The sequence below is a fragment of the Bifidobacterium sp. LH_730 genome (assembly GCF_056355835.1).
Genome location: NZ_JBKETB010000016.1, coordinates 1 through 48,028, shown reverse-complemented (window position 1 = coordinate 48,028; position 48,028 = coordinate 1). Strand labels below are relative to the sequence as shown.

Here is a 48,028-nt window from a genome sequence, read left to right as displayed (position 1 = left end):
GAGATATAGATGGCGTACACGATCGGCACGATGAACACGAACACGAACACCACCGAAAACGGCCACATGAACTTCCAACCACGCCAATCACGACGATGACGATTCATCTTCCCCGCCGTCTTGGCTACGGGCGCGGCTCCCGATCTGACCATCCTTGGCCCCCTTGTATCAACAACGTTATAGATAAGTCAAAGAAATAGGACAAGTGGCCATCAATCACATCGTTGACAATCCACGACGCAATGTCTCTCCATCCCGTTCTTTAACGTTGTAGTAATCATAACACTGATATACAACTACGGCAACCACATGACGCCCCGTGTTCTCAGGGTTCTCAATTGACTCCTCGGCGTCACGACACTTCGAAGTACGGCGCGTTGTTCGCAACAACCTACCGCTGACGGCGACTCAGCGGCACAAAATTACGAACAGTAGCGCGACGCTCGCAGAAACATGCCGCTGACGGACTCTCAGTGTCACGTTTCTGCAAAGAGGCGGCGGGACTGTAGACAAATTCCAATAACGTGACGAAAAACGTGACAAGAGTTAAAATCTAACTGTTGAAAACGTGACAAAAAACGTGACAAACATATTCGTCACCGACGACCGTCACACATCGACACCGGAAGAAAGGGCTCGCAATGCTCACACGCAAGGCATCGGAACGGCTGGAGGCCTGGAAAGCCAATCCCCGGCACAAGGCCCTGCTCATCACCGGTGCCCGGCAGGTCGGTAAAACAACTCTGGTGAGGGAATTCGCCAAACGGCATTACGACCATTTCGCCGAACTGAACTTCCTGCGGGACCCGTCGGCTGCGACCGTATTCGAAGGCGCGCTCGACGCGAATACGGTCATCGCCAATCTCACGGCATATCTGCGCACTCCGCTTAAGCCCGGCCACACACTGGTGCTGCTCGACGAGATACAGGAATGCCCGGCGGCGCGCACCGCCATCAAATTCCTTGTGGAAGACGGTCGTTTCGACTATATCGAAACCGGTTCGCTGCTAGGCGCGCGCACCAAGGAAGTGGCCTCCTATCCCGTGGGTTTCGAAGAACCGCTTCGCATGACCCCGATGGATTTCGAGGAATTCTGCATCGCCAACGGCGTGCAGGAATCGACCATCGACCTGCTCCACGACCATTTCGTGCAACGGACACCGGTCAGCGCGGCGGTGCACGAGACCATGATGCGGCTGTTCCGCCTCTATGTCGTCGTTGGCGGCATGCCCGACGTAGTGCAACGTTATGTGAATACGCATGATATCGCACAGGTCATCGAGGCGCAGACGAGCCTGTTGTCCCTGTACCGCCTAGACATCGCCAAATACGCCGAAGGCAACGACAGAACCAAGATTCGCGCCATCTTCGATGCGATTCCCTCGCAACTGGACGACAAAAACCGCAGATTCGTGCTGGCCGATCTGAGCAAGAACGCACGGCAAAACCGATACTCAAGCAGTTTTCTATGGCTGTCCGACGCGGGAGTGGCCCTGCCCTGCTACAACGTCAAGGTCCCGATGCCGCCGTTGGAGAACAATGGCAACCGCAGCTTGTTCAAATTATTTATGAACGACACCGGCCTGCTGTGCGCGGCAACGATGGACAACATCCAGTTCGATCTGCTGAGCGGCGACCTAGACGTGAACATGGGGTCGATCACGGAGAACGTCGTGGCACAGGAGCTGCTGGCCCACGGATTTGCCCTGCACTACTTCATCACCTCGCGCATCGGCGAAGTGGATTTCGTGGTGCAGGACGGCAAACGGGTCATACCGGTCGAGGTGAAATCCGGCAACGACTGGAAGCGACACAAGGCGCTGGACAATCTGCTGGGCGTCGAGGACTGGAACCTGCCTGGCGGCTACGTGCTGTGCAAGGGCAACGTCGAGCAGGACGGTCCCGTCACATATCTGCCGCTCTATATGTCCATGTTCCTCAAGCCAACACCGCGCCCAAGCGCACTCACCTACGCCGTGGATCTGTCGGCGCTGAACGAATGAACTGACGACCACAAAGGCAACCGGACGACGGCCCACCAGTGGCACGATATTCGGAAGTCCGGCGTGTTGTTCGCAGAAACCTACCACTGATGGCGACTCAGTGGCACGAAATTGCGAACAATAGCGTGTCGTTCGCAGAAACGTGCCGCTGACGGGCTCTCAGTGGCACGTTTCTGCGAAGACCCGGCGTGTCATCGCAGGTTTGTGACGCTGGCAGCCAAGGTGCGGGCGCGGGTAGGTCGTCTCCGGACCGGCACGCTTACAATGGCGGGGTTGCACACCCGAAGAGAGGGGAACATGATGAGCAACCAGAACGCCACGGACGCGGCACCAACGCACGCGCAGGCGCAGGCGCAAACCGACCTGCACGAAGCGCCGGTCCCCGGCACGCTGCGCAAATCGCTGAAGAACCGCCATATCCAGCTGATTGCGCTGGGCGGCGCCATCGGCACCGGCCTGTTCTACGGCTCCAGCGAATCGATCTCATTGGCCGGACCGTCGATTCTGCTGGCCTATCTGATCGGCGGACTCGCGATCTTCATGATCGTGCGCGCGCTGTCCGAAATGTCGGTCGAGGACCCGAAGGCGGGCGCGTTCAGCTATTACGCGACCCGATATTGGTCCAAGCGCGCCGGCTTCGTCTCCGGCTGGAACTACTGGTTCAACTACATCCTGGTGTCGATGGTCGAGCTCTCCGTCGTCGGCTCCTTCGTCAACTACTGGTTCCCCGCCATCCCGACATGGGTGTCGGCGGCGGTGTTCCTCGTGCTCATCACGGCCACCAACCTGCTGGGCGTGAGCAAATTCGGCGAATTCGAGTTCTGGTTCGCCATCATCAAAATCGTCGCCGTGATCGCGATGATCATCGGCGGCATCGCGGTCGTCATCTTCGCGCTGCCCACCGATTCGGGCGTCAAGGCGTCCTTCGCCAACTGGTTCGCCGTGGGCGACGGCTTCTTCCCGCACGGCCTGATGGGACGCGCCGAGGACGGCTCGTGGACCGGCCTGCTCATGGCCCTCGTCGTCGTGATGTTCTCCTTCGGCGGCACCGAACTCATCGGCATCACCGCCGGCGAAACCGAGAACCCGCGCACGACGATTCCGCGCGCCACCAATGACATCATCTGGCGCATCCTCGTCTTCTACATCGGCGCGCTCGGCGTGATCATGGCGGTCGTGCCGTGGAACGAGATCGACGGCCAGTCGAGCCCCTTCGTGCAGATCTTCGATTCGGTCGGCATCCACGCGGCCGCCGGCATCCTCAATTTCGTGTGTCTGACCGCCGTGATGAGCGTCTACAACTCCGGTCTCTACTCCAACTCCCGCATGCTCTACTCGCTGGCCAAGCAGGGCAATGCCCCCGCATATCTCGGCAGGCTCAATAAGCGCGGCGTGCCGGTGGCGGGCGTGCTCACCTCCGCCGCGATCACCGTGCTCGCGGTCGTCGTGGTGTTCCTGTGGCCCGAGTTCGCGTTCAACTACCTCATGTCGATCGCTACGATCGCCGGCGTCATCAATTGGACGATCATCATGATCACCGAGATGCATTTCCGCCGCGTCGTGGCCTCGGGCAAGGGCCCGGGCGAGCTAGCCGGACTGACCGGTTCCGCGGCGCTTGAGAAGATCCATTTCAAGCTGCCGTTCGCACACGTGACGCCTTATGTCGTGCTCGTTTTCCTCGCGCTCGTCGTCGTGCTCATGTGCTTCTCCCCCAGCTACCGCATCGCCGTCATCGCCGGCGTGATCTGGCTCGCCGTGCTGCTCGTCGCATATCAGGCCACGCAGGTCAAGCGTAAGTAAGGGTTCGCAGGCTACCCGCTTCAGGATTAGTGGCGCGATAATTATTATTACGATAATAATTATCGCGCCACTGGTTTAGGGACTCTTATTCTGCGCCTGATCAGCGCATAGAACATCCACCGACAACGGCGCCTGATGGGACCGAATACCGGCGGACGACAATCCCTCGCCAACACCCCTCCGTTTATTTGATTCGTAATGAGGAAAATAACGCCACAAACCCATAAACCGCTATTTTCAAACGATTTTTCCTGGCTGGATCATAGCCAGCAGCGAATTCGAAGATGGACTCGCAAACCAAAGCGCCGAAGCCGATATACGGCATTGAACAATGTTCGCAAACATGTCGTAAACGTTTACAAAAATGCCAGAACACAGGTATCATGGGTGAGAACACAACCATCCGAGCAAGGAGCTTCGACGACGATGTTCATCCCCCGCTATTACGAAGACCCCGCCACGCTGCACGTCGGAACCGAGCCGAACCGCGCGTATTACGTGCCGGCCTCGCACCGCACCGACACCATCGGCGAGCGCCGAGCCAATTCCGACCGTCTCACGCTGATCAACGGTGATTGGGACTTCCGCTTCTACGCGTCAATCCACGACCTCGACGCCGAGGTGACGCGCGCGCACGCCGCGCACGAGCCCGCCTTCTTCGATGTCGGCTTCGAATCCGACCCGGCCGATGGCTTCACGACGATGCCGGTGCCGGGCGCGTGGCAGTTCCACGGCTTCGACGGCCAGCAATACACGAATATCAACTATCCCTTCCCACTCGACCCTCCGTTCGTGCCCGAGGACACCCCCTGCGGCGTCTATCTGACCGATTTCGAATGGCACGCCGATCCAGCCGCGCCGCGCGCCTTCCTCAACTTCGAAGGCGTGGATTCATGCCTGTATCTGTGGGTCAACGGGCAGTTCGTCGGCTATTCGCAGGTCTCGCATTCCACGGCCGAATTCGACGTGACCGACGTGCTCGAGGAGGGCGGCAACACGCTTGCCGCGCTCGTGCTCAAGTGGTGCGATGGCAGCTATCTCGAGGATCAGGACAAGTTCCGTTGGACCGGTATCTTCCGCGATGTCTATCTGTTGGCGCGGCCGGAGCGGGCGGTGCGTGATTACTTCGTGCATACGCCGATCGCCTGGGAGGGCGCGCAGGCCGCGTCGGCTGAAGTGCGCGTGGATCTGTCCTATTACGATGACGAACCGCTGCCGGTGACGGCCACGCTGTTCGATGCGGAGGGCGGCAAGGTCGCGCGCGCAACGGCTGAGGGTACCGAAATCGCGCTGCCCATCGCCGCCCCGCATCTGTGGAACGCCGAGGACCCGTATCTCTACACCCTCGTATTGGAAACCGCGCACGAGACCATCACCCAGCTCGTCGGCGTGCGCGAGGTGCGCGTGACGCTCGGCGCCGACGGACGCCACGAGGTCGTCGAGGTCAACCGTCGCCCGATCAAACTGCGCGGCGTCAACCGCCACGATTCCGATCCGAAGACCGGACCGGTGATCTCGCAGGCGCAGATCATGACCGACCTCGAGCTGATGAAGCAGCATAACGTCAACGCCTTGCGGACCAGCCATTATCCAAACGCACCGCATTTCTACGATCTCTACGACATGCTCGGCCTCTATGTGTGCGCCGAGGCGGACATCGAAAGCCACGGCGCGTTCATGGCCATCGACCCGGACACCAGCGAGTCGGGAATGCTCACGCGCTGGGGCGAGCTGCTGTCCGACAATCCCGAGTGGGTCGAGGCGCATGTCGATCGCGTGCGGCGCAGCGTCGAGCGCGACAAGAACCACGCCGGCATCATCATCTGGTCGATGGGCAACGAATGCGCCTACGGCTGCGGGTTCGAGGAGGCGCTGAAGTGGACGAAGGGCTTCGATCCGAGCCGTTTGACGCATTATGAGTCCGCGCGATATGTGCCGACGACGCGGATGGGAGCGGACGACGAGGCTTCCACCGCCGATGCCGACACCACCGCCGACGCACCCCGCGCCGGCAGCCAATCCGCCCCCTCCGGCATCGCCGGCGACGACGGCCGCGCCCGCGCCAGCTTCGATTTCACCAATCTCGACCTGCACTCGCGCATGTATCCTCCCGTCGAGCAGATCGACGAATACTTCTCCGAGGCCGGCCCCGCGGGCGACCATTCGAACGGCGAAGACGGCACGAAGGACGACGGCGCGATCCGCCCGTATGTGATGTGCGAATACTCGCACGCGATGGGCAACGGCCCGGGCGACCTCGAGGCCTATCGCGCCCGCATCGAGGCCAACGACGGCTTCGTCGGCGGGTTCGTGTGGGAGTGGTGCGACCATGCGATCGACCGCGGAACGACGCCCGACGGGCGACATCAGTATGCCTACGGCGGCGATTCAGGCGAATATCCGCATGACGGCAACTTCTGCATGGACGGCCTCGTCTACCCCGACCGCACGCCGCACACCGGACTCGACGAGCTGCGCAACGTTAACCGACCGGCGCGCGTCGTCGATTTCCAGCGCATGCCCGCGGACGGGGACGACGCCGACGTCTTCGTCGCCACGCTGCACAATTACCTCGATTTCCTGCCGCTGGGGCGCGTCGTGACGCTGATGTGGGAGCTGTATGTCGACGGCGAATTGGATTCGTATTATCTTTTCGACGAGTCCGACCAAGCCTCGCTCGACGCGATCGCCGCGCACGGCGAGGGGCGCGTGACGCTGCCGGGGCTTGATATTCCGCGGGATATGCAAGGCCGGGTCACGGTGGTGCTGCGGTATCTGACACGGTCCGCGGTCGTCAATCCGGCGGATGGTTCCGAGCTGATGCCAGAGCTGTTCGAACTCGGTTTCGATGAGATCGCCGTGCCGACGGCCGACCGGCGCAACCGCATCACGCTGGCCGAACGCGAGCTGGCGGCCGGGCGCACGGCCGGGTGGATGGGCGAGGTGTTCGGCGAGGAGACGATTCGCGCGGCTGCGGCGGCGGGTGCTCGCCCAACGCCGACCGTCACCGAGCGCGGGACCTCGCTGATCGTCACGGGCGCCGACTTCCGGTATGCGCTCGATACACGCACGGGGTTGTTCTCGACGATGACCTTCGGCGGATGCTCGCTGCTCGCGCGCCCGATGGAACTCGAGGCATGGCGCGCGCCGACCGACAACGATCAGTACGTCAAGGCCGAGTGGCTGCGCGGGCGGTACGATCACGCGGGCGCGCGGGCGTACGAAGTGACGTATGCGGTTGCGCCGGCCGCCGAGGGCACCGACGCAGCAGGCGGTACGCCAGCCGGCTCAACGGCCTCCGATACGACAACCGGCAAACCCGTCAACACGGCGAATGGTTCGCTGGACACCAACGCGACAGACAGCTCGGCGGACATCGATATGACAGCCGAATCCGTCAATATAACGGCTGACGCGTCGGCAGACTCGATGGCCGACTCAACGGGTGAAGCGGTAGTTATCCGCGCCCGGATGGCACTGGTCGCGCCGGTTGTCCAGCCGATCGCGCGCATCGACACGACATGGACGATCCACCCGTCGGGCGCGGTGGAGCTGGCGATGACCGTGGAACGCGATACCCGCTTCCCATCCCTGCCGCGCTTCGGCCTGCGCCTGTTCACGCCGAAGTCGATGGACCACGTGACCTACTGCGGCCTAGGCCCGAACGAAAGCTACGCGGACAAGCGCCGCGCCAGCTGGCATGGCGTGTTCGAGGGCACGCCCGAGACGCTGTTCGAGCCGTATCTCAAGCCGCAGGAGAACGGCAACCATCACGATTGCGACTGGGCGAGCGTCGCCGACGCCAGCTCGGGCGCGGAGCTGGCCTTCCTCGCCGGCCCCGGCTCCCCGGAAACCGGCTTGGAGACCTTCGACTTCCAGGCACTGCCCTACACCGCCGAAGAACTGACGGCCAAGGGGCACCTGCACGAACTCGACCCCGCCGACGCGACGGTGATCTTCATCGGCCATCAGGCCGGCATCGGCTCCAATAGCTGCGGCCCCGAGCTCGCCAAGGAATACCGTCTCGACGGCGCGCACCTGAGCCTCGATCTGACCCTGCGCCCGCGTATGCGCGGCTGACGTCGCGGCGCAGCGAAAGATGCCCGCCGGTCCGTGGATCGGATCCACGGACCGGCGGGCATCTTTTCTCGTGCTTGGCACACATTGCTATGAGAAAAACGAGAAATGCCAGCCTCATTTTCTCCCTTTTCTCATAGCAATATGTGGTTAGCACAAAAAGGGAGCACGCCTATAACACCTGTCATGGCAGGCATTCGTTCGCACGGCTGCGCGAACCACATCAATCGAGATGGGTGGCGACGATGTTCTTGAGCTTGCGCACGACGGGCAGCGTTCCGGCATTGGTGATCTGAACACCGAACAGGAAGGACATGCCGGCGGCCGGATCGTTGATCCAATAGGTGCCGAGCCAACCGTCCCAGCCATATTCGCCGCGGTGCGCGAGCATGCGGGCTTTGCCGGGCTCCTCGAGCACACGCATGAAGCAGTTATAGCCGCAGCCCGGCAGCCAGTCGCGGATATCGCGGCGCTGGTCCTCGAACAAGGCGTTCGTCGTCATCAGGTCGACGGTAAGCGGTTGCAGCAGCCGCACGCCATCGGCCTCGCCACGCCCCATCAGCATGCGGGCGAAGCGCGCGTAATCATCGACGGTCGAGCGCAGGCCGGCGCCACCTGCTTGGAAAGCCGGATCCTCGGTGGCGGCATAGGGCACACCGAGGTGATTGCTGACGGCTTCGACCAGGTTGCCATCAGACGACGCACGTTCGGGGAACATGGGTGCCGCGGGATTGTCATAGGCTGCCGCCAGACGCGGCAGATCCCGCTCACGCACATAAAAACTCGTGTCGCTCATACCCAGCGGCTCGAAGATCTCCTCGCGCATAAAATCGCCGAGACGGCGGCCGGACGCGATTTCGATAATGGCACCGACGATATCGGCGCAGGTGCCATATTCGAAGTGTTCGCCGGGCTGGAAGGCCAACGGCAGCTGGCCCACACGGTTCGCGAACTCGACCGTGCCCATCGGATTGCCATTGCGCAGGCGCGCGTCGACCTCATCGAAGAACGCACTTGCGAGACGACCGGCCTCGTAAGCCTGATTCGGATACACGCAGCCGGCGGTCATCGTCAGCAGATCCTTGACTCGCACATCGCGTTTGACAGGCACCGTATCCTCGCCGTCGCCCGGCTTGAGGCCACCCGCACCGGCCGCTTCCGTGGGGATGCCCGCGGCGATTTCCTCGGCGTAATGCCGGGTGACGCGTTGGTTCGCAAAGCCGGGCAGATACTCGCGCACCGGCGCTTCCAAGTCGAGAATGCCGCGTTCGACCAGCATCATCGCGGCGGTTGCGGTGAGCGGCTTGGTCATCGAATACATGCGGAATACGGTGTCGCGGGTCATCGGCTGGCCTTGAGCGATATTGCGCATGCCGGCCTCGGCATACCAACGTTCACGGCCTTTGTGGAGCACCAGTACATTAACGCCCGCGACCTCGCCACGCTCCACCGCGCGGTTCAGCGCGTCCTGTATCAGCCGCAACGCCGTATCCGCCACTTCATCGTCTCCTTCGTCGCTCCACGAACCGCAATCATCCCCACCATACACCCGCACCACCGTGACGTTTTCTCCACGGTGACGTAAACTCCACGGTGCGGTAATTCACAAAATGGCGGAATATGCCCAAAACGCCATTTACCACACGGTGGGGTTTACGTCACCGTGGAGATTACATCACCGTGGGATGCCGCACCGCATGGCGGCATGGCATAACCGCTATGAATTCGCCGAACGCAGACGCAATTCGTATACGCGCCGCTCGCGTTGCAGGGCGAGCCGCTGACGCTCGTTCTTCCGCGAGCCAACCGCCAGCTTCGGACTCAGTACTTCCCGATACTCGGCCAATGGCACCCCGCTGCACATCGTGTGCAGCGCCGAAGCAACGTCTTGGGTGAATTGCCGCCGGGATTCCTGTTTCCATAAGTCGTCGGCGAAGACCTCGATCACCGACCATCCCATCTGACGCAACCGCCGGCGCTTGGTCCGGTCGCGGACGTATTGATCGCGGAAGCGCCGGTGATGATCGCCATCGTATTCAATGGCGACCTTGTGCTCGGGATATGCCATATCAACCGTGTACGAACGGCGTTCGTCGGCATCCTCGATCACGTATCGCGTCCGCGGTTCCGGAAGCCCGGAGCGCAACAGCGTCAGCCGGCACCGTGTTTCCTGGACGGAATCCGATGCCCGCATCAGTGTCAGCGCAGCTATGCAACGGCGTTTGCCCGGAAACCGGCCGAGGCGCATGATGCGTTCGTTGATTTGTTCTGCCGTGTAATTCCATCGCCGCCGCATCGATTCCAGCAGCGCGACCAACTCATCCACTTCAAGGAATTGCGCGAACTGAGCCCATGTGTCCAGCGGGCTCGTGCAAGTGATGCCGTCGGCGAATCGGACGACAAGAAAGTCATGATTCCAGACATGCACCACGGTGTCGCCTATTTTGGAACGCCGACCGGAAGACCTCGTCACCATATGGAACGGCGCCGGAGATAGTCTTGGACACCGCGGATGTTCCATTTCGCACAGATCGAGCGCGGTGAATAGGGCGAAATGCACCTCGCGATTCACACGCATGCGATCGAGATGGGCACTGCACCGTTGCAATGCCACATCCCGACGACACCTCAACTCGGTACGGACATAGTTCCGAATTTCCCCTTGTGTATGTGCATTCATGCCGCACAGAGTAGCCATTCGGGCGGCTCGTCGCCACCGCAAATCGAGAATTGTGGATAACTTTCCGCGTGTATCGATTTATCCACAATACCGGCGTGTCGCGGCGTTGCGGGACGGCCGCTATCCCGTGACGTCACCTCCACGGTGCGGCAATCTCCACAGTGACACAAACCCCACGGTGGCACAAATCACAAAACGGCGGAATATAGCCAAAACGACGTTTACCGCATGGTGGAGTTTGTGTCACCGTGGAGAAAACATCACGGTGGAGCAGAGCTCGTCCCGTCTCGCTGCCGAAGTGAGCGGCAAACAGGCCACTACGCCCACGCGCCATGCACGGGCAACACCACCGACATTCCCTCACAGGTCTCACCGGAGATCTGACGGACCAGTAAGTCGACGGTGGCCTTTGCCAACCCATCGAATGGCTGGACCACGGTCGGCAATGATGGGTATGCGATCTGATAGACGAACGACCCATCGTAGCCGAACAACATCAAATCATCCGGCACACGGATGCCACGGGACAGCGCCTCTCGCTGAAGAGCCAATGCCACCAGATCGGAGGCGAAGATTCCGTCCACATCCCGGTAACAGTCGAAGAACGCTCTCGCCGTCTCCGCGTAGGTCGAAAACTCGAACTGGTTGAGCCGCAGCTCATAGTCAAAGCAGAACACCCCATGGTCCCGCATATATTCCGCGAATACCGTATGCCGTTTGCCCGAGGGCGTGCGTACCTTGGAAAAGCCAACGAATTGCGCGACCTTGCGGCAACCGTGATCGACCAGCGCCTTTGCGGCTATCAAACCGCCCTGCTCATGATCCGCACTGACCACCGGAATGCGATCATCGAGATTACGGTCAAGCGCCACAATGGGCGCTTTGATGTCGTGATAGTTGATGTCCACGGAATGGCTGCCGATGATGATGCCATCCACTTTGTTCGCAACGAGCATATCCAAGTATTTCCGCTCTTTCGCGGAGGAATGCATGGTGTTGCAGAGAATCATCTTGTAGCCATTACGATCCAACTCATCTTCGATGCAGGAAGCCATGGTGGCGAAAAACGGTTGGACGACATCGGGGATGACCAGCCCAATCAGATTGGTGCGCTGCAAAGACAGGCTGCGGGCAATCTGATTGGGCTGGTAATGCAGTAGGTCGATGGCATCCTGGATCAGGGCCTTCGTCTTGTCCGACATATATCCGCGGCTGTTTAGATAGCGGGACACCGTGTTCTTCGACACCCCGGCCACTCTCGCAACATCCGTAAGCGTGACCATGTATCGTCAGCCCTCCCCTTCTGCACATCAGAGACATTTTCTACTGATTTTAATCTCACATCTCCAGCCCATAGGTGCACAGACGTCCGAGCACGGCAGTGCCGCCGAAGGCCTCGATCGAGGCATCGACGCACGCCTCGTCCGGGAACACGTTCAGGGAATGCACGCTGCGACCGCCATCGAGGAACACCTCCAACGAGCTAGTGTCCGACACCACGCGTATATCGATCATTTCGCGCCCCGATAGCGCCACCGGCTCACTGGTGCACCCCTCGCTCCATCCGTCGGATTGACCGCGATCCACAAGAAACAGACCTCTGGACAGGTCAAGGGTGACGGTTGTCTTTCTTGTCTCGGACGCACGAACGGTCAGCACCACCGAATCAGCGTCACTTGCCTTCAGATTCAATTCCATGTGCATGTCGAAATGAACGCCATCTCCAAGCCGCAACGGCTCCGCTTCGCCGTCAAACAGCAACACGCCGCGTTGCTCCGCGGCGTCGCGGCGCAGCACCCGCAACTCATCGATTGGCTCGAACGCCACCGTGCCGTCCGGCATCATCGTGAGTTGTCTTGGGATGTTGAACGAACCGCACCAGCCATGGCGATAGGTCGGCCCCCAGTCCTTGAACCATGGCATCCACTCCCATTCGTTCGCCCAGCCAATGGCGATGCGGCGCCCGCGCGCATCGAGAAGACTCTGCGACGCGTAGAAGTCGAAGCCTCGGTCCATATCCTGCGACACCGTGGGCACGAACCGCCCGGTATCGTAGTCGAAGTCACCGGTCCAATAGACTGCGGTATGATCCCCGGCCCCCATGGGCGAACAAGTCAGCACCCAGCGATCCCCCAAGGGGAAGAAATCCGGGCACTCCCACATATGGCCCCACTCTCCGCGGGAAGCATGCAGCACTCCGACGTACTCCCAGGCCAAAGCATCGGGCGAGCGAAATAGCAGCGCCGCTCCCCTGCCGTGGAAACGCGCGCCAACCACCATATAGTATCCGCCATCATGCTCCCACACCTTGGGGTCGCGGAAGCAATCGCCATCGACGCCCTCCGGCGCCTCGATCACAGGATTGCCCTCGTATTTGCGAAAATGCACGCCGTCGTCGCTGATCGCCACGTTCTGCGTTTGCACGACACCGTGACCGTGATAGGCGCTTCCCGTGTAGAACAGCAGAAGCTTGCCGTCCTTCTCTATGGCGCTCCCGGAGAAACAGCCGCCCTTGGGATAGTCGTCATATGGCTCGCTTGGCGCCAAGGCTATCGGCAGATGATCCCAATGCAGCAAATCATCGCTCACCGCATGCCCCCAGTGCATCGTCCCCCAGAAACCGTCATAGGGATTGAACTGATAGAAGGCATGGTATTGACCGCGGAAGAATATCAATCCATTGGGATCATTGATCCAGCCACAGGGCCCCATGAGGTGGAATCTCTGGCGTAGATTCGATTCCGACACCACGGCCGACGCCCGATCGATATGGGCCTGCGCGCGCTCGATGACCTGCTGCATGTAAGTAGACATCGGATTCCTTTGTGTGAATTCAGCCTTTGACCGCTCCAGCAAGCATTCCGGAAACCAGATAACGCTGCAGGAAGAAGGAAATGATGATGACAGGGAAGGAGAACAGCACCGCGGCCGCGGTCATCGGCCCCAGATCAAGGCTGTAGGAAGTCAGGAACTCGGACAGCGCCACCGGCACCGTCTTCGCCTCGCTACTGGTGAGCAGCAATGCCACCAGGAAATCGTTCCAGCCAAGCAGGAAGGTGAAGATACCCGTGGAAATCAAACTGGGCGTGACCACAGGAAGGATGACCCGGACGAACGCCCGGAGAGGACCGGCGCCATCGACGGCCGCCGCCTCGTCAAGATCCGCGGGCACCTCCTTGAAGAAAGAGATCATCATCCACAGCACGAACGGCATGTTCACGCCGGCATAGACGACGCACAGCACCAAAAGATAGTCATAGAAGCCAAACTGCTGGACCAGCGAGTAAATCGGGACCACAATCGACGACATCGGAATCATCTTCAGGCACAGCACCAGGATGAGCAGTACATTGCTGAAACGGCTCATCGCCGTACGCGAAATGGCGTAGGACGCCAACGCCCCCAGCAACAGGCAGATCACAGTGCTCACCAATGCCGCGACAAAGCTATTGGCGAAGTAACGGCCTATGTCGGAAGTGAGGAAGACCTTCTCATAGTTTTCGGTCGACCAGCTTTTCGGGAAGAACGTCGGATTGACCGAAATCACATCCCCCGACGGCTTGAACGACGAGAACAGCATGTACAGATATGGGAAGATGAACCCGAGCAGGCAGACGATCGCCAGCACGTACATCAGGATGATCCAAGCGTTGTCACGCCGGTTCCGTCCGAACTTTTCATGGAACATGACATTCACCTGCCCTTGTCACGCCGGCCCATGACAAACTGGGAGACCAGCGTCAGACCGACCAGCACGATAATGAAGATCACCGCCATGGCACTGGCATAGCCGACGTCGCCATAACGCTGAAGCATCTTGTAGATATGGATGCTGAGCAACTCGGAGGAGCCTTGGGGACCGCCCTGGGTCATGGCCCAAATGATGTCGAAGGTCCGGGCGGCATCGATGACGCGAATCACCAGGGCACTGAACAGCACGCCGCGGATGTTCGGGAGGATGATATGCCAGATCAGCTGCCATTTGTTGGCACCCTCGACGGTCGCGGATTCGTAAAGGCTTTCAGGAATGGTCTGGATGCCGGCGAGGAACATCAGCATCATGAACGGCGTGGTCAGCCACACATCGGCGATGATGCATGCCGTCAGCGCGAATTTCGAGTCGGACAGCCACAGGATGCTGTCAGTCGATTGCAGGACCCCCAGTTTGACAAGCAGCACATTGACGATGCCGAACTGACCGGAAAGCATGAATTTCCACACCAGACCGGCCACCAACGGCGCGATCATCAACGGCGAGAGAATCAGGGTGCGGATGCCTTTGAAGCCTCGGTATTTATTCGTCAGAACGATGGCAAGAGCCAACCCAAGCACCGTCTCGAAACCGACCGCAACCACCACATATATCAGGGTGTTCCATGAATCATTCAGGAACTGGGGCGAGGCGAAGGCCTTAAGATAATTCTTCAGGCCGACGAATGTTCTTCCATCATATTTATCGCCGACATCGAAGAAACTGTCGTATACCAGCTTGAGCAGTGGGAACAACAGGAACGCCGACATGAACAGGCCCGCCGGCAGAAAGAACAGACACAGGGTTTTGCGGCTGAACGTCGAGCTCAGCATACGCGTCCGGCCCGATGCCGGCTGCGGGTTTCGTTTTGTCATCATCACTCCCTAAATCACAAGTCGACCCTGTCAGGAGGGGGCGTGGCGCATCCGGCCACGCCCGCCTCGTCAACTCATCAGCCCAGCAGATCCTTGATCGATTGTTGGGCCTTCTCCAGCTCCGCTTTGGCATCCGCGCCCTTCAATGCATTCTGCACCATCGGAGACAGCACCTCCGTCTCGATCTGCGTCCACATCTTGATCGCAGGACGATTCTGCGTCTGCTTGGAGTCAAGGGTCGTCTGCAACGCCTTGACGTGCGCGTACTCGGGATTGTCCGCATACTTCTCGAACACGGATTTGCGCGCGGCCACACCCAGGGAGGTCATGTAGCCCTCGTTCTTGCCATACATGAACTTGAGGTACTCCTTGGCGGCATCCTGCTTCTTGGAATTCTTGAGCACGACCTCGTACCACGGACCGGGAATGGCGCCGATACCGGCGGAGCCGCCGATCATCGGGGCTGCGCCGACCTTGTCGCCGAGTTCCTTGGCGGAGGACAGGTAGAAGTGTCCCCAGGTCAGCTGCATCGCTAGCTTGCCCTGGTTGAACAGGTTGGAGATCTCCGACGTGCCGAGCGACAGGTAATCGGCGGGAATGGATTCGTCATCCACGAGCTTCTGCATGTATTCCAGCGCCTCGGCATAGGCCGGATCATCCAGATCGGGTTGATTGTTCTCATCCACGACCAGATTTTCGGCGCCGGCCTGGGTGGCGAACTCAAGCCACCCGGTGACCGAGTCCGCGCCGGTCTGACCGATCATCGCCGTGCCATACATATCGTCACGAGTGAAGAACTTCGCGGCGTCTCGATATTCGTCCCACGTGGTCGGAACCTTCAGGTCATAGCCATATTCCTGCTTGAACTGCTGCTGGTTGTTCGGATCCTCGAAGAGGTCCTTGCGGTAAAGCAGCACCTTCGAGTTCGTCCACACCGGCACGCCCAGCTGCTTGCCATCAACCTTGCCGCCGTCCTCAAGCTGCGGCATAAGGTCCTCTTTGTCCTCGGCGCTCAGGACATCGCCCACATCGGACAGTCCCTTGGCCAGCGCGGGGAACCACAGCACATCGATGACGGCGATGTCATGCGTGGCACGGCTGGAATCGGTCTCCGCCTTGAGCTTGTCATACAGACCGGAATACGGCGAGGTCTCGATGTTGATCTTATAGCCGGTCTTCTTCTCAAATTCCGCCGCAGTGTCACGCGCCACGCTCTCGGCGGGGCCACCGCCCTCGACCAGCAGGTTCAGCGTCTTGTCATCGGCGGAATTGCCGCTGCCGCATGCCGCCATGGATAGCAGGGAAGCGACCACCGCACCCGCCGCAATTGTTTTCCTCAACGTCGTTCGCATGTTTTTCCTTTCTCCACATTGAGACGCCTTCGATCAGGCAAGCACTATGATAACCGCTTAACAGAAATATGTCAACCGATAAATACAAATGCTTGATTTTTCTTTATTTTTAAGCATTATTCATATATGTTTATCGCTTGATATAGTATAACAACTACGCTATGGCTAAACATCGTGCATAGCGACCGGAGCAAAGGAGCATCCATGATCGACAACCTCTACGACGTGACCACATGGCCTCGGGGCGACGCCCACCAAGACATCGGCGAAGTGATCAACGACATCATCTCCGACATAAAGGCACATCAGAATCGCACCGACGTCGACGGCGGCGGGCGCCCCGGCGCGGCGATCCTCATTCCCTCCGGCGACTACCATCTGCGCACCCAAGTCATCATTGACATCAGCTATCTCAAAATCATGGGCACCGGGCACGGCTTCGTGTCCTCTTCCATTCGCTTCAATACGCCACGCGACCGCTGGCCCGACATGCATGACCTATGGCCCGGAGGCAGCCGCATCCTGGTGGATCTCGAACCCGACGGCACCCCACGGTCCGGCGTGGCGTTCCTCATCGAACGTGACGGCGAGCCACGCATCAGCTCCGTCGAGTTCGAGAACTTCTGCATCGACGGCCTTCACTTCGTCGCCGACGGCACCGAAACCGACCCGGAGAACACCTATCTCAACGGAAAAACCGGCATCATGGCCGTCAGCCCGCATGATTCGTTCCGCATCAACGGCATGGGCCTGGTCTATCTGGAGCACGGCATAGTCATGCATCACGCGGATGCACTGAGCATCCACGATAACTTCATCGCCGAGTGCGGCAACTGCATCGAATTGCTCGGGTCCGGCCAAGCCTCCAAAATCACCGACAACCTCATCGGCGCGGGATATCGCGGACATTCCATCAGCGCCGAGCATTTCGGAGGATTGCTCATAGCGGGCAACAACGTCTTCCCCCGTGGAGCCGACACCGTTCGTTTCCTCGATGTGGCACGATCTTCAATCACAGCCAATCGATTCCACGCGTTTTATCCGGGAGTAATCGAGCTCAAGGGAATATGCTGCGAGAATCTGGTGTCCTCCAACCATATCTACCGCTCCCATGAGCCATGGGCTCCGATGTTCGGCTTGGACAACGGACTTGACGACACCCACGGCCTGATCACAGTGGAGGGCAATAACAACACCATCGTCGCCAATCATATTTCCGACATCATCGACACGGAGCATATTCGCCCTGCCGGAGCCGTTCCGGTAGCCATTCGAATCAGCGCCGGCACAGGCAACTACATTGCCTCCAACCATATTTTCGCAGCTACTGAAGCCGCGCCGGAAAGCGATTCCGACTCATGCTTCGACGCACAAGTCGGGGCGATGACCGCTATTGCGAATGCACGCCCCATTGACATCACCGCAGTCATCGTCGACGACACAGCCACCGGCAACATTGTGCTCGACAGTGGCACGGACAGCCAAATCACAGCGAATCGACAGGTCAACGTCGTGCGACCGCTGCCGTCCGACATCCACCCCTCCACGGTGACACAAACCCCACGGTGACACAAACTACAAAACGGCGGAATATAGCCAAAACGACGTTTACCGCATGGTGAGGTTTGTGTCACCGTGGAGATTGTGGCACGGTGGAACGAGATGACGCGCAAAAACGGCGAGGCCGCCGACCCGGGGTTACCGGATTGGCGGCCTTTGCATCAACGGTTGCGGCTATAGCCGCAGCGGCTCACTGCACCTGGGTGCGGGCGATCTTGCCGTTGAAGGACTGAGCCATATCGGCGTCGGCGTCCACGTTGTTGTTCCAGGAGAACATGGCGCGCAGCTTCGGGCCAACGGTCTCGAGGTGCGGGTGGCTGTACTCCTCCTGCAGAGCCTTGAACTTCGGGGCGCCAGCGGCCTGGTCATCCATGAACTCCTTGGCGAAGGAGCCGTCCTGGATGCGCTGCAGCTGGTACTGCATACGCTTCTTGGTCTCCTCGGTGATGACCGTGGAGGTGTAGTCGCCGTACTGGGCGGTGTCGGAGCAGGACCAACGAGCCTTGTTCAGGCCACCCTCGTTGGCCAGGTCGACGAGCATCTTGAGCTCGTGGAACACCTCGAAGTAGGCGATCTCCGGCTGGTAGCCAGCCTCGGTCAGCACGTCGAAGCCGAGGTCGCACAGGTGGTTGATGCCACCCATGAGCACGTCCTGCTCGCCGAAGAGATCGGTCTCGGTCTCTTCCTTGAACGTGGTCTTGATGGCGCCGGCGCGCAGAGCGCCGAGGGCCTTGGCGTAGGCAAGGCAGGTGTCCCAGGTCTTGCCATCCGGGTCCTGCTCGACGGCCACGACGACCGGGACGCCACGGCCAGCGGCGTACTCACGACGCACGATATGGCCCGGGCCCTTCGGGGCAACCATGAAGATGCCGTGGTCCTCGGACGGCTTGATGTAGCCGTAGTGGATGTTGAAGCCGTGGGCGAAGGCCAGCGCGGCGCCCGGCTTCAGGTTCGGAGCGATCTCCTCGTTGTAGACCTTGGCCTGGAACTGATCCGGCAGAAGGATCATCACGACATCGCCCTCGGCGGTGGCCTCGGCGACGGACTTGACCTCAAGGCCCTGCTCCTTGGCGTACTCGACGGACTTCGAGGACGGGCGCAGGCCCACCACGACGTCGACGCCGGAGTCGCGCAGGTTCAGCGCGTGGGCGTGGCCCTGGGAGCCGTAGCCGATGACGGCGACCTTCTTGCCCTCGAACACGGACAGGTCGGCGTCCTTCTCATACCAGATGGTTGCTGCCATTATTGGCACTCCTTTATTTATTGGTGAAAACTCTTCGTTTTCGCTTATCCACTAGATTGCGGATGGTGTCGTACTCAAGGATTTTGTCCTCAAACCGAGCACCATCTTACCCAAGGCACGGCCTAAGCCGCGTCCCGTTCCATTTATTGGTCAGGCTTCGGTCACCCTCCGCCTGACCACGGTTATAAGCCGACCTCACTTCGTGAAATCGACGTTCTTGGCTGAGCTGCCCGGCGGAGAGCCCGGTGTGCTCTCCGTAGGCGAAGGGAGCGGCTATGCCGCGACGATGAAACGATGAAGGGCGATTTCACTTCGTGAAATCGACGTTCTTCGTTTCATGGCAAGACAGGATGGCGATCAGCGCGCACACGGCCATCACGCCGAGGTAGAGGCCCACGGAATGCACGCCCCAGTTGGAGGACAGCCAGGTGGCGATCGTCGGCACGAAGGCCGCGCCGACGATGGCGGCGAGGTTGTAGGCGATGCCGGAGCCGGAATAGCGCACGTTCGCGTCGAACAGCTCGGGCAGGATGGCGCCGATCGGGCCGAAGGCGCAGCCCATCAGCGCGAAGCCGATGCACAGGAACGCCATGTTGGCGGCGAAGTTGCGCTGGCCGACGACCTCCGCGTTGAGCAGGAACGGGAACAGCGCGGCGAACACCACCAACGCCACGGAGGAGAAGATGATCACGCGGCGACGGCCGAGCTTGTCGGCGTTGACGCAGGAGATCACGATGAACGCGGCGAACACGCAGACGGCGACCATCAGCATGAGCAGGTATTCCTGGTTGGTGAAGCCGAGGCCACCGCCGCCCTGGCCGGCTTCCTTGGTGCCCCAAGCGAGCGACCACGTGGCCAGCGTGTAGAACAGCGTGTAGGTGACGGCGACGAGGAAGGTGCCCTGCAGCACCTGCAGCCAAGACTTCTTGAACACCTCGGTGAGCGGGGACTTGACGACCTTCTTCTGCTCCTGGGCCATGCGGAAGATCGGGGTCTCCTCCATATGCACACGCACGACCAGACCGACGATCACGAGGATCGCGCTCAGCAGGAACGGCACACGCCAGCCCCAGGCCATCATCGCGGCCTCGTCATTGAAGGATTCCAGCAGGAAGTAGGTGCCGTTGGACAGGAAGAAGCCGATCGGCGCGCCCAGCTCCGGGAAGGAGCCGTAGAGCGCGCGCTTGCCCTCGGGGGCGTTCTCGGTGGCGACCAGCGCGGCGCCGGACCATTCGCCGCCCAGGCCGATGCCCTGCACGAAGCGGCAGAGGCACAGCACGGCGACGGCGAACACGCCCCACATGTCATAGGTGGGCAGGCAGCCGATGAGGAAGGTGGCGATGCCCATGGTGAGCAGCGAGACCACCAGCGTGGTCTTGCGGCCCATGCGGTCGCCGAAGTGGCCGAACACGAGCGAGCCGAGCGGGCGCGCGATGAAGGCGATGGCGAAGGTGAGCAGCGAGGCGAGCAGGGCGACGGTCGGGTTCGAGGTGTCGCCGAAGAATACCTTCGGGAAATAGTTCGCCGCGGCGGTGCCGTAGGCGTAGAAATCATAGAATTCGATGGCGGTGCCGACCATGGAGGCCGCGATGACGGTTTTCACCGAGTCACGGGCCATAGCTTCCAGCTTGCCGGTCGCCGTTTTGCCAGTCGTGGGTTCGACTGAGGACATGGGATTGCTCCTGGGTTATTGCGCGCCGAAACACCGACGCGGATATTCTTCTCTATTTTCAGGCTCGTCGCCGATGGCGCCTTGTGGGCGGGCAACGAAAAAGCCCCGCGGTTACGCAGGGCTTGCAACGTGGTTGACGCTTGTCGCCCTGCCCTCGCCGGCGGGGGTTCAAGCTTGTATGCCGAATCAGTCCGCCAACGAAGACGGGATGATAATTCGTGCCAGAACCAGCAGACGCTCAGTCATTCCGTTCATCGTGGCGCACCTCCTTTCGGTTTCGAAGTCTGCGACAGACCATAGGCCCGCGACCCGTCGAAATGGCGCGATGCGTCCACTATGTGACCGGGCCGCGGCGATGGCCAGCGGCGGATACAGGAACTCACCGCCCGCCGCGCGTCACCATGACGGCCGATACACCCACGCAGACGATGGCCACGAGGAACAGGGCGCCCGCGCCGAACACCGTCGTCGCGACGGGACCGCCGACGGTCAGCGCGGCGGCGCCGAGCAGAGCGCCTGCGGCAAGGCCGAGGGCGTTGGACAGGTTGAACACGCCCAGGTCATGCCCGGAACGGCGAGGATCGGGCAGCGCACCCATGACCAGCTCCTGGCCCAGCGCATCGAACAGGCCGAAGGCGAAGCCGGCCAGCAGCGCGAAGACTATCAGCCCGATCGCATTCGCATGGCACTGGAATCCCACCAGCAGCGCCACGGCATACAGCGCGCAGGCGGCCCACACCGGGCGGCGCATATCCGAGCAGCGTTCGTCGATCGGACCGGCCACGCGCGCGGCGATGGCCGAGCCGATCAGCGTGGCGAGCGCCATCGCGGCGATGACGAACCATGGGCGGAGGAACAGACCATAGGCCAGCTCCACCCCGACGCCGTTCGAGGCAGCGAAATAACGCACGATATACCACAGGAACACACCTGTCAGCGCGACGGCGGCCATCATCGTGAGCCGAGCCCAGAACATCGCCCAGAAACGGGGCGCGTTGCGCGGCGGGCGCAGCTGGTCGAACACGACCGACCAGCGCAGACGCTCGAGGGGCTGCTCCTCGCTCGAAGGCTCCTTAGACCAGACCAGCACAGTCAGCACGCCGCAGGCGACGAACAGGATGGCCGAGGCCACGAAGGTCTCATAGGTGAAATGCGTGCTGAAGGCGAAGCACAATGTGCCGATCCAGGCGCCGACGGCCTGGCCAAGCATCTGGCCGATGCCGCGCCAGCGGACCAGCGAGACGCGGAATTTGTCGGGAACGCGCTCGGAGAAGGCCGCGTTGACGGGAGTGACGAGCATCGCGTAGGAGGCGTTGAGCAACGCCCACATCACACCGATCGAGCCGAAGGTGTTCGCCACGCCCAGGATCAACACGAACAGGGCCGACAGCACGCCGCCGGCCACAATCCACGGGGTGCGCCGGCCGAGCACGACGCGCGTGCGGTCGGACAGAGCCGAGACGAAGAGGTTGGCAACGACCGAGACGAGCGCGCCGATCGCAACGATCACGGCCAGCGGCACGGCGATGTCGCCGATGCGCTCCAACGCGGCGCCGGTGAAACCATCGTCGACCAACTGGCTGAAGCCGCGGGCGGCGCGCGCCACGGCGGCCGGCAGCGCCACCATCGTCAGCGCCACCCAGGCCGCCGTCGACAGCACGGCCGACAGCGCGAAGGAGCATTTGAGGCGCAGGACCTGGCCGGCATTCGGACGCTCGCCGTCGGCGGCGACCATCGGGTCGCGCATATCGAGGAAGGAGGAGGTCATATCGGGCACCGCGGCGTCCACGGAAGCCGCCGCAGTGGCGGGGGAACCGGCCGACGCCAGGCTCGCCGCTTGCGTCTCGGCCTGTGTGGCGGAGGCCTCGGGCGGGCGCCGGCGGCTGCGCACGGCCAAGCGGGCGACCGCCGCCTTGTCCTCGGGACTCAGGGCCTTGTCAAGGTCGGGTCGATCGTCGATGCCGGGGCGCACATATGGTTGCTGCATATCGGTTTCATCAGCCTTAGACGGAAATTGGAGAATGGGACACTACAAATGCCCCAAGCCTACGCCATGACCTATCCCGACCCCGACGAACTCACGCGGCGCGCGTGGTCTCGCCTGGAACGAAGTACACGGGCGTCGTATCGGATTCGTCGCCGATCGGCCGCTCGTCGATGATCTGCTTGAGCCGTTCGACGATTCTGGAGGCGAGCGCATCGAAATCCTGCCGCACGCAGGTCAGGCGCTTGCCCGCCAGGTCGGCCGCGTAGGTGCCGTCGTAGGCGATGACCTGCAGCCGGTCGGGCACCGCGATGCCCCGGCGTGCGGCCTCCTGCACGCAGTAGGCCGCCACCGCATCGGAGCCGATGACGGCGTCAATATCCGGATATCGTTCGAACAGCTCGCGGGCGACCTCGCCGTAGCGGTCCATATCCGACACTGCGCCGGCCTCCATGTAGTCGCAGCGCACGCCATGCTCGTCCAGGATGCGCTCCATCGTCAGATGGAAGCGCACGGTGGGGAAGCTCGTGCGGTCCTCGTCGCCCAGATCTTCGAACTGCGAGCGCGGGCCGCCGATCGACACCACATGCCGCGCGCCGGTGGCCAGCAGATGCTCGGCGATCAGGCGGCCGCCCTGGGCATGGTCCGAACTGACCGAGGGGATGCCGATGCCCAGGTATCGGTCGAAGAAAACGACCGGCCGACCGATCGATACCCAGTAGTCCTCCGGATATTCGGTGTGCGCGGCCATGACGACGCCGTCCATCATGCGCCGCTGCAGCATGTCGATGTATTGGCCCTCGCTGCGCTCCTCGTCGGCGACGGAGCACAGCATCGTGTGCAGTCCGGCTTCCGCGAAATGTCGCTGCAGCGCGGCGACCAGTGAGGCGAAGAACGGATGGCGGATGGTCGGCACGATGAGCCCGATGATGTTCGTGCGGTTGCGGGAGAGGTTGCGGGCCAGTTCGTTGGGCACATAGTCCAACGTCTTCATCGCCGCCTCGACCTTCGCGCGCATGTCCGCGGACACGTATCCGCTGTTATTGACCACCAGCGACACCGTGCTCAGGGACACGCCCGCGGCCTTCGCCACATCGCGCATGCCAACCATATATGACCTCCTTTTTGTCTCGTGACAGTATATCGAACACCTGTCGAACACTTGAGGGTCGGGGGGCGAACGAGGGGGCATGCCTCGTCGCCCACGGGAACAGGGAAGTACGGGAACGCCCGGGAGGGGAGCATATCCCCGCCCGGGCGTCCGATGGCGTTCCTTCCCCACGAGGGGGATCCGGATCAGCCCTTGACCGCGCCGGAGGTCACGCCGGCGACGACATAGCGCTGCAGGAACATGTAGAGGATCAGGATCGGCAGCATCGCGAGCAACAGGGCGGCCATGATCAGGCCGATGTCGTTCGAGTAGGTGCCGTAGAACACGCGGGTGGCGATCGGGATGGTGTACAAGTTGCGACGAGCCAGCACCAACGAAGGGAGCAGATAGTCGTTCCAGAAGGCCATCGCGTTGATGATCGCGACGGTCGCGGTGGTCGGCTTGAGCAGCGGGAACACGACGGTCCAGAAGGTGCGCCACTTGCCGCAGCCATCGATCGACGCGGCCTCCTCAAGCTCGACCGGCACGGAGGTCTTGATCGCACCGTGGAACATGAAGGTGGTCAACGAAACCGAGAAGCCCACATGCATGAGGATCAGCGTGATGCGGCTGTTGAGCACGTCCAGCATGCCGCCATAGACGGAGACGAGCGGGACCATGATGACCTGGAAGGGGATGACCATCGAGGCAACCATTGCCGCGAACAGGAGGCTCGAGGCCTTCCAGCGCGGGTTGCGCACGATCACATAGGCGGCCATCGCGGAGAACAGCACGGTCAGGATCGTGGCCGAGACGGTGACGATCAGAGAGTTGCCGAACACCGTCCAGAAGTCCATCTTGTCCATCGCCTTGGGGAAGTTCTCCAAGGTGAAGCCATGCTTGCCGATCAAGGCCATGGGATCGGAGGTGATGTCTGCCTTCGTTTTGAAGACATTGATCAGCACAAGAATGAACGGAGCGACGAATACGAGGAACAGAAGGATGAGCACGACCATGGTCACGCCATGGGCGATTTTGGTCCCCGTGCTGGTCGGAGCTTTAGCTACTTGATGCTTCTTGCTCATCAGGCTTGCACCTCCCCCTTCTTGCCGAAGTAGACCTGCAGCGCGCCGATAACCGCGCAGATCACGAACAGAATCAATGCCTCGGTCTGGCCGACGCCGTATTGCTTGTGCACAAAGGCCTTGTTGTAGACGTGCATTGCCGCAAGCACCGAGGAGCTGAACGGTTCGCCATTGGTCAACGAGAGGTTGAGATCGTAGACCATGAAGCAGCGCGTGGTGCTCAGGAAGATGCACTGCACGAAGGAGGCGCGCATCAGAGGAATCGTCACATGCCACATGGCCTGCGAGGAGTTGCAGCCGTCGATGAGGGCGGCTTCCTTGAGGCTGGTGTCCACCGCCATGAAACCGGCGACGTAGATGAGCATCATGTAGCCCGCGTACTGCCAGACAGACACAAGAATCAGGCAGAACAGCGCGCCGTTAGTGGTCGAAAGCAGGGACGGGACGGATGCTCCGGTCACTCCTTCGCCGATCGCCACAAAGGCACGGTTGAAGACGAACTTCCACACATAGCCGAGGACGATGCCGCCGATGAGGTTAGGAATGAAGAAACCCGCGCGGAAGAAGTTCTGACCCTTGATGCCGCTGGTCACCAAATAGGCGAGCAAGAAGGCGACAATGTTCGTCAGGATGACCGCAATCACCGAGTAGATGACCGTAGTCCCCAGCGAGGTCCAGTACGCCTTGTCGGCGAAGGCCTCGGCATAGTTCGCCAATCCCACGAAAGGCTTCTCCAGGGCGACGCCGTCCCAGCTGGTGAAGGTCAGATACAGGCCGTAGAAGAACGGCACGATCACGACAGCACAGAAGAGAATGCCAGCGGGCCCTGCAAACATGAGGAACTGCTGGGCTTTATAAGAGAATTTACCGGTTTTCATTGATGTTCGCCCCTTGTCTAGGGGCGGAGCGCCTTCCTTGGCGCTCCGCCACCGCTTGACTTGCGTGGGATCAATTCATCTCGGTCACTTGCCCGAGAGCTTAGCGGTCTTCCAGCAGTCCTGGTAGGCCTTGGCGAAGGCGGCACGGTCTTCCTTGCCGTCGAGGTACTTCTGCATCTCGGCGCCCATCACAGTGATGTAGTCATCCGGGTTGTAGTTGTAGTTCGGCAGCAACTGGCCGGCATCGGCATACTGCTTGATGGACTTGCCGAGCGGATCGGAGACCTCAAGGGTGTTGGTCTTGAAGGCGGGGACAAGGCTGGCGTCCTCAACGAGGAACTTCTTGCCCTCGTCATCCTCGGCGAGCCAAGACAGGAAGTCCTTGGCGGCCTGACGCTGCTCGTCGGAGGTGGCGTCGGAGGAATCGATGAACAGGTACTTGCCAGCGCCGCCGAGCAGCTTCTCATTGGTGCCGTCATCGGTGTTCTGCGGAACAGGCATGATGCCCATGTTCTCGGTGTAATCATACTGGTTGAGCACGGTCCAATCCCAGTTGCCGCCGAACATGAAGGCAATCTCGCCCTCGGCCAGCTTCTGCTCGGTCACCTCGCGCTCAGCGGAGATCGCGGTGTCCTTGGCGTAGTTGTTGGCCTTGAGCACATCGAAGAAGTCGAACAGCTGGTTGAACTTCTCATTGTTGGCCACATCGGCGGTGCCGGCCTGCATCTCGGAGACGAAGGCATCGGGATCGCTCTGCTGCTCGACGACCTCGCTCAGGAAGTGGGCGGCAAGGGACCAATCCTCCTTCATGATGCCCACCGGGGCTTCCATGCCACCGGCCTTGAGATCCTTGATCAGACCCTTGAAATCGTCGAGGGTCTTGTAGTCCTCGGGCTTGAACTCCTTGCCAGTGGCCTTCTTGATGGCGTCGGCGTTGTAGATCAGGCCGCGTCCCTCGACGGACAGCGGGAAGCCATAGACCTTGTCGTTCACCGAAATCGCATAGTCGGTGTCCCCGACCCAAGACTCATCGGACAGATCGACGGCATGTTCCTCGGCCAAGGACAGCACGTCCTTCGCGTCGACCATGGAGATGGTGTAGGGATCATTGGAGGCGTACTTGGAGGCAAGATGCGCCGCGACAACGTCGCCGCTATAGATGACCTCGAGATCGACGCCCTTCTCCTCGGAGTACTTCTCGGCCATATCCTCGAGCTGGGTCTCGATCTCAACCTTGGAATTGAACAGGGTGATGTGCGGGCCGCTGCTGGAGTTGCCTCCGGAGCCGCAGCCGGCGAGCATGCCCACCGCGGCGAGGGAGGCGAGCGCGATGGTGCCGATCTTCTTCCATGACTTCATGGTGTGTCCCTTTCCTTCTTTTCTTCCGCGGGCTTCCTTGTCCCACGGTGCCGAAGCGCTCCTGTGGAGGGATCCATATGAGAGCTTCCTTGGCCTCTGTATCGAATCGGTTCGATTTCCCTGTCAAACCGGTTCGATGTCTGACAGAAGTCAGTATTGCATAAAACCGGTTCGATTGTCAAAACGACAAGGTTTTCAGGCGTGTCGCAACCCTTTGCGCGACCCACGTCAATCGTTCGACCCCAGCGGATACAATGGCGGGCGTTCCATCGCGCCGCGACCATACGGCACCCCATGCAAGGAGGCATCCATGAGCGCCTGGCTCGACACCGCCGTCTTCTACGAGGTCTACCCCCAGTCCTTCCAGGATTCCAACGCGGACGGCATCGGCGACTTCGCCGGCATCACGGCCCGGCTCGACTACATCCGCGAGCTCGGCTGCGACGCCATCTGGATCAACCCCTGCTTCGACTCCTCCTTCTGGGACGCGGGATACGACGTGCGCGACTACTACCGCACGGCCGCGCGATACGGCACCAACGAGGACCTGCGCCATCTCTTCGACGAGGCGCACCGGCGCGGCATGCATGTGCTGCTCGACCTCGTGCCCGGGCACGCCGCCGTCGACAACCCGTGGTTCCGCGCCTCCTGCCGCGACGAACGCAACCAATGGACCGACCGCTTCATCTGGAAGCCGATGGACCAATCCCCCGACCTCAACTCGCCCTATGCCTCGATCAGGGGATTCCTCGGCGGCATCAGCGAGCGCCCCGGCTGCGTGGCCGTCAACTGCTTCTCCACGCAGGCCTGCCTGAACTACGGCTTCGGCACCGTCACCGAGGACTGGCAATTCGCCGCCGATTCGCCCGAGGCCGAGGCCGGCCGCCTGCTCATCCAGGACATCATGGCCTTCTGGCTGGGGCTCGGGGCCGACGGTTTCCGCGTCGACATGGCCGCCAGCCTCGTCAAGGAGGACCCGGACCATGCGTGGACCTCGCGACTGTGGCGCAAGGTGCGCGCCTTCCTCGACGAACGATTCCCCGAGGCCGTGCTCGTCTCGGAATGGGGCAATCCGGCCGAAGCGCTCAACGCCGGTTTCGACATGGACTTCCTGCTGCATTTCGGCCCGTCGCACTACCTCGACCTGTTCCGAGAACACCCCTGGTTCTCCGCCCGCGCCGCGGCCGATGGCACCGGCGATGCCTCGGCCTTCGTCGAGGCATATCGGGCGATGGCCGGCGCGGCCGGCGGCAAGGGATTCATCTGCATTCCCTCGGGCAACCACGACATGATCCGCATGCGCGAAACCCTCGAACCCGAGGAGATGAAACTCGCCTTCGGATTCCTGATGACGATGCCCGGCTGCCCCTTCGTCTACTACGGCGATGAGATCGGCATGCGCTACGCCCACGGCCTGAAGTCGAAGGAGGGCGGCTACGAACGCACCGGCTCGCGCACGCCGATGCAGTGGGACGGAACAACCAACGCGGGCTTCTCATCGGCGCCCGGCGGGGAGCTGTATCTGCCGATCGACGGGGCCGATGACCAGCCGACCGTGGCGGCACAGCGAGACGACCCCGATTCGCTGTGGAACGCCGTGCGCGACCTCATCGCGCTGCGCCGCGCGCATCCCGCCTTGCAGGCGGCGGGCGGACTGCGGTTCCTCCACGTGCCAGACCATGGGTATCCGCTGGTCTACGAGCGCACGTCCGCCGGCGCGGCCGACCGCACGGATGCCCACGCCGGCGAAACAATGCTCGTGGCCATCAATCCCTCGCCATCCGACGCCACATGCGCCCTTGCCAACGCCAACGCGGGCGACCCCGGCGCGCCCTGCCATGTGATCGGCGGCGGCGCGGCGACATGGCATGACGGCACGCTAACCGTCCCCGCGCGGTCGCTGACGGTGTTCGCGCGCTGAGCGCGGGCCCCATCACAGGAACGTCGATTTCACCAACTTGCCGTTCTCGTCGTAGTCGCCGTCCAGACGGCGGAAGATCGGGTCATACAGCCATGCGCAGCAATACTGCGGCAATGCCACGCCGAGCAACAGCAGCACCGGCAGCCCGACCAGCAGATACCGCAATTCCACGAATCCGAAGGCACCGATCACAACCAGCATCGCCAGCGTGCGCGGGAAGAACGCGAAGGCGAGGCGCGCGGCGTTCGCCAGATGCCCGCCCACCGTGTTCTCGTATCGCGAAAGCATCACGAAATAATATTGCGCGACGGCCGCGGCGAGCACGCCGACCACGACGAGCACGATGGTCATGGCGCGCGCCAAGCCTTGGTCAAGCATCTCGGAAAGCACGAAGGAGTCGAGCACACCGAAGGCGATGAGCACAAGCGCGCCGAGCCACACCACCGTCGCCTGCTTGAAGTTGGCCTTGAACGCATCGAGGAACTGGCGGGCCACATAAGTGTCCTCATGGCGCACCATATGCCACAGCACATAGTGCATGGCCGTGAACGAGGCGCCGGCGGTGACGATCGGAATCGAGCACACCAGGGTCAGCAGGTTGAGCACGATCAGATCGCACACAAGCCCCATGATGCGGAAGAACGGGTTGTTCTGGTCGAAGATCCTGCCCATGCCGGCGCTCCTTTCGCGTGATTCGGGTGATATGGGGACGCCACGCGTCCAGAACGCCGCTCAGGCCACGACGGGCGGGTTGTTGAGCAGATCGTCGGTGCGGTGCTCGCCGGCCGCGTCGGTCCAGCCGAGGGTGGCGACGGGGGCGGCGTTGTCGACGCCGAGGCCGCGGCCCGGCTCGAAGACCAGCGTGGCGGAGGTCGTCGCGCCTTCCCAAGAGAAGGTGATCGAGCGGTCGCCGTCGGGGGCCCAAAAGAACTCGCCGTCGAAGGCGTCGAGCGTGTTGCGCAAACGGGCAAGCGCATTGAGCGCGCGCACCACCGGGCGCTTCAGATTCTCGTCGATCTCGGCAGTCGAATAATAGTGGCGGTTGATGTCGCGGCCGTTGTTCGTGCGGCGCAGCAGCTCCATGTCGTTCGCGCCGGCGAGCGCGCCGACGTAATAGACCTGCGGCACGCCAGGCAGGAAGAACTGCACGGCGCGGGCGGCCAGATAATGCTGGTCGTTGCAGCCGAGGGCCGAATAATAGGTGCTGTTGACCTGGTAGAGGTCGAGGTTGGACGCGGCGGCGCCGGTGGCGGCCTTCGATTCGCCGTGGGTGTTGGCGTGGATCGTCTCGACGAGCGCGTCGACGTCCTCGTCGGGCACGAGGCCCTTGAGCGAGCGGTCGAGCTGGTCGGAGCCGATGTCGATGACGCCGATGCCGTCGTGCGTGTCGAGCACGGTGACGGCGTTGTTCGGGCGGATCTCGGTCCAGTGCGCGACCGGCTCGACGTGCCCGGTGTTGAGGGCGTGCAGCAACAGCGGAGGCAGCGCGAAATCATAGACGCGGTCGACCTTGGATGCGATCTCGACCTGCTTCTTGTAGTAGGAGTGGACTTCGATCAGGATCTCCAAGCCGCGCTTGGCGCCCTCCTCGCGCAGGCGCGAGATCAGCTGGAAGGTCTTGGGCGTCATGAAGCAGCTGGTGCCGGCTTCCTTAGCGCCGTATCCGACGGCGTCGAGGCGGATGTAGCTCACATGCGCGTTCGCCATCGCGTCGAAGATCGACATCAGGTATTCCCAGCCCTTGGCCGAGTCGGTGTCGATGTCGACCTGCTGCGGGGTGAAGCTGACCCACACCAGGCGCGTCTTGCCGCCGAGATTGTAGTGGGTGAAGGGCAGGCCCGGGCGCGGGCGATAGATGCCGGCGAGGTCTTCCTCGGTGGCGCCGTCGGGGAAGACGGAGCTCATCGTGAGGAACATCGGGGCGTATTCGCTCTCGTCGCCCTTGGCCATCACATCTTGGAATTGCTTGGATTCCCAGCTCATATGGTTGACGATCGCGTCGACCATGATGTTGTGGGTGCGGGAAAGCTCGGCCACATCGTTCCAGTCACCCAGGCGCGGGTCGACCTTGGTGTGGTCGATCGGGTCGAAGCCCGCGTCGGCGCCGTCGAAGGGCGTGAAGAAGGGCAGGATATGCACGCCGTCATAGACGCCGTCGAAACGGGTGCGCAGGATATCGGTCATCGACTTGAGCGTGCCGTCGCCGAGACGGTCGGCGTAGGTGATCAGCTGGACCTTGTTCTTCATACGGTACTCCTCCATTCAAATATCGAACCTCATTGTGTCGAACCGGTTCGATGATACATGAGCGCAACCCACGTTGTCCAATGCCGTTGAGCTTGGCGTGTCGGGCACACGGCCGAGGCGGTCACAACTCGGAGATAGTGGCCGCGTCAATCGATTCACACAACCCTATCTGTCTATAAGGTCCCGCCGAGGGAGCAGACCCACCATCCGAGGGCCACGCAGACGACGGGCACGACGAGAGTGGAGAGCAGATACAGCGCCGCCGTGCCGAACTTCTCGGTGCGCGCCAGCGAGACCATCTCGTTGATCGCGGTGGAGAAGGTCGAGAAACCGCCGAGGAAACCGGTGACGAACAGCAGGTAATCGCCGTGGCCGACCGTGCCGGAGGCATAGGCGCAGGCGGCCACGCCCGCGCAGAATGTGGCGATGACGTTGATCACAAAGGTCGACAATGGGAAGGCGCGGTTCCACCAGCGCTGGATCGACGTGTTGCAGATGAAGCGCATCACGGCACCCAAGCCGCCGCACAGGCATACGAAGAGGAAGGTCATCCGCGCACCTCCCCGGTCATCGGATCGCCGACCAACGGAATCTCATCGGTGGTAGGCGCCGGTTCGAAGGACGGCAATGGCTGCCCGTAATCGCCTTCGGGCGGCGTGGCCGCACCCACCGTGACCATGCCGGATTTCGGCAGACCGGTGACCATATCGACGCCCGCTACGGGCATGCCGGAGGCCAACGCATGCGCGGCGCCGGAGGCCCCTCGCATGGAACTCGCCGCATCGGCGACCACACGCGCCTCGCGCTTGGCGGTCGTCACCAGCGCCAGCCGCGCACCGAACCACGCCACGGCCAGACCGCCGGCGAAACTGAGAAGCATATAGCACAGGAATCCGGCGATCTGCCCCTCGCGAATCGAGGCAAGCTCCTCGATCACCATCGCGGACAACGTGGAGAAGCCGCCGCACACCCCCATGCCCACGCCGCGCGAGGTGAGCTGACGCACACGCTTGGGCATCCACGAGGCCTGCGACACATACATGGTGAGGCCGGCGAAAATGAAGCAGGCAAGCATATTCGCGAGGAATGTCGCCGTATGGAAGGCGCTGAAGAACCCATCCGAGGCAAGCGGAGCGGGCAGGGCGAGACTCAGCCCATAACGCATCACGGTGCCGAGGAAACCGCCGAGGAAGACCACGAGGTAAAGCATGCCGTCGGCCAACAGATTGAACCGGGCCTGCACTCGCTTGATCGGCGCCAACGGAATCTCCGGCGGAGCGTCGACGGCGGCGGCGCCGGTGGGCACCGCGGGCCTGGCGTCGCGGGCAATGGCCGCGGCGGACAGCTCCATCGTGCTTGGGGCGGGTTCGGCGGGAACCGGAGCCATCGGGGAGGCAGGCACCGTCGTCGACGGCGGCTCGGACGGAGAGACAGGGCCGGCGGCTTCGACAGCCGGGCCCACGTCCGACGGCGCAGCGGCAGACGCTGATATCGGCGAGACGGCATGCGCCGATATCAGCGCAGGAGCCAAATTCGCCGGCATCGGACTTTCGGTCATCGACGGCATCGCCGGTATCGGCGGCACCGTCGGCATATGAGCCGCGGCATCGGGCTCCACGCTTGGAGCCCGCAACGGCTGGCTGGGTTGGTCCGGTTGATCTGACTGCTCTGGCTGGCTCATGGGCGACGGCACTCCGGCTTCGACGAACGCGACTGACTCGACGGGCTGCGGCGGCGCGAGCGCTCAGTCGACCAGCGAATGGATGGAGATGATATGGTCGCGCTGCGGGCCGGTTCCGATCGCGGAGATGCGGCAGCCGGACAGCTCCTCGAGACGGCGCACATAGGCCTGGCAGGTGGCCGGCAGCTCGTCGAAGCTGTGGCAGGTGGAGATATCCTCGCTCCAGCCGGGCATCGTCTCGTAGATCGGCTTGGCGTTGGTGAAGGACACCTGGTCGGTCGGCATATCGTCGTGACGCTCGCCATCCACGTCATAGGCCACGCAGATCGGAATCTCCTTGAGGCCGGTCAACACATCGAGCTTGGTGAGCACGATGTCAGTCAGGCCGTTGACCTGGGCCGCGTAACGGTTCACGACGGCATCGAACCAGCCGCAGCGACGTGGGCGGCCGGTGGTCACACCGAACTCGTGGCCCTGCTGGCGCAGCCATTCGCCCTGTTCGTCGAGGAGTTCGGTGGGGAACGGGCCCTCGCCCACGCGGGTCACATAGGCCTTGGAGACGCCGACGACGCGCGTGATCTTGGTCGGGCCGACGCCGGTGCCGGTGCAGGCGCCGCCGGCGGTCGGGTTGGAGGAGGTGACGAAGGGATAGGTGCCGTGGTCCACATCGAGCATCGTGGCCTGGCCGCCTTCGAAGAGCACGGTTTTGCCGGCGTCGAGGGCTTTGTTGAGGATCAGGCCGGTGTTGGCGACATAGGGGCGCAGACGCTCGCCGAGCGCAAGCAGCTCGTCGGTGGTGGCGTCCACATCCACGGCGCGGCGGTTGTAAAGCTTGAGGAGCATCTGGTTCTTCTGATGCAGGCTGGCCTCGACCTTGGCGCGCAGGTGCTCGGCGTTGAACAGATCGTGCACGCGGATGCCGACGCGGTTGATCTTGTCCGCATAGGCCGGGCCGATGCCGCGGCCGGTGGTGCCGATCTTATGCTTGCCGAGGAAACGCTCGGTCACCTTGTCGATGGTGCGGTGATACGGGGCGATGATATGCGCGGCCTCGCTCACCAGCAGGCGGGAGCAGTCCACGCCGCGCGACTGAAGGCCGTCGATCTCCTCGAAAAGCACTTCGGGGTCCACGACCACGCCGTTGCCGATGACGGGCGTGACGTTCGGATTGATGATACCGGAGGGCAGCAGGTGCAGGGCATAGGATTCATCGCCGACGACGACGGTATGGCCGGCGTTGTTGCCGCCGTTGAAGCGGGCGACGTAGTCGACCTTCGTGCCGATCAGATCGGTGGCCTTGCCTTTGCCTTCGTCGCCCCACTGGGCGCCAATCAGAACGATTCCAGGCATTGTGCACCTCCACATATTCCGCGTTTTAGCCTCTGACAGGCTACTCCATGCATTGGAGAACCCCGGCTCTCAGCGCAACGCCTTTCCGGCGCTGCCGAGCTCCTTGCAGGCCTCGACCACGCGGGCGGCCATCGCGGACTCGGCCGCGCGGCCCCACGAGCGGGGGTCGTAATACTTCTTCTCGCCCACTTCGCCGTCGATCTTGAGCACGGCGTCGTAATGCTCGAACATATGCCCGGCCACGGCGCGCGTGAAGGCATACTGCGTGTCGGTGTCGATATTCATCTTGACCACGCCGTGGCCGACCGCCTCGGCGATCTCCTCGGGGCTCGAGCCGGAGCCGCCGTGGAACACCAGCGCGAAGGGCTTGCCCTCCACCACATCGGGCGGCGCGCACACCGACACCGAGGAGGCATCCGTCAACCGTCCGTCCTGCGTGGCCGCCCACACCTCGCGCTGGATCTCCCCCAGCAAACCGGGGCGCAGCTTGACGACGCCCGGCTTATAGGCCCCGTGCACATTGCCGAAGGTGAACGCGGCCATATAACGCCCATGCTCCCCCAGCCCCAGACGCTCGGCGACCCGCAGGCCGTCGGCCGGCGTGGAATACAATTTCTCGTTGATCTCGGCGGAGTGGCCGTCCTCCTCGCCGCCGACCGCGCCGATCTCGATCTCAAGCACCGTATGCGCCTTGACCGACTTGTCGAGCAGTTCGGAGGCGATGTCAAGGTTCTCCTCCAACGGCACGGTCGAGCCGTCCCACATATGCGATTGGAAGGTCGGCTCCTGGCCGTGGCGCACCTGATCGATCTCATGGTCGAGCAGCGGGCGCACCCATTCGTCGAGATATTGCTTGGCGCAGTGGTCGGTGTGCAGCGCGATCGTGATGTTCGGATATTTCGCGGCGACCTCGCGCGCGAAGGCGGCGAAGGCCAGCGAACCGGTGACGCGATCGGCCACGGACTGTCCGGAGAAATAGGCGGCGCCACCGACCGACACCTGGATGATGCCGTCCGACTCGGCCTCGGCGAAGCCCTGCAGCGCCGCGTTCAGCGTCTGCGTGCTCGTCACATTGATCGCGGGATAGGCATATCCGCCGCGACGGGCGGCATCCAGCATCTCGGCATAACGTTCAGGGGTTGCGATGGTCATGGCTCCATTATCGCCATGCGGGCGAACTCCGGCAATCCGTCATATCACAATCGCGCCGACGGCCGCGCCTCACTCCCCCTCGGGTAGATCGAGGCGATAGCCCATGCCGGGCTCGGTTTTGAGATACCGCGGGCGGGCGGGATCGGTCTCGATCTTCTTGCGCAGTTGCGAGATGTAGAGGCGCAGGTATCCGGAGTCGTTGATGTGCTCGGATCCCCAGATCTCGGTGAGCAGGTCCTGGCGCGTGACCAGCTTGCCGGCGTTGCGCACCAGCACCTCGAGCACCTTCCATTCCGTCGGCGTCAGGCGCACGCGCACCTGCCGGCCGTGGAAGTCCCGGAACACGGCGTGCGCGGTCAGGTCCACGGTCACGTCGCCGAGGGTGACGGTCGGGGTCTCGGTCTCCTGCGGGATGCGACGGCCCAGCGCGCGGATGCGGGCCAGCAGCTCGTCGATGGAGACCGGCTTGGTCAGATAGTCGTCGGCGCCCGCGTCGAGCACGGCCACCTTCTCACGGGCGTCGGTGCGTCCGGAAACCACCAGGATCGGCGCGTCGGTCCAACCGCGCACGCCCTGGATCACGCCCATGCCGTCCATCTTGGGCATGCCCAGGTCGAGGACGAACATGTCGGGATGCGTTTCGACCGCGACCTTGATGCATTCGACGCCGTCGGAGGCGGTGACGATCTCATATCCTTGCGAATGCAGCGTGATCTTGAGCGCCTTGAGGAACTGGGGATCGTCGTCGGCTACCAGGATTTTCATTCGTGCGTCCCTTTCTTCTCGGGGGCGGTGGAGGTATCGGATGCGGGTGTGATGCCATCGGTCATCGAATCGTCCCGCAGGAAGCGGTCAAGGCCGCGCTGGTCGGAGTCGCCGACGCCTTCCAGCGGCAGGATCACGTCGGAGACCGCGTCGGACATGCGCAGCGTGCTTTCGCCGAGCCCTTCGGTCGGATTCGGGATCTCGCTCTTCGGAATCGGCTGGCCGAGGCGAAGCTTCGGATCGGCTTCGAGCAGCATGATCACCATCGTGAGCCCGCCGCCAGGCGTGTCCTCGGCTTCGATCGTGCCGCCCATCGATTCGACGAATCCCTTGGACAGCGCCATGCCGAGCCCCAGACCCGTGGTGTTGTCGGTGTCCCCCAAACGGTGGAAGGGCACGAAGATATCCGCTTTGCGATCGTCGGGCACACCCGGGCCACGATCGGAGATGCGGATCTCGACGCGATGGTTGAAGGCGGAGGCGGAGATGCGCACGCGCTTGTCGGCGGGCGTGTAACGCATGGCGTTGAGCAGCACGTTGGTCAGCGCACGCCGCAGCAGCGGCGGATCGGCGATCACCAGCGGCAGTTCGGTGTCAAGGTCGAGGTCGATGCGCGCCGGCCCGATATGCAGCTCGTCGAGAGAGGGCACGATGGCCTCGCCCACATCGGACGCAACCATCGACAGCGGCATCGCGCCTTCCCTCAGACGCGACACGTCCAGCAGGTCGGAGACCAGGCGGCTCAGCTGGCCAAGCGATTCGTTGGCGACGGACAGCAGCTCGCGCCGATCGGCGTCGGACATGCTCGTGCCCATGCGCTGCAGGCCGGAGACGGCGGCCGTGGCGGAGGCGATGGGCCGGCGCAGATCATGGCTGACCGCGTTGAGCAACGCGGTGCGGATCTTCTCGGCGGCCGCCAGCGGCGCGACCTCCTTGGCCTTCTCCTCGAGGCTGTTGTGCTCCAGCACGGTCTGGATCTGCGCGACGATGGCGCGCAGCAACCGCTGGTCGGCCGCGTCGATGGTCCGTCCATACATCTCCATCGTCAGATCACTGCTGATCGAGATGGTGTCGGGCGCGCCGCCGTCGGGCAGCGGCCCGTCGGATACGACGATCTCCCCCTTGCGCATGATGCGCACGCAGGTGAACCCGAAGGCTTCGCGTGTGCGCGCGATGACGGCGCGGAGCGGGTCGGTGCTGCGCAGCACGGCATCCGATATCGAGACCAAGGTCTCGGATTCGGCCGAGGCGCGCTGGGCCTGCCGCGTGCGTTCCTCGCCGCGGTCGACGATCATCGCCACGATGACGCCGATGACCACATATATGAGCATGGTCACCCAGTCCTGCCATTCAGGCATGCGCAAGGTTCCGATCGGCTCGATATACATATAATCCAACGCCAAACCGGACAGCACGGCGCCGGTGATGGCGGGGACCAGACCGCCGAGCATCGCGCCGAGGACGACGATAAGCTGGAAAATCAACGCATCGCGCGTGCTCGCGGTGGCGCTCACATCGAATTGCATGAACAGCGCGGCCAACACCGGAATGGCGAGGCATTCGAAGAGGACGCCGAACACGACGCGATGCACGCTCATGGTGCGGCCGAAACGCTTGAACCGAATCCCGCGCTTGCCCGCATAGGAGTGGGTGACCACATGCACGTCGATATCGCCGGATTTCTCGACGATGCCGGCGGTCGAGCTGGCGCGCCCGAACAAGCGGGCCATCGGCGAGCGTCGCGAGACGCCGATGATGACCTGCGTGGCGTTGTTGGCGCGAGCGAAGGCAAGCAGGGCGTCGGAGATGTTCTCGCCGACGATCTGATGATAGGTGCCGCCGAGCTTCTCGACGAGCTCGCGCTGCCCCTTGAGCTGGTCCTGATGCGAGCTGGCCTGCAGCGCGTCCTCGCTGGTGACGTGCACGGCGAGAAGGTCGCCACCGCCGGAGGCCGCGGCCACGCGCGCGCCTCGACGCAAAAGCTGTTCGCCCTCGGGACCGCCGGAAAGCGCCACGACGACGCGCTCTCGCGTCTCCCACTTGGACTGGATGTGGTGCGCGTCGCGGTATTCCTTCAGCGTCTCGTCGACGCGTCCGGCGAGCCAGACCAGCGCAAGCTCGCGCAATGCGGTCAGGTTGCCGACGCGGAAGTAATTGGACAGGGCCGCGTCGACGCGGTCCGGCTTGTAGACGAGGCCGGCGGAAAGGCGTTCGCGCAGGCCTTCGGGCGGCAGATCGACGAGTTCGACTCGCGTGGCGGCGCGCAGCACCTTGTCGGGCACGGTTTCGCGCTGCTGGCTGCCGGTGATCTCGCGCACCACATCGTTCAGCGACTCGATGTGCTGCACATTGATCGTGGTGATGACGTCGATGCCGGCGTCGCGCAGATCCTCGACGTCCTGCCAGCGCTTCTCATGCATCGAACCGGGCGCGTTGGTGTGCGCGAGCTCATCGACCAGCGCCACCTGCGGCGCGCGTTCGATGATGGCGAAGAGATCCATCTCCTCAAGCCACATGCCGCGATATCGGATGCGCTGGCGAGGCACCTGCTCCAAGCCCTCGGAGGCCGCCTGCGTGGCCTTGCGCCCGTGGGTCTCCAGCAGGGCGATCACCACGTCCTTGCCCTCGGATTGAAGCCGCTGGCCTTCCTCCAGCATCGCGCACGTCTTGCCAACGCCCGGCGCCGCGCCCAGCAGCACCCGCAACGATCCCCGCGCCTTTGCCATGAGATCACCGCCCCTCGTTCGGTACGTTATTTCCTATACGACTGTAGTGGATGATGGGAAAAGAAAAGGGGGACGCGCGCATAACACGCGCAATCCCCCTGATTTCCCTTAGGTTCCGTTTGCCGGCGTGTGTCGCGCACGCGCCGGCGACGGTGTTATGACTCGGCCGAAATCACTTCTCGAGCTTATCGAGGTCGAGGTTCAGGGTCACCACATTGACGACGGGCTCGCCGACGAAGCCGAGGCCACGGCCGGTGGTGTTGTCCTTGACGATCTTCTCGACCTTCTCCTCGCTCAGGCCGCGGGCCTTGGCGACACGCTTGACCTGGATGGCGGCGTAGTCGGGGCTGATGTGCGGGTCGAGACCGGAGGAGGAAGCGGTGGTGGCGTCAGCCGGGACTTCCTTGACGGACACGCCCTCGCGCTTGGCGATCTCGGAGCGGCGCTCACGCACCGACTTGATGAGATCGGCGTCCTGATGGCCCTTGTTGGTGCCGGAGGAGGCGGAGGCGTCGTAGCCGTTGTCGCCGGCCGCGGACGGACGGGACTGGAAGTACTCGTCGAGCGCGTTGCCGTCGGCGTCGGTGAAGTTCTGGCCGATGAGGCTGGAGCCGACGATATTGCCTTCGGCGTCGGTGACCATCGAGCCGTTGGCCTTGTCAGGCATGCCGAGCTGGCCGATGCCGGTCATCAGAATCGTGTACAGGATCACGATCACCGTGAAGGTGATGATGGCCTTGAACCCAGCCCAGTACGCACGCAGATTCAAAGAAAAGAAGTTCTTCATATCAAAATTCCTTAAGACACTCTGTCATTCCGAGAGCTTCCCTTGTCATTCTGAGGCGAAGCCGAAGAATCTCGTTGCGTTGAGATCCTTCGCTTCGCTCAGGATGACAAGGGCCACTCAGGATGACGGAAGAGGATCAGAAGCCGGGGATGAGGCGGACGAACAGATCGATGATCCAGATGCCGACGAACGGAGCGACGATGCCGCCCAGGCCGTAGACGGACAGGTTCCTGGAGAGGATCTTCTCGGAGGCTTCCGCACGGTACTTGACGCCCTTCAGAGCCAACGGAATCAGCATGACGATGATGATGGCGTTGAAGATGATGGCGGAGAGCACAGCGGACAGCGAGGAGTGCAGGCCCATGATGTTGAGCACGCCCAGACCCGGGAACTGCTGCATGAACATGGCCGGGATGATCGCGAAGTACTTCGCGATATCGTTGGCGATCGAGAAGGTCGTCAGAGCGCCGCGCGTGATGAGCAGCTGCTTGCCGATCTCGACGATGTCGATGAGCTTGGTCGGGTCGGAGTCGAGGTCGACCATGTTGCCGGCTTCCTTAGCGGCGGAAGTGCCGGAGTTCATGGCGACGCCGACATCGGACTGCGCCAGGGCCGGGGCATCGTTGGTGCCGTCGCCGGTCATGGCCACGAGCTGGCCCTTGGCCTGCTCGGCCTTGATGTAGGCGAGCTTGTCCTCGGGCTTGGCCTCGGCGATGAAGTCGTCGACGCCGGCCTCCTTGGCGATGGCGGCAGCGGTCAGCGGGTTATCGCCGGTGACCATGACGGTGCGGATGCCCATCTTGCGCATGTCTTCGAAGCGCTCGCGCAGGCCTTCCTTGACGACGTCCTTGAGCTGGACGACGCCCATGACGGTGACCTTGCCGTCAGCGCCCTGCTGGGCGACGACGAGCGGGGTGCCGCCGGCGTTGGAGACGGCCTCGACGCGATCATGCATGGCGTCGTTGACGGACTGCTCCATCGGGGAGCCGGATTCCTTCTCGACCCAGGCCTCGACGGCGGTGGTCGCGCCCTTGCGGATGCGGGTGCCGTCGGGCAGATCAAGGCCGGACATACGGGTCTCGGCGGTGAAGGCCACCGGCAGGGCGCCGGTGATCTCATCGAAGTGATAGCCCATCTTGTCGGCGAGGGCGACGATCGACTGGCCCTCGGGGGTCGAGTCGGCCAGCGAGCTCATGGCGGCGGCCTTGATCATGTCGTCCTGGTTGATGCCGGGCAGCGGGTGGAAGTTGGAAGCCTGACGGTTGCCGTAGGTGATGGTGCCGGTCTTGTCGAGCAGCAGCGTGGTCACGTCGCCGGCGGCCTCGATGGCGCGGCCGGAGGTGGCGAGCACGTTGCGCTGGACCAGACGGTCCATGCCGGCGATGCCGATGGCGGAGAGCAGGGCGCCGATGGTGGTCGGGATCAGGCAGACGAGCAGGGCGAGCAGCACCGTGAGGGACACGGAGGCGTTGACCGAGCTGGCCTGGCCGTTGAGGCAGAGCACCACGGTGAGGAAGATGATGGTCAGCGAGCTCAGGAGCACGTCGAGGGCGATCTCGTTCGGGGTCTTCTGGCGGTTGGCGCCTTCGACCAGGGCGATCATCTTGTCGACGAAGGACTCGCCGGGCTTCTGGGTGATGCGCACGACGATGCGGTCGGAGAGCACGCGGGTGCCGCCGGTGACGGCCGAGCGGTCGCCGCCGGATTCGCGGATGACCGGGGCGGACTCGCCGGTGATGGCGGACTCGTCGACGGAGGCGATGCCGGAGATGATGTCGCCATCACCCGGGATCAGCTCGCCTTCCTTGACGATCACGATGTCGCCGAGCTTGAGGTCGGAGGACGGCACTTCGTGCGTCGCGGCCTTCTGGGCGTCCACGTCGTTGGCCTCGTCGTAGTTGTCGACGATGGTGGCCGGCGTGGTGGTGCGGGTCTTGCGCAGAGCGTCGGCCTGGGCCTTGCCACGGCCCTCGGCCACGGCCTCGGCCATGTTGGCGAAGAGCACGGTGGCCCACAGGCACACGGCGATGATCCACGTGAAGTAGACCGGCTCGCCCTGGCTGAGCTCCGGCATGAACAGCTGGAAGATGCCCAGCAGCGTCAGGAACGCGGCGCCCACCCACACGATGAACATGACCGGGTTGTGCCACATGACGGCCGGGTTGAACTTCTTGAACGCGTCCGGCAGGCTCTTGACGAGCATCTTGCCCATGGACTTGTCTTTCGACTGCTTGACGTCCTTGATGACGTCGGTAGCTTGTGCTTGTGCGTCAGTCATATCACGCCACCAAACCTTCTGCCAACGGTCCCAGAGCAAGCGTCGGGAAGAACGTCAGCGCGGAAATAATGAAGATAACGAAGACCAGCAGGAAGACGAACAGCTTGTTGTCGGTGCGCATCGTGCCGGAGGTGACCGGAACGGCGTCCTGCTTGGCCAGCGAGCCGGCGAGGGCGATGACCAGCATGATCGGCAGGAAGCGTCCGAGCAGCACGGCCAGGCCCAGCGTGGTGTCGAGCCACGGAGTGTCGGCGGTGATGCCGGCGAACGCGGAGCCGTTGTTGTTGGCCGCGGACGTGAAGGCATACACGATCTCGGAGAAGCCGTGGTTGCCGGTGTTGTTCAGCGAGGTGTTCATCACGGAGTCGCGGACGCCCGGGATCAGGAAGCTCAGCGAGGAGCCAGCCACGACGGTGATCGGCATGACGAGGAAGTAGAGCGAAGCCATCTTCATCTCGCGCGGGCCGATCTTCTTGCCGAGGTATTCCGGGGTGCGGCCGACCATCAGGCCGGCGATGAACACGGCGACGATGGCCATCACGAGGATGCCGTAGAGGCCGGCGCCCACGCCACCCGGCGAAACCTCGCCGAGCATCATGTTGAACATGTACATCATGCCGCCAAGAGCGGTGTAGGAATCATGCATGGAGTCGACGGCGCCGGTCGAGGTCGAGGTCGAGGTGGTGCCGAACATGCCGGACCACACGATGCCGAAGCGGTTCTCCTTGCCTTCCATCGAGCCACCGGTGAGGGTGGTGATCGGGTCCACGGAGAAGGACTCGGCGGTGACGACCGCGAAGAAGGAGATGGAGAAGAGAACGACCATCGCGCCGAGCAGCGTGTAGCCCTGCTTGATGTTGCCGACCATGCGGCCGAAGGTGCGGGTCAGGGACACCGGGATGCACAGCATGAGCAGGATCTCGATGAGGTTGGTCCACATATTCGGGTTCTCATACGGATGCGAGGAGTTGGCGTTGAAGAAGCCGCCACCGTTGGTGCCGAGCTCCTTGATAACTTCCTGGGAAGCCACCGGGCCCTGCATGATGGACTGGCTGCCACCGGCGATGGTGTCGACGTCCACGAAGCCGGCGAAGTTCTGGACCACGCCGAGGGCGATCAGGATGGTGCCCATGAGGATGGCCAGCGGCATGAGCAGGCGCATCGTGCCACGGGTCAGGTCCACCCAGAAGTTGCCGATGGTGTCGGACTTGCGGAACGCGAAGCCGCGCACGAGGGCGATGGACACCGCGATGCCGACGGCCGCGGAGACGAAGTTCTGCACGCACAGGCCGGCCAGCTGGACGGTGTAGCCCAGGGTCACGTCAGGCGAATAGGACTGCCAGTTCGTGTTGGTCGTGAAGGAAGCGGCGGTGTTGAAGGCCAACGCAGGGTTGACGTTCTCGAAGCCCAGCGAATAGGGCAGCCACTTCTGGAGGCGCTGCAGGGCGTAGAGCACGAGCAGGCTCAGCAGGGAGAAGGCCAGGATGCCGCGCAGATACGCCTTCCAGGTCTGGCCCTTCCTCGGATTCACGCCGATGATCTTGTAGATCCACTTCTCGAAGAACAGATCCTTGTCGGACGTGAACACGTTGTACATATAGTCGCCCAGCGGCTTGTACAGCGCCGCCAGGATGGCGGCGACAAGCGCGAGCGCCAGAATTGCGTAAAGGTAAACCATTATCAGGAACCCCTTATGAAGCTTTCAGTTCTCTCAGAACTTCTCGGGACGGCACAGGGAATAGAGCATATAGCCGAGTCCGCAGATCCCCAGGACCACGCCGATCACGGTGAAGACGGTCATCATAGCTTGTCCACCGCCTTGCCCAGCAGATCGACGAGAACGAAAAACACAATGGTGCCAACCACGTAGGCCACATCCAGCATTTTTTCTCTCCATTCAGTGAAAAACCCGGGCCAATCGACCGCCGCCTTGTACAGACGGGCGCGCGATTGCCCGGGCATATTGCAAATGAAGATATTATTCCGGCTTTCCGCCCCCAATATCAAAACTAACGGAATACATACACCCCCATATGCGTTCCCTAACACCGCCCTAACGGCGGATGACGCCCGAGGGAACCGCAAATATGAAAAAGCCCGCACAAGGCGGGCTTGAATGGAGCGGATGACGGGAGTCGAACCCTACCTGACCGATGCTGAAAAGCCGCTAAATACCAGTGATTTAACGGCTTTATCCACCTGATCGCAGCCCTTATGACAACATGGTGACAACAATTTGGGAACACCTATTTGCGCCACTCCGATATACGCTACGAATGCCATCGCATCCCCATGTTCGCTATTCAGCTCTGGCTGCCTGTGATGAATTGGCTGATTTTTGGTGCTATTGTCAGCAGGTAGACTAAGTGTGCGGCGGCGATGAGGATGATCCACCAGTCGGGCCAGTGCAGCGGGCTGCTGGGGATCGTGGCGAGCCGGTCGGCTATGGCGAGACCGGCAAGGGTGATCAGTGTCCAGAGGATGGCGTGGATTGCCAGGGTTCCCTCGTTCATCCAGGCTGTGGCCGCCCGTTTGACGATCGCCGCGTATCCGACCACGAGCACCACCACAATGCACACGGCGGCGATGAGGATGAGCGCGGGGATGAACGTGAGCGGTTTGTTCCACCATCCTCGGGGAAGGGTTTCGCCCAGCCACGCGCCGACGCCGTCGACCCATTGTCCGAACGCCGCGAACTGCCTTCTGCGCGTCTCGACCCATTCGGGCAGCGAGGCCGCGAGGATGCGCCACCGGCCTTGCATGGCGATGGCGAGCATGGGGATCGCGAACGAGCACACGCCCAAACACAGCACGAACAGGATGCGTTTGCCTTGCTCCCATCGCCTGCCGTAGGCTTCCTCGAGGCGCTGGCGCTCACGGTCCGTCTCGCTATTGACCTGTTCCGTGACGCTCTCGCGCATCCGCTTCCGTTCGTTTTCGAGCTTCGCCCGGTCGTCTCGGAGTCTGTTTTCGCCGGATTCGAGCATGGCCTCGCGGCGGAGGATACGGTCACAGCGTTCTTCCCTTTCGGCGCAGGCGCGTTCCCTCTTCCTGACGTCTTCGAGCAGCCTGCTGGTCTCGGTGAGATCGGAGAGCTGTCTCCTGAGCGTCCGATTCACTGACAAGAGCGTTTGATTCGCCGATCGCAGCTCTTGATTCCTGGATGAGAGCGTCGAATTCTCGTTCTTCAACTCCCCGACTCTTTGAACGAGTTCCCGGTTCTCCGCCTCCAAGCGGATCGCTTCCCCGGATGTTTCCTCGGTCGCGTCCGCCGGTTCCGTCGGCCGTATCCGGTCGAACATCTGGGAGAACATGCTGCCCATCGGATCGGTTCCCTTGTTGCCGTTGTTGTCCCGGTTCTCCGGTTCCATGCTGTTGCTCCTCGTCTGTCCATTCCGGCAGCATGATGCCGGAGCGCCGGGCCAGCAGGCCGATCGCGTCGAGCTGTCCCCTGCATTCGCGCAGTGTCCGTTCGCGGCGTTCCAATTCCCCGCGCGCCTCGACCGCGAGGTCGGGGTCATGGTTGTCGATCGCATCGTTCAACGCGACGATCGCCGCCCTCAGCTCCCCACGCGCCCAATCCGTCCTTGCGTTCAGATCGTGCAGGCCTTTGGCGAGGCTGCCGCCATTCTCGCGTTTGATCCGGCACGCCGCGTTCAACCCGTCCGCCATCGTCTTCAGCTCGTCGAGTCTCCTGGCCTGGACCCGGTAGTAGCGGGCCTGCGCCGGGCTCGACGCATGACGGATCGACGCCGTGCACGCGGTTCGCGCGAGTGGTTCGAGCCGTTGTTCCGGCCTGCCGAACGCGTTCGCCAGCGTGCCCGCGTCGAAGCGTTTCACGTACCTGTTCGCCCGGTCCACGACCATGCCGGTGAACGTCTCCGGCATGAGCAGGTGCCATGTGCTGCCGTCCCGGCGCAGCATGCCCGCGGGCAGGCTGACCTTGCGTCGGCGTCTGGTGCCGGGCAGCCACACACCCACCGTCCGCCCGTTCGCGACGGCGACGAGTTTGTTGTTGAACGTCAGGTGCAGCATGCTCCCGCCGTCGGCAAGTCTCACGCCGATCGCGTCGAGCGAGTACGCCTCGCCCAAGCGCGTGCCGCGGAATCTGCGACCGGTGGCTTGGTCCGTGAACGTCACGTTCCCGCCACGCAGGGTCAGGGTGACGCCGTGCGAGTCGAGCAGCCCGGCAAGTTCGCCGATGCTGGATGCCCTGGCGGCGTCGAGGTCGATCAGGATCCGCAGCCGCTCCTTGATCCCCCTGCCCTTGGCGGCCGCGTACAATTCGCCCATATCCACACCGTGGACGGCAGTTTGGACGGCCGTCGATTCCCTGGTTCCGTGTTCCCGTTCGGCGTCCTGGCCGGGCGTCCGATGCATCACACTGCGCATGTCCACGCGTTTCGCAGCAACCTCCACACTGGGGTTCTCCAACACGCTCAACCCCTCGCGGCGGCAGATCTCGTCGCTGATCGAACGCCACCGGTCGATGCTCGTGCGAGACAAACGCATCTTCCTGCCCGTCCTGCGGTTCGCCGCGCAGACGACGATATGGTTGTGCAAATGATGCCGATCCATGTGCGTGCAGACCACGTACTTGTAGTCGCCGCCCGTGATCGCCTCGGCCAGCATCACACCCAATTCATGCACCTGTTCCGCGCTTATATGCTCGTCCGGATGGAACGAATGCTTCAGATGCAGGGCGAGCACCCCGTCCCTGCGCAATCCGTTCGCGCAGCGTTCCAGGTCGTGGATCATCGGCTCCGCCAGCACGTCAGCGTCGTGTCGCTCGTGGCTGTAGCTCGCGTACACGAGCCTCCCATCACCGGTTTTCACGGGGTTGATGACATAGCGGATCGTGGCCGCGAGGTTGGTCTTGACCTTGCCGCCCAGCTTGAGTATCGCCATCAGTACAGTCCCTGCGCGGCGTCTATCTCCGCCTTCGCGCGCTCCATCCCGGCCATTCTTTCGTCGATCGAGGCGAGCAGATCCAATAGCTCCTGCACCCGTTCCGGGCCCACGGTGCCGGACAGGTTCGCGATGCGGGCGATCTGGTTCACGTTCACGCCGATGCGATGCAATTCGGCCTTGAACGCCTCCGGATCGCTCGCCAGGGTCACCGAAACGTTCATCGACGCGCCCCGCATGAGCGTCTGCCGGGCGAAATCACCCCACCCCCGGTACAACGGAATGTCCCTCGACCAACGCTCGTACACGCGCTGCGACTGCTCCCATTCCTCCGGCGAGAACATGACCTTCCTGCAGATGCAACGCCTGCGATTATCACGCCAACCCACCGGAAAACACCTCCCAACGCGAGCCGGAACGGCGTCCTTCATCAGCCGCGCCAGCGGTCCGGAGGCTTCGCCGACCATGGGAACCGGGTCCCCCGGCAAGCCGCCCCACCCTCGTGGGGCGAGCAAGTGTGGCCACACATGCGTCGCTTGCTAACCGACAAACCACACACGAAAACACCGCGGCTATTCCTCCACGCTTCGAACCGGACACGATCAGGCTCCTTTCCAAACACCATCAAAGGAAAGGCAACCACACCACTAGCCGGATCGCGTGCGTGTCAGACGAAAAGAAACCCACGGCACCGTGTTCTTCTCCGCCGCCGACAGCAACGCCACACATACCGACAAGAGCGACACCGCAAGCGAAAGCGTCGAAGGCAACGCCTCAAACGCTTCCCTATGGCACCAGCGCGAC

General features: G+C 62.5%; 35 protein-coding genes and 1 pseudogene. 6 read left to right on the top strand and 30 right to left on the bottom strand.

The genetic code is table 11. The features are described 5' to 3' along the window. A pseudogene (locus AC1AUD_RS12770) lies at positions 1-152 on the bottom strand (carbohydrate ABC transporter permease); the annotation flags it as partial. A gap of 489 nt (positions 153-641) precedes the next feature. On the opposite strand from AC1AUD_RS12770, the gene AC1AUD_RS12765 reads away from it, so the two are divergent. The 3 genes from AC1AUD_RS12765 to AC1AUD_RS12755 all read left to right on the top strand — a co-directional run bounded on the left by AC1AUD_RS12765 (position 642) and on the right by AC1AUD_RS12755 (position 7,883). After that, the gene (locus AC1AUD_RS12765; protein ID WP_476574759.1) at positions 642-2,003 is read left to right on the top strand and encodes an ATP-binding protein; all 1,362 of its coding nucleotides are present in this window, start codon (positions 642-644) and stop codon (positions 2,001-2,003) included. A 297-nt stretch (positions 2,004-2,300) separates the two neighbouring features. Further along, on the top strand, positions 2,301-3,803 hold the full coding sequence (locus AC1AUD_RS12760) for an amino acid permease (protein ID WP_476574758.1): 1,503 nt from the start codon (positions 2,301-2,303) through the stop codon (positions 3,801-3,803). Between the two features lie 426 nt (positions 3,804-4,229). Continuing rightward, positions 4,230-7,883, top strand: a complete 3,654-nt coding sequence (locus AC1AUD_RS12755) for a glycoside hydrolase family 2 TIM barrel-domain containing protein (RefSeq protein WP_476574757.1) — start codon at positions 4,230-4,232, stop codon at positions 7,881-7,883. Positions 7,884-8,103: 220 nt separating this feature from the next. On the opposite strand, the gene AC1AUD_RS12750 is transcribed toward AC1AUD_RS12755, so the two are convergent. The 7 genes from AC1AUD_RS12750 to AC1AUD_RS12720 form a co-directional block, all read right to left on the bottom strand. Beyond that, positions 8,104-9,378, bottom strand: coding sequence for a serine hydrolase domain-containing protein (locus AC1AUD_RS12750; RefSeq protein ID WP_476574756.1), 1,275 nt, complete (start codon positions 9,376-9,378; stop codon positions 8,104-8,106). A gap of 219 nt (positions 9,379-9,597) precedes the next feature. After that, the gene (locus AC1AUD_RS12745) at positions 9,598-10,494 is read right to left on the bottom strand and encodes a DUF559 domain-containing protein (RefSeq protein ID WP_476574755.1); all 897 of its coding nucleotides are present in this window, start codon (positions 10,492-10,494) and stop codon (positions 9,598-9,600) included. 383 nt (positions 10,495-10,877) lie between these two features. Continuing rightward, a complete protein-coding gene (locus tag AC1AUD_RS12740; protein WP_476574754.1) occupies positions 10,878-11,843 on the bottom strand; it encodes a LacI family DNA-binding transcriptional regulator in 966 nt (321 codons plus the stop codon). 55 nt (positions 11,844-11,898) lie between these two features. Further along, positions 11,899-13,374 (bottom strand): glycoside hydrolase family 32 protein, encoded by a 1,476-nt coding sequence (locus tag AC1AUD_RS12735; protein ID WP_476574753.1) that lies wholly within the window; start codon positions 13,372-13,374, stop codon positions 11,899-11,901. 19 nt (positions 13,375-13,393) lie between these two features. Continuing rightward, entirely contained in the window at positions 13,394-14,194 is an 801-nt protein-coding gene (locus AC1AUD_RS12730; RefSeq protein WP_476574761.1) for a carbohydrate ABC transporter permease, read from the bottom strand. Positions 14,195-14,253: 59 nt separating this feature from the next. Continuing rightward, the gene (locus AC1AUD_RS12725) at positions 14,254-15,189 is read right to left on the bottom strand and encodes a carbohydrate ABC transporter permease (RefSeq protein WP_476574752.1); all 936 of its coding nucleotides are present in this window, start codon (positions 15,187-15,189) and stop codon (positions 14,254-14,256) included. 74 nt (positions 15,190-15,263) lie between these two features. Next, positions 15,264-16,538, bottom strand: coding sequence for an ABC transporter substrate-binding protein (locus tag AC1AUD_RS12720; RefSeq protein WP_476574751.1), 1,275 nt, complete (start codon positions 16,536-16,538; stop codon positions 15,264-15,266). 204 nt (positions 16,539-16,742) lie between these two features. Here AC1AUD_RS12720 and AC1AUD_RS12715 point away from each other — a divergent pair, with 204 nt between their 5' ends. Continuing rightward, positions 16,743-18,107 (top strand): right-handed parallel beta-helix repeat-containing protein, encoded by a 1,365-nt coding sequence (locus AC1AUD_RS12715; protein WP_476574750.1) that lies wholly within the window; start codon positions 16,743-16,745, stop codon positions 18,105-18,107. Positions 18,108-18,288: 181 nt separating this feature from the next. Here the strand turns inward: AC1AUD_RS12715 and ilvC are convergent, their stop codons facing one another. The 7 genes from ilvC to AC1AUD_RS12680 all read right to left on the bottom strand — a co-directional run bounded on the left by ilvC (position 18,289) and on the right by AC1AUD_RS12680 (position 27,409). Next, entirely contained in the window at positions 18,289-19,341 is a 1,053-nt protein-coding gene (gene ilvC / locus AC1AUD_RS12710; RefSeq protein ID WP_476574749.1) for a ketol-acid reductoisomerase, read from the bottom strand. 307 nt (positions 19,342-19,648) lie between these two features. Further along, positions 19,649-20,959 (bottom strand): MFS transporter, encoded by a 1,311-nt coding sequence (locus tag AC1AUD_RS12705; RefSeq protein WP_476574760.1) that lies wholly within the window; start codon positions 20,957-20,959, stop codon positions 19,649-19,651. 433 nt (positions 20,960-21,392) lie between these two features. After that, positions 21,393-23,000, bottom strand: coding sequence for an MFS transporter (locus tag AC1AUD_RS12700; protein ID WP_476574748.1), 1,608 nt, complete (start codon positions 22,998-23,000; stop codon positions 21,393-21,395). A 91-nt stretch (positions 23,001-23,091) separates the two neighbouring features. Then, the gene (locus tag AC1AUD_RS12695) at positions 23,092-24,108 is read right to left on the bottom strand and encodes a LacI family DNA-binding transcriptional regulator (protein WP_476574747.1); all 1,017 of its coding nucleotides are present in this window, start codon (positions 24,106-24,108) and stop codon (positions 23,092-23,094) included. A gap of 185 nt (positions 24,109-24,293) precedes the next feature. Further along, positions 24,294-25,172, bottom strand: a complete 879-nt coding sequence (locus AC1AUD_RS12690) for a carbohydrate ABC transporter permease (RefSeq protein WP_476574746.1) — start codon at positions 25,170-25,172, stop codon at positions 24,294-24,296. Then, positions 25,172-26,050, bottom strand: coding sequence for a carbohydrate ABC transporter permease (locus tag AC1AUD_RS12685; protein ID WP_476574745.1), 879 nt, complete (start codon positions 26,048-26,050; stop codon positions 25,172-25,174). Before AC1AUD_RS12685 ends, AC1AUD_RS12690 begins: the two co-directional genes overlap by 1 nt. Before the next feature lie 84 nt (positions 26,051-26,134). Further along, entirely contained in the window at positions 26,135-27,409 is a 1,275-nt protein-coding gene (locus AC1AUD_RS12680) for an ABC transporter substrate-binding protein (protein ID WP_476574744.1), read from the bottom strand. Positions 27,410-27,719: 310 nt separating this feature from the next. Here AC1AUD_RS12680 and AC1AUD_RS12675 point away from each other — a divergent pair, with 310 nt between their 5' ends. Further along, on the top strand, positions 27,720-29,330 hold the full coding sequence (locus AC1AUD_RS12675; protein WP_476574743.1) for an alpha-amylase family glycosyl hydrolase: 1,611 nt from the start codon (positions 27,720-27,722) through the stop codon (positions 29,328-29,330). Between the two features lie 12 nt (positions 29,331-29,342). Here AC1AUD_RS12675 and AC1AUD_RS12670 read toward each other — a convergent pair whose 3' ends face one another. The 4 genes from AC1AUD_RS12670 to AC1AUD_RS12655 all read right to left on the bottom strand — a co-directional run bounded on the left by AC1AUD_RS12670 (position 29,343) and on the right by AC1AUD_RS12655 (position 32,928). Further along, a complete protein-coding gene (locus AC1AUD_RS12670; RefSeq protein WP_476574742.1) occupies positions 29,343-30,002 on the bottom strand; it encodes a YesL family protein in 660 nt (219 codons plus the stop codon). Positions 30,003-30,062: 60 nt separating this feature from the next. Continuing rightward, positions 30,063-31,577: a sucrose phosphorylase gene (gene gtfA / locus AC1AUD_RS12665; RefSeq protein WP_476574741.1), complete on the bottom strand. Its 1,515-nt coding sequence runs from the start codon at positions 31,575-31,577 to the stop codon at positions 30,063-30,065. A gap of 173 nt (positions 31,578-31,750) precedes the next feature. Continuing rightward, positions 31,751-32,128: a fluoride efflux transporter FluC gene (locus AC1AUD_RS12660; protein WP_476574740.1), complete on the bottom strand. Its 378-nt coding sequence runs from the start codon at positions 32,126-32,128 to the stop codon at positions 31,751-31,753. Beyond that, positions 32,125-32,928, bottom strand: coding sequence for a fluoride efflux transporter FluC (locus tag AC1AUD_RS12655; RefSeq protein WP_476574739.1), 804 nt, complete (start codon positions 32,926-32,928; stop codon positions 32,125-32,127). Before AC1AUD_RS12655 ends, AC1AUD_RS12660 begins: the two co-directional genes overlap by 4 nt. Here AC1AUD_RS12655 and AC1AUD_RS12650 point away from each other — a divergent pair. Next, positions 32,906-33,175, top strand: a complete 270-nt coding sequence (locus tag AC1AUD_RS12650) for a hypothetical protein (RefSeq protein WP_476574738.1) — start codon at positions 32,906-32,908, stop codon at positions 33,173-33,175. The two genes, AC1AUD_RS12655 and AC1AUD_RS12650, sit on opposite strands and share 23 nt — an antisense overlap. A 146-nt stretch (positions 33,176-33,321) precedes the next feature. On the opposite strand, the gene AC1AUD_RS12645 is transcribed toward AC1AUD_RS12650, so the two are convergent. The 11 genes from AC1AUD_RS12645 to mobC all read right to left on the bottom strand — a co-directional run bounded on the left by AC1AUD_RS12645 (position 33,322) and on the right by mobC (position 47,568). After that, the gene (locus tag AC1AUD_RS12645) at positions 33,322-34,608 is read right to left on the bottom strand and encodes an adenylosuccinate synthase (RefSeq protein WP_476574737.1); all 1,287 of its coding nucleotides are present in this window, start codon (positions 34,606-34,608) and stop codon (positions 33,322-33,324) included. A gap of 69 nt (positions 34,609-34,677) precedes the next feature. Next, complete coding sequence (fbaA, locus tag AC1AUD_RS12640) at positions 34,678-35,760, bottom strand: class II fructose-bisphosphate aldolase (protein ID WP_476574736.1); 1,083 nt, start codon at positions 35,758-35,760, stop codon at positions 34,678-34,680. Between the two features lie 69 nt (positions 35,761-35,829). Beyond that, positions 35,830-36,525 (bottom strand): response regulator transcription factor, encoded by a 696-nt coding sequence (locus AC1AUD_RS12635; RefSeq protein WP_476574735.1) that lies wholly within the window; start codon positions 36,523-36,525, stop codon positions 35,830-35,832. Then, complete coding sequence (locus tag AC1AUD_RS12630) at positions 36,522-39,251, bottom strand: ATP-binding protein (protein ID WP_476574734.1); 2,730 nt, start codon at positions 39,249-39,251, stop codon at positions 36,522-36,524. The genes AC1AUD_RS12635 and AC1AUD_RS12630 overlap by 4 nt, the downstream gene beginning before the upstream one ends. 172 nt (positions 39,252-39,423) lie before the next feature. Then, positions 39,424-40,038, bottom strand: coding sequence for a potassium-transporting ATPase subunit KdpC (gene kdpC, locus AC1AUD_RS12625; protein ID WP_476574733.1), 615 nt, complete (start codon positions 40,036-40,038; stop codon positions 39,424-39,426). A 136-nt stretch (positions 40,039-40,174) separates the two neighbouring features. Further along, positions 40,175-42,316, bottom strand: coding sequence for a potassium-transporting ATPase subunit KdpB (kdpB, locus tag AC1AUD_RS12620; RefSeq protein WP_476574732.1), 2,142 nt, complete (start codon positions 42,314-42,316; stop codon positions 40,175-40,177). A 1-nt stretch (position 42,317) separates the two neighbouring features. Then, positions 42,318-43,994 (bottom strand): potassium-transporting ATPase subunit KdpA, encoded by a 1,677-nt coding sequence (gene kdpA / locus AC1AUD_RS12615; RefSeq protein WP_476574731.1) that lies wholly within the window; start codon positions 43,992-43,994, stop codon positions 42,318-42,320. A gap of 122 nt (positions 43,995-44,116) precedes the next feature. Further along, positions 44,117-44,278 carry a hypothetical protein gene (locus tag AC1AUD_RS12610; protein ID WP_476574730.1) on the bottom strand — a complete coding sequence of 54 codons (162 nt, stop codon included), beginning with the start codon at positions 44,276-44,278 and terminating at the stop codon, positions 44,117-44,119. A gap of 341 nt (positions 44,279-44,619) precedes the next feature. Continuing rightward, the gene (locus AC1AUD_RS12605; protein ID WP_476574729.1) at positions 44,620-45,237 is read right to left on the bottom strand and encodes a (2Fe-2S) ferredoxin domain-containing protein; all 618 of its coding nucleotides are present in this window, start codon (positions 45,235-45,237) and stop codon (positions 44,620-44,622) included. A gap of 88 nt (positions 45,238-45,325) precedes the next feature. Beyond that, on the bottom strand, positions 45,326-47,224 hold the full coding sequence (locus tag AC1AUD_RS12600; protein WP_476574728.1) for a relaxase/mobilization nuclease domain-containing protein: 1,899 nt from the start codon (positions 47,222-47,224) through the stop codon (positions 45,326-45,328). Beyond that, positions 47,224-47,568, bottom strand: coding sequence for a plasmid mobilization relaxosome protein MobC (gene mobC, locus AC1AUD_RS12595; RefSeq protein ID WP_476574727.1), 345 nt, complete (start codon positions 47,566-47,568; stop codon positions 47,224-47,226). The genes AC1AUD_RS12600 and mobC overlap by 1 nt, the downstream gene beginning before the upstream one ends. Positions 47,569-48,028 lie beyond the last annotated feature (460 nt).

What these genes read in the sequence shown, in the direction of transcription:
- AC1AUD_RS12765 (WP_476574759.1), top strand. Translation starts at nt 642, where the DNA reads ATGCTCACACGCAAGGCATCGGAACGGCTGGAGGCCTGGAAAGCCAAT.
- AC1AUD_RS12760 (WP_476574758.1), top strand. Translation starts at nt 2,301, where the DNA reads ATGATGAGCAACCAGAACGCCACGGACGCGGCACCAACGCACGCGCAG.
- AC1AUD_RS12755 (WP_476574757.1), top strand. Translation starts at nt 4,230, where the DNA reads ATGTTCATCCCCCGCTATTACGAAGACCCCGCCACGCTGCACGTCGGA.
- AC1AUD_RS12740 (WP_476574754.1), bottom strand. Translation starts at nt 11,843, where the DNA reads ATGGTCACGCTTACGGATGTTGCGAGAGTGGCCGGGGTGTCGAAGAAC.
- AC1AUD_RS12735 (WP_476574753.1), bottom strand. Translation starts at nt 13,374, where the DNA reads ATGTCTACTTACATGCAGCAGGTCATCGAGCGCGCGCAGGCCCATATC.
- AC1AUD_RS12730 (WP_476574761.1), bottom strand. Translation starts at nt 14,194, where the DNA reads ATGTACGTGCTGGCGATCGTCTGCCTGCTCGGGTTCATCTTCCCATAT.
- AC1AUD_RS12725 (WP_476574752.1), bottom strand. Translation starts at nt 15,189, where the DNA reads ATGATGACAAAACGAAACCCGCAGCCGGCATCGGGCCGGACGCGTATG.
- AC1AUD_RS12720 (WP_476574751.1), bottom strand. Translation starts at nt 16,538, where the DNA reads ATGCGAACGACGTTGAGGAAAACAATTGCGGCGGGTGCGGTGGTCGCT.
- AC1AUD_RS12715 (WP_476574750.1), top strand. Translation starts at nt 16,743, where the DNA reads ATGATCGACAACCTCTACGACGTGACCACATGGCCTCGGGGCGACGCC.
- ilvC (WP_476574749.1), bottom strand. Translation starts at nt 19,341, where the DNA reads ATGGCAGCAACCATCTGGTATGAGAAGGACGCCGACCTGTCCGTGTTC.
- AC1AUD_RS12705 (WP_476574760.1), bottom strand. Translation starts at nt 20,959, where the DNA reads ATGGCCCGTGACTCGGTGAAAACCGTCATCGCGGCCTCCATGGTCGGC.
- AC1AUD_RS12700 (WP_476574748.1), bottom strand. Translation starts at nt 23,000, where the DNA reads ATGCAGCAACCATATGTGCGCCCCGGCATCGACGATCGACCCGACCTT.
- AC1AUD_RS12695 (WP_476574747.1), bottom strand. Translation starts at nt 24,108, where the DNA reads ATGGTTGGCATGCGCGATGTGGCGAAGGCCGCGGGCGTGTCCCTGAGC.
- AC1AUD_RS12690 (WP_476574746.1), bottom strand. Translation starts at nt 25,172, where the DNA reads ATGAGCAAGAAGCATCAAGTAGCTAAAGCTCCGACCAGCACGGGGACC.
- AC1AUD_RS12685 (WP_476574745.1), bottom strand. Translation starts at nt 26,050, where the DNA reads ATGAAAACCGGTAAATTCTCTTATAAAGCCCAGCAGTTCCTCATGTTT.
- AC1AUD_RS12680 (WP_476574744.1), bottom strand. Translation starts at nt 27,409, where the DNA reads ATGAAGTCATGGAAGAAGATCGGCACCATCGCGCTCGCCTCCCTCGCC.
- AC1AUD_RS12675 (WP_476574743.1), top strand. Translation starts at nt 27,720, where the DNA reads ATGAGCGCCTGGCTCGACACCGCCGTCTTCTACGAGGTCTACCCCCAG.
- AC1AUD_RS12670 (WP_476574742.1), bottom strand. Translation starts at nt 30,002, where the DNA reads ATGGGCAGGATCTTCGACCAGAACAACCCGTTCTTCCGCATCATGGGG.
- gtfA (WP_476574741.1), bottom strand. Translation starts at nt 31,577, where the DNA reads ATGAAGAACAAGGTCCAGCTGATCACCTACGCCGACCGTCTCGGCGAC.
- AC1AUD_RS12660 (WP_476574740.1), bottom strand. Translation starts at nt 32,128, where the DNA reads ATGACCTTCCTCTTCGTATGCCTGTGCGGCGGCTTGGGTGCCGTGATG.
- AC1AUD_RS12650 (WP_476574738.1), top strand. Translation starts at nt 32,906, where the DNA reads ATGGCCGCGGCGGACAGCTCCATCGTGCTTGGGGCGGGTTCGGCGGGA.
- AC1AUD_RS12655 (WP_476574739.1), bottom strand. Translation starts at nt 32,928, where the DNA reads ATGGAGCTGTCCGCCGCGGCCATTGCCCGCGACGCCAGGCCCGCGGTG.
- AC1AUD_RS12645 (WP_476574737.1), bottom strand. Translation starts at nt 34,608, where the DNA reads ATGCCTGGAATCGTTCTGATTGGCGCCCAGTGGGGCGACGAAGGCAAA.
- fbaA (WP_476574736.1), bottom strand. Translation starts at nt 35,760, where the DNA reads ATGACCATCGCAACCCCTGAACGTTATGCCGAGATGCTGGATGCCGCC.
- AC1AUD_RS12635 (WP_476574735.1), bottom strand. Translation starts at nt 36,525, where the DNA reads ATGAAAATCCTGGTAGCCGACGACGATCCCCAGTTCCTCAAGGCGCTC.
- AC1AUD_RS12630 (WP_476574734.1), bottom strand. Translation starts at nt 39,251, where the DNA reads ATGGCAAAGGCGCGGGGATCGTTGCGGGTGCTGCTGGGCGCGGCGCCG.
- kdpC (WP_476574733.1), bottom strand. Translation starts at nt 40,038, where the DNA reads ATGAAGAACTTCTTTTCTTTGAATCTGCGTGCGTACTGGGCTGGGTTC.
- kdpB (WP_476574732.1), bottom strand. Translation starts at nt 42,316, where the DNA reads ATGACTGACGCACAAGCACAAGCTACCGACGTCATCAAGGACGTCAAG.
- kdpA (WP_476574731.1), bottom strand. Translation starts at nt 43,994, where the DNA reads ATGGTTTACCTTTACGCAATTCTGGCGCTCGCGCTTGTCGCCGCCATC.
- AC1AUD_RS12610 (WP_476574730.1), bottom strand. Translation starts at nt 44,278, where the DNA reads ATGCCCGGGCAATCGCGCGCCCGTCTGTACAAGGCGGCGGTCGATTGG.
- AC1AUD_RS12605 (WP_476574729.1), bottom strand. Translation starts at nt 45,237, where the DNA reads ATGCGCGAGAGCGTCACGGAACAGGTCAATAGCGAGACGGACCGTGAG.
- AC1AUD_RS12600 (WP_476574728.1), bottom strand. Translation starts at nt 47,224, where the DNA reads ATGGCGATACTCAAGCTGGGCGGCAAGGTCAAGACCAACCTCGCGGCC.
- mobC (WP_476574727.1), bottom strand. Translation starts at nt 47,568, where the DNA reads ATGTTCTCGCCGGAGGAATGGGAGCAGTCGCAGCGCGTGTACGAGCGT.